The 42,351-nt window shown below is 43.5% G+C and carries 39 protein-coding genes; 16 read left to right on the top strand and 23 right to left on the bottom strand.

What is annotated here, in order from left to right:
* Positions 1 to 87: IS3 family transposase (locus C6Y02_RS19200; RefSeq protein ID WP_133257282.1), on the top strand; the 87-nt coding region annotated here is incomplete at its 5' end.
* A 62-nt stretch (positions 88 to 149) separates the two neighbouring features.
* On the opposite strand, the gene C6Y02_RS18995 is transcribed toward C6Y02_RS19200, so the two are convergent.
* The 5 genes from C6Y02_RS18995 to C6Y02_RS18975 form a co-directional block, all read right to left on the bottom strand.
* Positions 150 to 1,010, bottom strand: a complete 861-nt coding sequence (locus C6Y02_RS18995) for an alpha/beta fold hydrolase (protein ID WP_106031968.1) — start codon at positions 1,008 to 1,010, stop codon at positions 150 to 152.
* Between the two features lie 243 nt (positions 1,011 to 1,253).
* The gene (locus C6Y02_RS18990) at positions 1,254 to 1,592 is read right to left on the bottom strand and encodes a DUF4288 domain-containing protein (protein WP_034664284.1); all 339 of its coding nucleotides are present in this window, start codon (positions 1,590 to 1,592) and stop codon (positions 1,254 to 1,256) included.
* 130 nt (positions 1,593 to 1,722) lie between these two features.
* The gene (locus tag C6Y02_RS18985) at positions 1,723 to 2,088 is read right to left on the bottom strand and encodes a VOC family protein (protein ID WP_058015219.1); all 366 of its coding nucleotides are present in this window, start codon (positions 2,086 to 2,088) and stop codon (positions 1,723 to 1,725) included.
* 101 nt (positions 2,089 to 2,189) lie between these two features.
* Positions 2,190 to 3,572 (bottom strand): amino acid permease, encoded by a 1,383-nt coding sequence (locus C6Y02_RS18980; protein ID WP_106031967.1) that lies wholly within the window; start codon positions 3,570 to 3,572, stop codon positions 2,190 to 2,192.
* A gap of 66 nt (positions 3,573 to 3,638) precedes the next feature.
* Positions 3,639 to 5,147 (bottom strand): class I adenylate-forming enzyme family protein, encoded by a 1,509-nt coding sequence (locus C6Y02_RS18975; RefSeq protein WP_060595460.1) that lies wholly within the window; start codon positions 5,145 to 5,147, stop codon positions 3,639 to 3,641.
* 262 nt (positions 5,148 to 5,409) lie between these two features.
* Between C6Y02_RS18975 and C6Y02_RS18970 the strand changes: the two genes are divergently transcribed.
* Positions 5,410 to 5,847 carry a MarR family winged helix-turn-helix transcriptional regulator gene (locus C6Y02_RS18970; protein ID WP_060595459.1) on the top strand — a complete coding sequence of 146 codons (438 nt, stop codon included), beginning with the start codon at positions 5,410 to 5,412 and terminating at the stop codon, positions 5,845 to 5,847.
* Positions 5,848 to 6,039: 192 nt separating this feature from the next.
* On the opposite strand, the gene C6Y02_RS18965 is transcribed toward C6Y02_RS18970, so the two are convergent.
* From C6Y02_RS18965 to C6Y02_RS18950, 4 genes are all read right to left on the bottom strand, one after another.
* Positions 6,040 to 7,173, bottom strand: a complete 1,134-nt coding sequence (locus C6Y02_RS18965; RefSeq protein ID WP_106031966.1) for a zinc-dependent alcohol dehydrogenase — start codon at positions 7,171 to 7,173, stop codon at positions 6,040 to 6,042.
* A gap of 162 nt (positions 7,174 to 7,335) precedes the next feature.
* Positions 7,336 to 8,358 (bottom strand): quercetin 2,3-dioxygenase, encoded by a 1,023-nt coding sequence (locus C6Y02_RS18960; RefSeq protein WP_034664300.1) that lies wholly within the window; start codon positions 8,356 to 8,358, stop codon positions 7,336 to 7,338.
* A gap of 80 nt (positions 8,359 to 8,438) precedes the next feature.
* On the bottom strand, positions 8,439 to 9,002 hold the full coding sequence (locus tag C6Y02_RS18955; protein ID WP_034664477.1) for a TetR/AcrR family transcriptional regulator: 564 nt from the start codon (positions 9,000 to 9,002) through the stop codon (positions 8,439 to 8,441).
* Between the two features lie 37 nt (positions 9,003 to 9,039).
* Positions 9,040 to 10,521 (bottom strand): amidase, encoded by a 1,482-nt coding sequence (locus tag C6Y02_RS18950; protein WP_034664479.1) that lies wholly within the window; start codon positions 10,519 to 10,521, stop codon positions 9,040 to 9,042.
* Positions 10,522 to 10,689: 168 nt separating this feature from the next.
* Here C6Y02_RS18950 and C6Y02_RS18945 point away from each other — a divergent pair, with 168 nt between their 5' ends.
* Positions 10,690 to 12,321 carry a S8 family peptidase gene (locus C6Y02_RS18945; protein WP_034664303.1) on the top strand — a complete coding sequence of 544 codons (1,632 nt, stop codon included), beginning with the start codon at positions 10,690 to 10,692 and terminating at the stop codon, positions 12,319 to 12,321.
* A gap of 40 nt (positions 12,322 to 12,361) precedes the next feature.
* Here C6Y02_RS18945 and C6Y02_RS18940 read toward each other — a convergent pair whose 3' ends face one another.
* A complete protein-coding gene (locus C6Y02_RS18940; RefSeq protein WP_106031965.1) occupies positions 12,362 to 12,901 on the bottom strand; it encodes a ribonuclease FAU-1 family protein in 540 nt (179 codons plus the stop codon).
* Between the two features lie 113 nt (positions 12,902 to 13,014).
* Here C6Y02_RS18940 and C6Y02_RS18935 point away from each other — a divergent pair, with 113 nt between their 5' ends.
* The gene (locus tag C6Y02_RS18935) at positions 13,015 to 13,227 is read left to right on the top strand and encodes a hypothetical protein (protein WP_106031964.1); all 213 of its coding nucleotides are present in this window, start codon (positions 13,015 to 13,017) and stop codon (positions 13,225 to 13,227) included.
* Between the two features lie 42 nt (positions 13,228 to 13,269).
* Here C6Y02_RS18935 and C6Y02_RS18930 read toward each other — a convergent pair whose 3' ends face one another.
* Positions 13,270 to 13,818, bottom strand: coding sequence for a GNAT family N-acetyltransferase (locus C6Y02_RS18930; RefSeq protein WP_034664306.1), 549 nt, complete (start codon positions 13,816 to 13,818; stop codon positions 13,270 to 13,272).
* Between the two features lie 213 nt (positions 13,819 to 14,031).
* Here C6Y02_RS18930 and C6Y02_RS18925 point away from each other — a divergent pair, with 213 nt between their 5' ends.
* The gene (locus tag C6Y02_RS18925) at positions 14,032 to 15,249 is read left to right on the top strand and encodes a multidrug effflux MFS transporter (protein WP_034664307.1); all 1,218 of its coding nucleotides are present in this window, start codon (positions 14,032 to 14,034) and stop codon (positions 15,247 to 15,249) included.
* A 31-nt stretch (positions 15,250 to 15,280) separates the two neighbouring features.
* Here the strand turns inward: C6Y02_RS18925 and C6Y02_RS19400 are convergent, their stop codons facing one another.
* The 4 genes from C6Y02_RS19400 to C6Y02_RS18910 all read right to left on the bottom strand — a co-directional run bounded on the left by C6Y02_RS19400 (position 15,281) and on the right by C6Y02_RS18910 (position 17,264).
* Complete coding sequence (locus C6Y02_RS19400) at positions 15,281 to 15,442, bottom strand: hypothetical protein (protein WP_164847186.1); 162 nt, start codon at positions 15,440 to 15,442, stop codon at positions 15,281 to 15,283.
* On the bottom strand, positions 15,439 to 16,026 hold the full coding sequence (locus tag C6Y02_RS18920; RefSeq protein WP_034664308.1) for a DUF1700 domain-containing protein: 588 nt from the start codon (positions 16,024 to 16,026) through the stop codon (positions 15,439 to 15,441). Before C6Y02_RS18920 ends, C6Y02_RS19400 begins: the two co-directional genes overlap by 4 nt.
* Entirely contained in the window at positions 16,019 to 16,336 is a 318-nt protein-coding gene (locus C6Y02_RS18915; protein WP_034664309.1) for a PadR family transcriptional regulator, read from the bottom strand. The genes C6Y02_RS18920 and C6Y02_RS18915 overlap by 8 nt, the downstream gene beginning before the upstream one ends.
* 97 nt (positions 16,337 to 16,433) lie before the next feature.
* Positions 16,434 to 17,264, bottom strand: a complete 831-nt coding sequence (locus tag C6Y02_RS18910) for a YitT family protein (RefSeq protein ID WP_223256627.1) — start codon at positions 17,262 to 17,264, stop codon at positions 16,434 to 16,436.
* Between the two features lie 335 nt (positions 17,265 to 17,599).
* Between C6Y02_RS18910 and mmuM the strand changes: the two genes are divergently transcribed.
* The 3 genes from mmuM (at position 17,600) to C6Y02_RS18895 (ending at position 20,732) form a co-directional block, all read left to right on the top strand.
* Positions 17,600 to 18,538: a homocysteine S-methyltransferase gene (gene mmuM, locus C6Y02_RS18905; RefSeq protein ID WP_095285920.1), complete on the top strand. Its 939-nt coding sequence runs from the start codon at positions 17,600 to 17,602 to the stop codon at positions 18,536 to 18,538.
* A gap of 46 nt (positions 18,539 to 18,584) precedes the next feature.
* The gene (gene mmuP / locus C6Y02_RS18900; RefSeq protein ID WP_106031962.1) at positions 18,585 to 19,988 is read left to right on the top strand and encodes an S-methylmethionine permease; all 1,404 of its coding nucleotides are present in this window, start codon (positions 18,585 to 18,587) and stop codon (positions 19,986 to 19,988) included.
* 123 nt (positions 19,989 to 20,111) lie between these two features.
* A complete protein-coding gene (locus C6Y02_RS18895; protein WP_106031961.1) occupies positions 20,112 to 20,732 on the top strand; it encodes a hypothetical protein in 621 nt (206 codons plus the stop codon).
* A gap of 341 nt (positions 20,733 to 21,073) precedes the next feature.
* On the opposite strand, the gene C6Y02_RS18890 is transcribed toward C6Y02_RS18895, so the two are convergent.
* Positions 21,074 to 21,625, bottom strand: coding sequence for a hypothetical protein (locus C6Y02_RS18890; RefSeq protein ID WP_223256626.1), 552 nt, complete (start codon positions 21,623 to 21,625; stop codon positions 21,074 to 21,076).
* Positions 21,626 to 21,866: 241 nt separating this feature from the next.
* On the bottom strand, positions 21,867 to 24,536 hold the full coding sequence (locus C6Y02_RS18885; protein ID WP_106031960.1) for a S8 family peptidase: 2,670 nt from the start codon (positions 24,534 to 24,536) through the stop codon (positions 21,867 to 21,869).
* A 179-nt stretch (positions 24,537 to 24,715) separates the two neighbouring features.
* Between C6Y02_RS18885 and C6Y02_RS18880 the strand changes: the two genes are divergently transcribed.
* The 6 genes from C6Y02_RS18880 to C6Y02_RS18855 are packed head-to-tail and all read left to right on the top strand — an operon-like array spanning position 24,716 to position 32,268.
* Positions 24,716 to 25,237: a PTS sugar transporter subunit IIA gene (locus C6Y02_RS18880; RefSeq protein WP_223249950.1), complete on the top strand. Its 522-nt coding sequence runs from the start codon at positions 24,716 to 24,718 to the stop codon at positions 25,235 to 25,237.
* Entirely contained in the window at positions 25,234 to 25,563 is a 330-nt protein-coding gene (locus C6Y02_RS18875; protein ID WP_034664321.1) for a PTS fructose transporter subunit IIB, read from the top strand. Before C6Y02_RS18880 ends, C6Y02_RS18875 begins: the two co-directional genes overlap by 4 nt.
* 36 nt (positions 25,564 to 25,599) lie before the next feature.
* A complete protein-coding gene (locus C6Y02_RS18870; RefSeq protein WP_106031958.1) occupies positions 25,600 to 26,718 on the top strand; it encodes a PTS fructose transporter subunit IIC in 1,119 nt (372 codons plus the stop codon).
* Positions 26,719 to 26,746: 28 nt separating this feature from the next.
* Positions 26,747 to 29,410 (top strand): mannosylglycerate hydrolase, encoded by a 2,664-nt coding sequence (gene mngB, locus C6Y02_RS18865; RefSeq protein ID WP_106031957.1) that lies wholly within the window; start codon positions 26,747 to 26,749, stop codon positions 29,408 to 29,410.
* A 57-nt stretch (positions 29,411 to 29,467) separates the two neighbouring features.
* The gene (locus C6Y02_RS18860) at positions 29,468 to 30,352 is read left to right on the top strand and encodes an ROK family protein (protein ID WP_060595445.1); all 885 of its coding nucleotides are present in this window, start codon (positions 29,468 to 29,470) and stop codon (positions 30,350 to 30,352) included.
* Positions 30,349 to 32,268: a BglG family transcription antiterminator gene (locus C6Y02_RS18855; protein WP_060595444.1), complete on the top strand. Its 1,920-nt coding sequence runs from the start codon at positions 30,349 to 30,351 to the stop codon at positions 32,266 to 32,268. The genes C6Y02_RS18860 and C6Y02_RS18855 overlap by 4 nt, the downstream gene beginning before the upstream one ends.
* A 63-nt stretch (positions 32,269 to 32,331) precedes the next feature.
* Here the strand turns inward: C6Y02_RS18855 and arr are convergent, their stop codons facing one another.
* The 4 genes from arr to licT form a co-directional block, all read right to left on the bottom strand.
* Complete coding sequence (arr, locus tag C6Y02_RS18850) at positions 32,332 to 32,748, bottom strand: NAD(+)--rifampin ADP-ribosyltransferase (RefSeq protein ID WP_034664337.1); 417 nt, start codon at positions 32,746 to 32,748, stop codon at positions 32,332 to 32,334.
* Between the two features lie 471 nt (positions 32,749 to 33,219).
* Positions 33,220 to 34,641, bottom strand: coding sequence for a glycoside hydrolase family 1 protein (locus C6Y02_RS18840; RefSeq protein WP_106031956.1), 1,422 nt, complete (start codon positions 34,639 to 34,641; stop codon positions 33,220 to 33,222).
* Between the two features lie 19 nt (positions 34,642 to 34,660).
* Complete coding sequence (locus C6Y02_RS18835) at positions 34,661 to 36,520, bottom strand: beta-glucoside-specific PTS transporter subunit IIABC (RefSeq protein ID WP_106031955.1); 1,860 nt, start codon at positions 36,518 to 36,520, stop codon at positions 34,661 to 34,663.
* Between the two features lie 235 nt (positions 36,521 to 36,755).
* Positions 36,756 to 37,592 carry a BglG family transcription antiterminator LicT gene (gene licT, locus C6Y02_RS18830; protein WP_106031954.1) on the bottom strand — a complete coding sequence of 279 codons (837 nt, stop codon included), beginning with the start codon at positions 37,590 to 37,592 and terminating at the stop codon, positions 36,756 to 36,758.
* Between the two features lie 185 nt (positions 37,593 to 37,777).
* Here licT and C6Y02_RS18825 point away from each other — a divergent pair, with 185 nt between their 5' ends.
* On the top strand, positions 37,778 to 37,978 hold the full coding sequence (locus tag C6Y02_RS18825) for a hypothetical protein (RefSeq protein ID WP_106031953.1): 201 nt from the start codon (positions 37,778 to 37,780) through the stop codon (positions 37,976 to 37,978).
* 34 nt (positions 37,979 to 38,012) lie between these two features.
* Here the strand turns inward: C6Y02_RS18825 and aimA are convergent, their stop codons facing one another.
* Positions 38,013 to 39,632 (bottom strand): glutamate/serine transporter AimA, encoded by a 1,620-nt coding sequence (gene aimA, locus C6Y02_RS18820; RefSeq protein ID WP_106031952.1) that lies wholly within the window; start codon positions 39,630 to 39,632, stop codon positions 38,013 to 38,015.
* Positions 39,633 to 39,961: 329 nt separating this feature from the next.
* The gene (trhO, locus tag C6Y02_RS18815) at positions 39,962 to 40,930 is read right to left on the bottom strand and encodes an oxygen-dependent tRNA uridine(34) hydroxylase TrhO (RefSeq protein WP_106031951.1); all 969 of its coding nucleotides are present in this window, start codon (positions 40,928 to 40,930) and stop codon (positions 39,962 to 39,964) included.
* Between the two features lie 189 nt (positions 40,931 to 41,119).
* Here trhO and C6Y02_RS18810 point away from each other — a divergent pair, with 189 nt between their 5' ends.
* Positions 41,120 to 42,202: an iron-containing alcohol dehydrogenase family protein gene (locus tag C6Y02_RS18810; RefSeq protein ID WP_106031969.1), complete on the top strand. Its 1,083-nt coding sequence runs from the start codon at positions 41,120 to 41,122 to the stop codon at positions 42,200 to 42,202.
* Positions 42,203 to 42,351 lie beyond the last annotated feature (149 nt).

The following is a 42,351-nucleotide window of genomic DNA, read 5'->3' as shown; positions in this document are numbered from 1 at the left end:
GAATACATTTATTATTATAACAACATTCGTATTCAAACGAAACTAAACAACCAATCACCGATAAACTATCGGCAATTGGCTGTATAAAGGTGTTTTGATCCCTGTCTCAAAAACGGGGGTCAGTCCCCCTCTGATCAGAGCTTTTTTCTTTAGTTCAAAAATTCGAGTATGAGTTTGTTCACCACTTCTGGCTTTTCATGATTGATCCAATGAGAAGCATCATCGACAAAAATCAGCTGACCATTTGGGCAAATCTTCATCGATTCCTTCGCCAGCTTTCTGCTTAAAAACTTGTCCTCCATCCCCCAGATCATGCGAACAGGAACTAAAATGCGTTTAGATATCGGCTTTTCAAAGCCGCCTTTTTTGATGGCGCGGTACCAATTCAGCATTGAGGTCATGGCACCTGGCTGCGTCCAAGCCAGCTTATATCTTGATACATCTTCTTTTGTAAATAGGTGTGGTCGTGCAGACAGCCCAATGGCTTCATCCAGCCGTTGGTAGTGATTTTCCTGAAGTGCTGCCTCTGGCACATTCGGAAGCTGAAAGAAAGCGATATAGGAGCTTTTCTTCCACTGCGGGGGATAAAACGGAAGAACCTTCATCATGACCCGCGGATGCGGCATGTTGACAATGATTAATTTCTCTACATATTGAGAACGTGTGGATGCCAAATGCCAAGCAACAGCTCCTCCCCAATCATGACCTCCCACAATCGCCTTTTGATTCGGACTAAGCGTCTTAATCAGCCCTACGATATCATCTCTCAGTTGATCTAATACGTAGGATTCGATTCCTTCCGGCTTATCACTTAAATGGTAGCCCCTTTGATCAGGAACGACGACACGATAGCCTGCCTCAGCCAGGGGCATGATTTGGTTCTTCCAGCCGTACCAGAACTCAGGAAACCCGTGCAGCAGTACAAGCAGCGGGCCATCCTCAGGTCCAGCCATTGCTGTGTGAAGTGTTACACCATTTGTTTGGATCGATTGAAATTCAATTTGCTCCATCCCTTCGCCACCCTTCTCCTTGTTCTTTTATTCTTCCAACATAGCATATTTTCCATTTTTCAGAAAATAAAAACACTCCCAAAAAAACCTTCACAATAGTGAAGGTCTTAGAATTTTGACCAAGGATCCTTGAACAGCGAATTGGTGCCTTATTGCGAAAGAAACAGAGAAGATATGTATTTGTGCTAAATGACTAAATAACTAAAAAAGCAGACTCTAATCAGTCTGCTTTTTTTACGATTTTTATTTATCTAGAGAATATTTTTCTATTGCTTCTTTTGGAGATATTTCTTCATCAAATGAAAGATAACGACAATACACTTCACTTAAGTGAAGTGGTTCTTCTTCTAAATTGTCTACAAGTTCAAATATATCTAGGATTGCTACTAATTTTTTTGTTGTTTGTCCGTAATCCCCATTTCCAAATGTTTCTTCTGGAAAACTTTTTTCTATAATTTTTTTAACTTCATCTTGATCTTTTGCTTTGATTAATACGATTCTTTCTTCAAATATCTTATCAGGTCTAACTTTGGGAGACGGTATGGATTCAAACAATAATTTTGCTGAAAAGAGATCATACATAGATTTATCACCTGGATATTCAATAGATTTAAGGTAAATATAAGGGAATTGTTTTTTGAGGTTGCTGTGTCCACAATCATTTTTTATTTTTATATCATTGCATGATCTTTATTTAGCTCTTTGTCTTCATCTATTTCATATAATTCAGCACCCAGATCAACCCATTTTTGCGGTCCTGTACTTGTCCGTGAAGTGCGCCAAAGAACGTATCCTGTAATTCGACCAGTACATCTCCATCAGCTTCTAGCGCTTCATATACAGCCTTTAGTTCTTCTTCATTGTCAAACTGCATAATCAATCTGAGATGTTCGGGCTTTGGTGTGCGGCCAAACGTATCTGAAAAGTGAAGCAATGATTCTCCAAGGTGAAGTTCCGCATGCAGCACACGGTCTTGATGTTCATTTAAAATATGAATATCTCCGCCAAAAATTCCTTGATAATATTGAAGAGATTCCTTCACATCGTCTACCACAATATAAGGACTAACGCTAATCATACCCTTCATCCTCCTCTTGTTTCCGTCCATCTTCTCTTTTATAGCTTATCCCAAATCGTATGAAAAAAGGCACAAATCGTCAACGGATTTGCACCTTTTTCTCATGAAGATTTCGCTAATTCACTATGTTTGTTTGAATACGCTGCGTACATGACGACACCGATTAACAGCCAAACTCCAAAGTAAAGCCACGTCCGGCCTGGTAAGTTGAGCATAAGGAACAAGCAGCAGCCCATTGAGATAATCGGCAAGACCGGCACAAATGGAACCCGGAATCCCCTCTCAAGCTGCTGATGTGTCTTTCTCAAAATGAGCACAGATAAACTCACCATTGCAAACGTCAATAAAGCACCGATATTCGCTAAATTCGACAAGTCCTTTAAATCAATAAACCCTGAAATAACAGCTGTCATGCCGCCAATCATCCATATGCTTGCAACAGGCGTATCGCTTTTGTTTGTTTTCGAAAACACTTTAGGCAAAAGACCGTCTCGGCCCATCGCATAGGCAATTCGAGTTGCTGCATAATTATTGGCGAAAATCACAGCCATCAATCCAATGACCGCACCGACAGAAATAATACCGGCTACGCTATTTTGATGTACACTTTGCAGCACATAGGACATAGCCTCTGTGACATTCAGTTTTGTATAGTGCACCATACCTGTCATGATCAAACAAACGACAATGTAAATGATCGTGCAAATGAGTAATGAGCCAATAATGCCAATTGGCAGATTCCGCTGCGGATTTTTCACCTCTTCCGCAGAAGCAGAAATCGCATCAAATCCTAAAAAGGCAAAAAATACAGCAGCAGCACCGGCAATGACGCCTTCTGCACCAAATGGCATGAACGGCTGCCAATTGGATGGCTGTACATAAAACCCGCCTACTACAATGAAAAGAACAATAATACCGAGTTTCACAAACACCATGATATTATTGAATTTTTTACTTTCCTTCGTTCCTCTAGATAAGATCCACGCAATCAGTAAGGCAATGATAATGGCTGGCAGATTCATATATCCGCCTTGTTCTGGCCCCGCTAAAAATTGATGGGGAATCGAAATGCCAAACCCCTCAAGCAAGCTGTTGAAATAACTCGACCAGCCACTGGCGACAGCTGAAGCAGTCAGCATATAAACGGACAATAAAGTCCATCCCATTAGATGCCCGACAAGCTCACCCATCGTTGTATATGAATAAATGTATGCACTGCCGAATACAGGCAGCGCTGAAGCCATTTCTGCATAGCAAAGTGCTGCCAAACTGCACACAATCGCTGCAATGGCAAAGGAGAAAATGACAGCCGGTCCTGCATCCTTAGCCGCTGTAATTCCGGTTAACACCATGACCCCCGTGCCGATCACTGCCCCTATACCAAGGAGCGTGAGATCGAGCCCGCCCAGCGTTCTCTTTACCTTTTGCTGCCTGCTCTGTTCTAACAAATCGTGAATGTGTTTCTTACGAAGAATATGTCGCAAACCCTTTCCCTCCAAAACGTTAGAAAAACAAAAAATCATTCAAATTTCATTATAGCAGAATAGGTACTACGCATTCACAACCAATTCACGTAAATCTTTCTTCATGATTTTACCAAGCTTGTTTTTTGGCAGCTCCTGTGTGAAATGAATGGAGGGCACTTTGTAATCTGCCAAACGTTCCTGGCAATAGTTCACCACATCTTCTTCGGAGAAATCGGAGGATTCGTCTTTTACGATATACGCACTTGGCACTTCCCCATATAATTCGTCCGGTACCCCGATGACAGCTGACTCAATCACACCTGGAATTTGTTCAATAATCTCTTCTACTTGGTCAGGATAGATATTATCCCCGCCGTACAGAATCACATCTTTGTATCTGCCTGTGATGAAAAGAAAACCGTCTTTATCTAGATAGCCTGCATCCCCCATATGGAACCAGCCATCTTTCAGCACCTTCTCAGTAGCGTCAGGCTGATGATAGTAGCCTAGGAAATAAAATGGGCTTCTCATGACGACTTCGCCAATTTCTCCAGCTGGCAGTGTCTCCTCTGTCTCAGGATGTACGATTTTCACATCTACATCCGCATCCACTTTACCGGCAGAGCCCATTTTATCCTCACCCATCGCTGGATGCCACGCACTGACAATCCATGCTTCCGTACTTCCATAGCCATGCATCATCTGAATGCCTGCTTCTTTGTAATCTTTAATTAAGCGTACCGGCACCTTCGTACCGCCAGAAATCGCAATTTCAAAAGATGAGAGATCGTACGACCCGCGTTTCATTTCTTCTAGCATGTACGTGTAAGCTGATGGGAAAGCCATCATGAACGTAATTCTTTCTTTCTCAATCGTTTCTAAAATGCGTTTCGGTGTTGCATCATGTAAGAAGACAAGCGTATACCCTTCAATCGCAGCTGCGATCAGATGATTAATTGAACTCATATGATACAGCGGATGACTCGCCAAGTACCGTTTTCCTTTCAGATCAAATCCTCGATTCCCATGTCTTGTTAAAAATTGATAAATTCGTCCATGCCCGACCATACAGCCCTTTGGATTGCCCGTTGTTCCAGAAGTGAATAAAATCATCGCTAAATCCTCTTCTGATACCTCATCAGCAAGATGACTTCCATCATTTGAAGCCAAAATGTCTTCAAACAGCTGGGTTGTTTTCGCATTGGCACCGGATTCCACCATCAGACAATCTTCTAAAGACACATTCACTGCCGCAATGATGTCACGGAATTCACGGTCAAAAAATAAAGCCTTTGGCTCTGCTTTTTTCAAAATACCTTCCAGCTCAAAAGAAGTAAGCTGCCAGCTAAGCGGAACTGCGACTGCACCTGCTTTGATGGCTGCCAGCATAATCGTTGAAAAGTGATGATGGTTTTGACAAATAAAGCAAACGCGGTCTCCTTTTCGAATCCCCTTTTGATATAAGTAATGAGCGAGCTGGTCAATGCGTTTTGCATATTCTTCAAATGTATAAGACACACCCCCGCCAGTTACCGCTTCAATTTGTGAAGAGCGTTCCATTCTGTCGTTAAGTAATGCCTGTAAAGTATTCAATATCTTCATCTCCAAACGTTTAATTTACAATAGCCAATTTCCAGTGAATGGGGTTGGCAGATTTTATCTCATTCACATTCTAAAATAAAACCAGCTGAAAGTAAAATCATTTCATTTTGGAATTGTTCTTTATATTAATTGATAATATAGGTAATTTTATAGCCGTCTTCCATTTTGGTTTAAATGATGATAACTATTATGATAAGATAGACCTAGTAATTGATCGGAAAATGCGAACGCAATAGGAAAAGAGGTATGGAGAATGCAACATTTCGAGCTAGAGGCAAGTTTATTAGACCATGCGCTGACAAAGTATTTAAAGGCGACGAAGCAAATAGATGAAGAGAACATCCCGAAAAACGTCACGAATGTGAAAGGGTTTATTTTACGCATCATTTATCGCCATCAATCATGTACTGTGAAAAATATTCTGCAGGAAGTTTCATTATCTCCCTCTGCAACAACAACCGCTCTCAATCACTTAGAAGATGAAGGGCTGATTATCCGCTCTCGAAATAATAATGACCGCCGTACTGTATGGATTACACTCTCTGAATCAGGTGAACAAATCGCAAAACAAATGATCGACAACCGCCAGCTGCTTGTCAATCAGCTGTTCAACCATCTTTCAGAAGAAGATAAAAAAACATTTTTTGAATTAATCGAAAAAATGATGGACGAGCACACATTAAAGGCTTAGGAATACTCCTAAGCCTTTAAATTTTTTGACAAAGGGCTAAAATGCCCTTTGTCTTCTTTTCAGCGTGATAGAAAACCTTTGCAGCCCTAGGAAGGACGAGTACCGGAGCGGAGCGAATTTACATTCGTAAGCACCGGCACGCAGGACTGACACCGAATGCGAGGGTTTGTCTACATGCTGAGGGCCTTCTTTTTATGGCTTTAAGATGACCTTTATACAATCATCCTGTTTTTCGTTAAATATGTGATACGCATGAGCGGCATCATCTAATGGCAATTGATGTGTGATGATCGCTCTAGGATCAATTTCACCAGTTGTCACTTTTTGATAGAGCTTTGACATGTAGCCTCTCGCCGGAGCCTGTCCCATTTTCAGGGTGACGTTTCTTGCGAAAAAGGCACCTAATGGGAACATATTGTATAGGCCGCCGTACACACCAGTCATCTGCACTGTCCCACATTTGCGGACGGCTTTTGTGGCAATTTGAATGGGTCCAATCGTTCCGCCTTGCAGCTTGAGTTTCTGCTCAATTTTTTCAAGCGGTGACTTCTTCCCGTCCATTCCCACACAATCGATCACAACATCGGCTCCACCCTTGGTGAGCTCCTTTAACGTTTCTCCCATGTCGGGATCTTCTGTAAAATCAAATACTTCTACGCCGCTCATCCGTTTTGCATGTCGCAGACGGTAATCAATGTAATCGACCGCAATCACACGTTCTGCCCCTTTTTGCCATGCAAATTGCTGCGCCATTAACCCAACAGGTCCACAGCCTAACACAATGACCGTATCACCTTTTTTCACACCTGCGTGCTCCACGCTCCAATAGGCAGTTGGAAGAACATCCGATAAGAACAGTAATTGTTCATCCTCCAGCTCACAATCATCTGGGATCTTAAACGGGGTGTAATTTCCAAAAGGCACGCGTAAATACTCTGCCTGTCCTCCAGGATAATTCCCATATTTCTCACTATATCCAAAAAGCCCACCCGAATCGTAGTGCGGGTTTGAGTTGTCGCATTGACTTTCTAAATGATGATGACAATATTGGCATTGACCACATGCAACGGTAAATGGAATAACGACACGATCTCCCTTTTTTACTACCGTGACATCCGGTCCAACTTCCTCCACAATCCCCATTGGCTCATGCACAATCACATAGCCGATTGGAAGCGGGAAGTTCCCCTGATACAAATGTAAATCAGATCCACAAATTGCTGTTGATGTAATTCGTATGATCACATCTTCCCGATCTTGAATAGATGGCGCATCTACTTTCTTCACTGCAATGCTATTTTTCCCTTGGTAAGTAACAGCTCTCACATGCATTTCCTCCTTTAGCGAAAATCATCTGTACATAGCTTCACCTTGAATGAATGGTTCATTCATCAAATGAGAGATTTATAAGGAGGAGCCAAAAAATAAGAAAGGCCCGTCGATAGGTTCGACAGGCGCTTATTCAATCATGTGTAACGCGTTACATATTTATCCTTTTTCGACAAAAACCAAATCATATTGAGATGAAGTCTCTCGATCGATCATCAAGTTCCCTTCTTGAATAAAATAAGGACATATACTCGGGCTTTGTGATTCTTCAAACTGCTCATACAACTGCTCAATCTTTCCAGGGAGCAGTAAAAGCAAAAATTTATTAGAATGGGAAACGAATTCATAAGAATGAATCGTATCCGGCGGTATATAGGCAAAATCACCCGGCATCAGGCAAATATCCTCTCCGTTCAATTGAAGGTTCATTTTTCCTTCAACGCAATAGAGTGCTTCTGTATGTACTTGATGATAATGTGGAGGAAAATACTTTCCCTTCGCGCCTTCAATCACAAAATGGCTGAACCCGCCTCCAGTTGTTTCTGTTGTTGCGATCAGCTCATGAAGCTGACCATCCACGATATATTGCTTCCCTTCACCAGCCTCTAATACATAGGGCTGCACCGCCTGAGGGAGCTGACTATGAAATAAAACGGAGGGCTTGGTTGTATTTGATAGCTGCCGGATACCATGCATCAATATGAGATCGCTTTCTTTTTCAGCTTGTTCAAAGCTGGCTGCATCGAAAGCATGATCAGTCATCAGCCATTCGTTCTGCTGAAGCCTCTTCCCAATTTGCTGATAGACATCTGTCATTTGTCCGCCCAACGTATATGAAATAAACCTTGTTTTGTGACTATGCATTCTGTAGCCATGAATCGTTTTAGGCGGGATATGAATATAATCGAAGGCTGTGACCATATATTTTTTACCGTCCAGTATCACTTCAAGCTTTCCTTCCAGCACGAAAATGGTTTCAAATAAGTGCTCATGACAATGAAGTGGAAAATAAGCCCCTTTCCCACCTGTGATTAAGACAAGCTCAAACAGCTGATTCGTTTGATTTGCTTCTGCCAGCACATGAACAAGCTGATTTTCAAGCCCATACAGCTTCCCTGAACCAGACACGGTATAAAAATAGGTATCTTCGGATTGCTTGATTGATTGCGGTTGCTCCGACATCCCATCACTCCTCATGACTAATTGACTATCTTTATTATATAGACCAATTGATATAATAGATAGACAATATGCGAGAGATTTTACTCTTCTCGCATAAATAAGTGTCTAAGGTAACACTTTACGTGTTCTAACGGGGTCGTTTGTTTGAGTGCTGTGGTCATCGATAGACCCCCAATCACCATTGAATGAAGGAGAGAAGCCAGCTCATCCGCTTTGTTTTCTTCATATCCGCTGTTCATTAGCTTTTCTTTCACAAGCTCTTGCCAGCGGATCATTTCTTGTTTGCATGCAGCATGAAGCTGCGTATGTTCTGGCTTGGATTCTGCCGCCAGCAAGACAATCGGAATCCCTCTTTCACTTTCTTGCTCCATAAATCCCCGAATGATGTTTGTCATAAAACGGTCGATGGCGATATAAGGGTCATCCGAATAGGCAAAACTTTCTTCAATTCGATCGATGACCTTTTGACTAATATATTCAACGGCTGCTATGGCTAGCTCTTCTTTTCCGTTTGGAAAGTAATAATAAAGAGATCCTTTAGGCGTGCCGCTCTCTCTAATGATTTGATTCAATCCTGTCGCATGATACCCCTGTTTTCGTAAAAGAAGTGCAGCCGTTTGAATGATTCTGTCCTTCGTACTCACGTGTGACACTCCTTTCCCTCCATAGACAAATGTCGTTTCAACGTATGATTTGATTTGTTCCTTTCCAAATCGAGGATGTCTCCATTTCTGCTGCAAGCCGAAGCAGCCAGTCCTCTTTTCCCTTTGGTGCTGTCACCTGTACCCCTAAAGGCATGCCCGCTTCAGTGAGATGAACAGGAACACTCATAGAAGGCTGACCCGTTAAGTTGGCAAGCTGTGTAAATGGTGTGTAGGTCAGACTCTTTAAGAACATGTCATAAATGAGATCCTGCTGCGCTTGCATTGAGAGGGATGACACACGTAAAAGTTCAGTGATTTCCTCTTTCGAATGCATCAGCTCACCAATCCTTGGAGCTGAATAGGCAGTAGCTGGTGTCACAAAAAGATCGTACGTTTGATGAAATGATGCCATTTGTGCAGCCGCCATATCCCACGCATCAAGACTTTCTGTATAAGCAGCAGCGGTCACATTCTTGCCAGCCTCCGCCAGCACCCATGCGACGATGTCCGTTTCCTCCGGATTGACTGGACGTCCTAATGAACGAGCCAAGGACGTGAATAATGCAGACATTTCTCCGCTGTTCATGACGTAGTATTGCTGCATCAGATGGATCCCGTCAATTGCCGGCTTCGCTTCTTCTACTTGGTGCCCTTGGTCACTCAGCCATTTCACTGTTTGCTGAACCGCCTGCTTCGCTTCCTCACTAACCTTCGTACCTACTGGAGATTCTATACTGTAAGCAATTCGCATAGAAGATGTACGTTTCACTAGATCTTCTTGATAGCTGCCGTCGTATAACGGCGTTTGGAAAGCCGCTTCAGGCTGAATGACTTGAAGCAGATCAAGAAGGGCTGCACTGTCCCGCACTGTTTTTGTGAGTGTAAAATCAATGGAAGCCCCTTGCCACTGCCTTCCTGCGCCTGGTCCTACTGGCGTTCTTCCTCTCGTTGGCTTGAGACCGAACAAACCTGTAAAGGATGCTGGAATCCGAATGGACCCACCGCCATCACTTGCTCCACCAGCCGGTACGATGCCGCTTGCAACAGCTGCTGCCGTCCCGCCGCTTGAACCGCCAGGGGAATAGTCAGGATGCCAAGGGTTCCTCGTTGGACCATGTAAAGAAGGTTCTGTTACATTCCTTAAACCGAATTCTGGTGTGTTTGTATGCCCCATCATGAGAAATCCAGCCTGCTTCAATCGATGGACAAAGTGGGAGTCCGTTTTTGCCTTTACATCCTTTAACAATGCAGCACCTGCTGTCAGCGGTTCATTTTCCATCCCTTGCGATATATTTTTCAGTACAAATGGAACGCCCGCAAACGGCTGATTCGTATGTAATGTCTTGATTTCTTTTAATACTTGATCTTGTCTTGTCTGAATCACCGCATTTAGTTCAGGATTGACCTCATTCAATCTAGCAAATGCAGCCTGTACAAGCTCGTCTGGCGTTACCTGCTTATTCCGTACAAGTGCTGCCAAGCCAGTCGCATCATACGTCATATACTCTTTTACGTTCATCAGCATGTCCTACTTTCTCTTATTATGATCTCTCTATTGTCTACTAGATTTGTATGAATTTCAATTTCAGGTTACTTGTAAAAAAACTTTCTGACAAACAATATGATTCTTCTAACCATCCTTCTCATTTCTCCGATATAATAGAGAAAAAAAGACGGAGGTCATCGTATGCAAGGGGCTATCGCCTTGAAAAAGAAAATCGTCGTAGTCATCGCGTTTCTTCTTGCGTTGACAACTGCCTTGCCTTACCATTCGCAGGCAGCTGCACCGCCAAAAGAAACAGATGTCATTATCGTCTATAAAAACCAAAAAGGAAAGCAAACGGCTATTGAAGAAAGTGAAAAAGTGAACGCACAGTACATACATCTTCCCGCTGTCGCTGTGACAGCAGATGAACAAGCCGTCACTTCACTCAAAAAAGACCCAAACATTGCATATGTGTCAAAAAACGTAAAGGTCAAACTCGCTTCTTCTACCATGAAAAAAACTGCTGCCGCTACGAATCAGGATGCATTGGTTCAAAAATCTTACAACCTGCAAAAGCTGAATGTAAAGAAAGCGATCAAAGAAGGCGTCACAGGTAAAAATGTGAAAGTAGCCGTTTTAGATACTGGTATTTTTCCACATGAGGATTTAAAGGTATCGGGCGGTAAATCATTTGTGAACTACACATCTTCCTATAAAGATGATGAAGGACACGGCACACATGTCGCGGGCACGATTGGTGCGATCAATAACGATTACGGCACAGTCGGCGTCGCTTCTGGCGCGAAGCTGTATGCTGTGAAAGTGTTAGATAAAAAGGGAGAAGGCGACCTGTACAGTCTGCTTCGAGGCATCGATTGGGCCATTAGCAATAAGATGGATATTATGAATTTAAGTCTAGGTTTTGAAGACAATATCCCCATCTTGCGTTCAGCAGTGGATGAAGCATACAAAAAAGGACTGCTTGTGGTCGCTGCAAGCGGAAATGATGGGAAGAAGAATCATATCAGCTACCCTGCCGCTTACAATAGCGTCATTGCTGTTTCCGCAACCACTGACAAAGACAAACTCGCGTCTATCTCAAATACAGGGAAAGGCATCGAATTTTCTGCCCCTGGCGAGAACGTCATCAGCACTTATTTAAAAAATGAATATTGGTATGCAACGGGTACATCACAAGCTGCACCGCATGTCACAGGGATGCTGGCGCTGTTGAAGCAGCTTCATCCGAAGAAAACAAATGCACAGCTTCGCACCTTATTGCGCAGCTATACAGTGGATCTTGGCGCAAAAGGAAAGGATCCACAATTCGGCTATGGCCGCGTGCAATATGTACCGCAATCCACCTTTTTAAAGGCTGCGACCAGCGCTGTCAAAAAAGCCGAAACATCTAAAAAGCAGGCAGATGTCAATCAAGCCAAAACGAGAATTGGCCGACTCACTGCAAGTAAACAAAAAACAGCACTCACCGAACGGGTGAAAAAGGTACAAGGAACCATTGATATCCGTTCCGCACGTTCAAAGGTTCAAACAGCCGAAAAAAACAAAACACAAGGCGCCATTAAAAGCGCCCAAACGGCTATCAAAAAGCTAAACAAAGGCAAAGAAAAAACAAGCCTGCAAAACCGGCTCGACAAAGTCAAAAAACAGGTCGCCTATCAAAAGAAAGTGACAGACGCCAAACAAAAGGTGAAAAAAGCGGAAGCCAAACGGACAAAGAAAACAAAAGCAGCGGCTCAAACCGCTGTCAAACAGCTAAAAGCTTCCAAAACGAAAACCAACTTACAGAAACGATTAAACCGTATCAAGGTTTGACAGAAAAAAACGATTCCTCGCCTGAAAGGAATCGTTTTTTCTATTTCAACATCGGCTCAAACAAGCTGTGATGATATTTTCCTTCGGCATCTGCCCTCACTTGATCGAGTATGCTTTCTAACGAAGCCATCACACCCTCTAATGCCCGGCGCACTGAACCTTGTTCAAAAGCCGCTAAACTCTCCGGCAATTCATCTTCATCCAACACAAAGAAATGACCATTCGGCAGAACGAGAAGATCAATAATGAGGTCTTCAAATATGACCAGCTGGCCGTTGAACCATGTATTCCCCACAATATTAAAATAAGACCCAAGTTCCTTCCCTTGATCATCCCTCCAGAAGTAAATATTGTAAGGTCGATCCTTCCAATAATAGGCGGTCGTATAGCTCCCTTTTGGAATGGTCAGAGCACCATCACCTGCCCTCATCGTAAACCTGTCTTCGATCTTGTGAAACAGCACAGCCTGCTGCTCCTGTGCGTCTAACAGCTGACAAGTATATTCCACGACCTTCTGATCGTATTTGATTTTTCTCTCGATTACTTCATCCCAACGATCCGCATGTAGCGAAAACAACATGTCACAACTCCCTCTGCATCTAGTTTCTCTCTTTCCAGTATACACCGATTTTTTTTGAAGAAATAAAGGGTTGCTGCATTTACTTATGGAAGACCTATGATGAGATGAAATAAATGAACGGAATCACGATTCTTGAAAACCTTACAGAGCTTGGACAAATCATCCTCTTTTTATGGAGCTATGCCTTTTATTGGCGGCTGGTGAAAACGAAGAGAGAACGAAAGCTGTCCCTTTACGAACGCGTGTTAAAATTCTTTGTCATGTTCGGTTTAATTTCGTGGGGGGGGGGTATCATATCGGGCGCTTGTACTGTGGGCGTAAATTGAAAAAAGGAAGAGCTGTCCCTGAAGGACTTGCTCTTCCTTTTATTACGAGTGAAGTGATGAACCAGCCGGCTGTTCTTTTTGGATAACATATTGATAGCTCTTGACATGCGTCCCATTTTGATTCACAAATTCTTTATCTAGTGCACGCTCAAAGCCCATTCTTTCATATAGACGAATGGCAGCCTGCATTTTATCAGATGTATGAAGATACAGGACATTTTCGCCCCATGATTGCGTAAGTTCAATACTTTTACGTAATAATGACTCTGCAATTCCTTTTCCCCTAACATCGGGATCTACTCCTAAAAACCGGACGATGGCTGATGTAATGCCCATTTCGGGTTTGTCATACGCTTGCTCTGATGACCGGAACATTTGAAGCGTCCCCACGACCTTGCCTTCAAGCTCCGCCACAAGCATCAGCTCCATGTTCGGATTATCTACAGCTGCTGCAAGCGCAGCAGAATAATTTTGCCAGCCTTCCTCTGTAAATTGAGGCTCATACTGTGAATAGGATTTGATTAGTACATGCCTGACCGCTTCATGATCTTCTTTGACTGCTTGACGAATGATCAGCTCTTGCTGCTTCATGTCAGCACCTCCTGTTGTTTATTGCTAGATATACGTATCATGCAAATACTGCATGTCGATGACCTTGTTCTTTTCTCTACTCATTCAATGTAAAGAGTCTCATTCGAAAGATCAATCATTTTGCACGGAATCATCTTTGAACATTTCCATTGAAAAGGAACGCTTGATTCATTATGCTGTTTTGAGGAAGTATACGAGGAGTGTAGTGATCATATGAGTTCTTTATCTTATCCCCAAGAATCGAAAAAAAATCGATTTCTCCTTGCTGCATTGCTTGGGTCTTTAACAGCCCTTGCACCGCTTGCAATGGATATGTATTTACCTGCTTTGCCTAATATTGCGCGTGATTTTGAAGCAAGCACGGCTTTGTCCCAATTAAGTCTTATGGCTTGTCTTATTGGACTGGCGCTTGGACAGCTGATTGCAGGTCCTATTAGTGATACGATCGGCAGAAGAAAACCGCTGATGATCGGCTTAATCATTTTTATAGCCTCATCACTTTTATGTACGGTGGTCACATCGATTTGGATGTTCATCCTCTTAAGATTGATTCAAGGGCTCGCTGGTTCAGCTGGCATTGTCATTGCACGAGCCATTGTGCGAGATCATTATGAAGGATCAGAAATGACGAAATTCTTTGCACTGCTGATGTTGGTCAACGGGGTTGCTCCGGCAGCGGCACCTATTGTGGGCGGACAGATTTTACGCTTTACAACATGGCAGGGTGTATTTGTTCTACTAGGAATTCTCGGGGCCTTGATGCTGCTGAGATCCATTTTTTCACTACAAGAAAGTTTACCTGTGGAGCGCAGACAGACTGGGGGCTTTCAACAGATTGTTGGTGCCATGAAAATTTTAGCGAGTGATCGTCTCTTTGTTGGGTATGCCCTCTCGCAGGGTCTTGTATTCGCAGCGATGTTTGCCTATATTTCTGGCTCACCGTTTGTACTCCAGGATCTTTTCCACCTTTCTCCACAAGGATTTAGTGCTGCCTTTGCGGTGAATAGTCTTGGCATCATCACGGCTGGACAAGTATTTGCCCGTGTCGCTGTAAAAATCGGCGAAGAGAAAGTTCTTCGCATTGGATTGCTGACAGCTGCCTTAGGCGGCGTCTCCTTATTTTTGATGATCTCCATTGATGCAGGGTTGTATGGCATTCTCATTCCATTGTTTTTTGTTGTCTCAAGCGTCGGAATTGTCGGTACGTCCGCGCCGTCTCTTGCGATGCAGCATCACGGAGCGCATGCAGGAAGTGCAGCTGCCCTCATCGGGGTGGCACAAATGCTGCTAGGCGCATGCATGACACCTCTTGTCGGACTAGCGGGAAGCCAAACAGCCTTTCCAATGGGCCTGATCATTATGCTTTGTGACCTAGGTGCACTTTGCTGTTATTTCTTCTTTGTGGCCCGAGCAACAAAAAGACCCGCATAAGCGGGTTTTTTTAGTTCATTATAGCGCGTTGCTACCAATTGATGGTGCGGAACACGTTGTTCTCTTTTTTTGTGTGATATGCGTCTGGATCAAAACCTGATAGCCCAAACCCAATCGCCGTTACAATGCCTCCTACAACTGTGAAGATCATGCCCCATTTAAAGCATTGCTTTTTGAATTCATTCACGTTCATATTCTCACGACCTTCTTTCTAAACATTCCCATGAATGCCTTAGTGGTTTGAACAGTCATTTGCACAAATAACTTTGTCAAATACACCGTGGCAATTCCGCATAATAATCCGACACCTAATAGAAGAATACCCACTCCAACCTGCGTCACCACCACATGCAAACCGTCCTGAAAAATAAATGGAGAACCAATGATGCTCCAAAAACCTCCGAGCAGACCAGTGAGCGTCAATGCACCTGTGACGAGCGGAACGCACCAAACCACCATATAGACAGAAAGAATCAGCAGAATGACCGTTGCTAAAATACTTCCCCATAACGGAAAGCCCAAAATGAGAATGGAAAGCCTTGTAGCTTTTTCTCCGAACGTCGGCACCTGAGCAGTTTTGATTCCTTGTTCCTTCATAATCCCCTCAGCGATGATTGAAGGCTGACCCACTTGATGAACAGCTTCCTGTTCGCTGTAGCCATCTTCCTGATAATCCTCGATCATTTCATCGTAATATTCGATGAACCGATCACTTTCTTTTTCGCCTAGACGATGCAGGTGCTTCTCTAAGCTGGCTAAAAATTCTTTTTTATTCATTGCCCTGTCCTCCAGAAATAAAGTCGTAAATCGCCATCACTTGATCCCATTCCGCTAAAAACTGCGCCATATGCTCACGGCCGCTATTTGTCATTCGGTAGTACTTTCTTAATCGACTGTTATGTTCCTGGGAATAGGTCTCCACATAGTTGTTTTGCTCTAACCGCTTTAATATCGGATATAATGTCGATTCTGAAATCTCAATACAATGGGACATATCTTTAATAATTTGATAACCATAGGAATCGCCTTTCTTTAATACCGCCAGTACACAGAATTCCAGCAAACCTTTTTTTAATTGTGCATTCATGATTACAACTCCTAACCATTTATACTATACAATACATAGTATAATGTGACAAGAGGTATAGAGCATAAAAAAAGACCCGGTTAAGGTCTTTTCAGGTTTATATATTCACAAATCCTTCTCCGAACACATCACGCACGTCATGGACAACAACGAAAGCGTCTCGATCAATTTTCTTGATAATTTTCTTTAGGCGCATGAGCTCTTGCTTTTGAATGACTGCGTAGAGAATCTCCTTCGATTCCTTTGAATAATGACCGCGTCCGTTTAAAATCGTCACGCCTCGATCCAAAGTGTGATTGATTTCTTCAGCAATATCATCTTTGCATGAAGAAATAATCGTTACTGCCTTTTTCGTGTTAAGCCCTTCTATCACAAAGTCCATCACCTTTGTTGCCACGTACAGCATCACAATGGTGAACATTAATTTTTCCGCACCAATAATAAAGTAGGAAGCAAATACGACGATCAGATCAAAGAACAAGATGGCATAGCTCACGTTCCAGTCTAAATACTTGTTGGCAATTCTTCCGAGTATGGCAGAACCCGCCGTTGTACCGCCTGCTCTTAGCACAAGACCAATTCCAATACCGATGATAATTCCTGCGAAAATCGCTCCAATGATCAATTCATGTACATTCACGACCCATGTTGTGGTCAGGTGTAAAAATAGGGAGTTACTTGCGACGGCAACCACAGTATAAATCGTCGTCTTCTTGTCCAAATATTTATACCCCACAAGCAGCAGGATGGCATTAAACACCAGGTTCGTCAGCCATGGTGCAATTTCAAACAAATAATAGAAAATGATGGACAGCCCCGTTACACCGCCTTCACCAAATTCAAGTGGAATGACAAACATGTTCACTGCTGTAGCAAATAAAAAAGAACCAATCAGAATCATAGCCAAATCTTTTACACATTTTTTCAATTTCTTCTTTCCTCCTTTTCTAAGCATATAAAAAACCCTCTTTCTGCACGAAAGAAGACAGTCGTTGGACAAAATAAAAATCAAAAGACAGCGCCTTTTGATGAAGCTTTCTGAAATGAGCCTTTCCATAATATATATCTCTTTTTAGAGGCTGTCAATGACTTGGTTTTCTATTATTTTGACTGCATGTTTATGCACCGAAACCCGCATGTTTTCAAGGTTTTTCCGCGATATCATGCTTTTTCCTCTCCTTGACAAAAACACTTTAGTCATTTAAACTACTGCCTCATATCATATCCATCATTTCCAACTAAAAAGGAGGGTGTTCGATTCCGATGAATCCTATTCAAAGCCGTTTACAGCCTCACGCACCTTTGGTTTTAGACGGTGCACTTGCAACGGAGCTTGAACGAAAGGGCTGCGATTTAAACGATCGTTTATGGTCAGCCAAAATACTCATTGAACAGCCAGAATTGATTCAGCAAGTACACTTGGATTACTTCCAAGCCGGAGCTGACTGTGCCACAACAGCGAGCTACCAAACAACGATTGATGGCTTCGCTGAAAAAGGCTATACAAAAGAAGAAGCCATTGAACTAATGAAACGATCTGTCACTTTAGCAAAAGAGGCACGCGATCTTTTTTGGCAGGATGAAGCGCATCGTAAAGGGCGGACAAAACCATTTGTCGCAGGATCTGTGGGGCCATTCGGTGCTTATTTGTCTGATGGTTCAGAATATAAGGGAAATTACGGACTCACGGAGCAGGCACTCATTGATTTTCACAGACCAAGAATTCAGGCATTAGTAGAAGCTGGTGCAGACATTCTTGCATGTGAAACGATCCCTTGTCTGATTGAAGCAACGGCTATCGCAAAGCTGCTGCAAAATGAATTCAGGAGTGTATCTGCTTGGATCACATTCAGCGCAAAGGACGATCTTCACATTAGTGAAGGTGATTTGCTCAGAGAATGTGTACAAGCATTGGAACCTTATGAACAGATCGCTGCTGTTGGTGTAAACTGTACGCCCCCGCAATTTATCTCTTCTCTCATTCAAGAGATGAAAAAGGGGACGAGCAAGCCGATTGTCGTGTATCCAAACTCAGGAGAATTATATGATCCTGAAGAAAAGGTATGGAGCGGGGATACATCTCAGCATACATTTGGTGAATGTGCGCATCAATGGTACAAAGACGGCGCGCATATCATCGGCGGCTGCTGCCGGACGACCCCAGAAGATATCACGGACATCTTAAAACAAACCACATCATAGCACCACGAATCATCACACATACTTCTAAGCAAAAGGGCGGGAAGACATGGAACAAGCAAAAGATCAGTCACAACAATATCAACGAAAAATGACGAGCCGCCACCTGTTCATGCTTTCTCTAGGCGGCGTTATTGGAACAGGGCTCTTTTTAAGCTCTGGGTATACTATCAATCAGGCAGGACCCGCAGGAACGATTCTTGCCTATCTTGTCGGGGCATTAATTGTGTACCTCGTGATGCTCTGTTTAGGCGAGCTGTCTGTCGCAATGCCGGTTACAGGAGCCTTTCATACGTATGCAACAAAATACATTGGACCCGGCACAGGCTATACAGTCGCTTGGCTCTACTGGCTGACATGGACAGTGGCACTCGGTTCGGAATTTACAGCGGCAGGCCTTTTAATGCAGCGCTGGTTCCCAGACACATCGGTTTGGATGTGGAGTGGCGTTTTTGCTCTTCTCATCTTTTTACTCAATGCTTTTACAGTTAAGTTCTTTGCAGAATCGGAATTTTGGTTTTCCAGCATTAAAGTAATGGCTATTATTCTCTTTATTATCCTTGGCGGAGCTGCGATGTTTGGCTTGATTCCATTAAAGGGCGGTGAGGCCGCTCCATTCTTTTCTAACTTCACTGGAGAAGGAGGACTTTTCCCTAACGGCTTTTTACCAATTTTAATGACGATGCTTGCCGTCAATTTTGCTTTTTCAGGTACGGAGTTAATTGGAATTGCTGCGGGTGAAAGCGTCAATCCTGACGAGACCATTCCAAGAGCGATTCGCACAACCGTACTGCGTCTTGTCCTGTTTTTCGTTGGAACGATCGTGGTCTTAGCCGGCTTGATCCCAGTGGAAGAAGCCGGGGTGATCAAAAGTCCATTTGTTGTGGTGTTTGATCGAATCGGGATTCCGTATGCCGCAGATTTCATGAATTTTGTCATTTTGACGGCGATCTTATCTGCCGCAAACTCAGGACTATACGCGTCATCCCGTATGCTCTGGTCTCTTTCTGAGGAACGGACACTGCCTAAGAAACTAGCGAAGCTGACATCAAAAGGAATTCCTTTGAATGCACTGATTTTAAGTATGATCGGCGGTATTCTTTCTTTGTTATCAAGTGTCATCGCACCCGAAACGGTATACCTTGTCCTTGTTTCGATCTCTGGACTGGCCGTTGTAATCGTGTGGATGGGGATTGCTGCCTCACAGTTTATGTTTCGGAAAAGTTTTTTACAGGAGGGCGGACAGCTCCATGATCTTTCCTTTCGAACCCCGCTCTATCCAGTGGTTCCAATTGCTGCCTTCCTCCTGTGTTTTGCATCTGTCATCGGTATTGCCTTTGATCCAAATCAGCGGATTGCCCTCATCTGCGGCATTCCTTTCATCGCGCTCTGCTATGCTGCCTATTATGTGACAGCTTGGATTCAGAAAAAACGAGAAGAACCTGGTGTATAGCACCAGGTTTTTTAAAAGTATAAACAACTTGACAAAAAAGGATATCGCTAGCAACAGAAGCACACTTTGGTATATGATAGGAATCTATGATTTTCAGGATGAACCAAGGGAGTTGTCGCTAATATGGAAATGACCATTACAAGAGCATTAAGTGAACTGAAAATGTTAGATAAGAGAATCAACCGAACCGTTGATGAAGCCGTACTTGGTGGATTGATGATCGGGAAACATATACAGCACGGGTTTCAAGATCAAGAAGAAATCGAAAAAAAGGCGAAGGCTGATGACCAATCGATTCAAGCATTAATCAAACGCCGGAATGCCATCAAATCAGCCATTGTTGTGTCGAATGCGACCACAACAATTGATGTAGCGGGTGTCAGCATGACGGTGGCAGAAGCGATTGAACGGAAGACGTCGATCGAATACGATATTCGTTATTTACGGAAATTGAAAAAGGTGTACACAGAACTAGTAGACAAAGCAGAACAAACCAATGAAGATGTGAAAAAGAGGCTCGACCAGCATTTAGAAACCTTGTTTGGGAAAGACGGAAAAACACAAGCGGCTGCCAACCAAGAGATCGTCAAGTCGTTCCTCGCTGAAAATGAGGCAACGATCATCGACCCGCTTCGTCTTCGAGTGAAGATTGAAAAGCTTTCGAACGAAATTGAGGATTTTCAAATGGAAGTTGATTTTTCCTTGTCTGAAAGCAATACACTGACGAAAATACAGATCGATTAATTGATTTTGTTAGTGAGCCGAAAATCGATAGAACTAAACACCTCCGAGGGAAAGGTCATTCCCTCCTCATCTGATCATCTTTGGATGATCCTTGATAAAAGCTCAAAGCTGAATGTTCAAGGATCAACGTTCAAGTGTGAAAGTTCTTATCCATCAAAGCTCAGGATTAAAAGTTAAACGCTCGATCGAATCTGGGAGTAACGGCTGATGAGTGTTTGTTTATCGACTCTTTCGGTTGCCGCCCAGCAGGTTTGCTAACAAAAAGAAAAGGATGTCAAATGAGACATCCTTTTTTCTATGAAAAAACGACAAGCTCCAGCCAAGTCGTCTCCCTCAGCAAATTAGTTACGTAATGTATATGCCAAATGGTACACACTTGTGACATTTGAAGATAGCTTGATGTCGTTTGAAGTGAACGTCGCCGGAACAATATCGTAGTAATGTGTCGACCAGCCTGCATTATTGTGTGTACGGCAGCCTGCACCTGAAGGAACTTGAATCGTTAGTGAAAATTGTCCATTTACGCCTGTTGTGCCTGTCGCAGTTTGAGCATATGATTTGATTGCTGCTTCAAAATAAAGCTGGATCGGCTGATTGGGCATGAGGTTTCCGCTTGCATCTTTTAGTGTTCCTTTAAACGTAGCTGGATAATAAGAGCCCACTCGATATTTACTGCCAGAGCCGTAATTCACCATTCCACTATCTGCTGCTGTGACACTAGTTACTTGTACAGATGCTGGTACTGCTCCTGTTTCCTCTGCATGTGCAAAGGTTGGGAATACGAGAAGCAATGATAGAAAGAAAGCAAACATCATTTTTTCATCGATAAATCCTCCTTTTTTTCCTACTATATTACTTTCGACATTAATTGGTATTTTTCCAGTAACAAACAAAAGAACTTCCCCTTTTTAGAAAGGGAAGTTCCAGATTGTTGACAAAGGGCTAAAATGATCTTTATTTTAGCCCTTTGTCTTCTTTTCAGCGTGATAGAAAACCTTTGCAGTCTAGGAAGGGCGAGCACCGGAGCGGAGCGAATTTGACATTCGTGAGCACCGGAGCACAGCCCTGCGGGCGAATGCGAGGGTTTGTCTACACGTTGAAACTTCCCTTTTTTTAGAAAGGGAAGTTCTTCTCTTACTTTTTCACAACAACAACCTTCACCGCTTTGCTTTCTCTTTTTCTCACATCAGAAGCGGTCACATACAAGACTGTTTTGGCTTTTTGCGGTTTTATTTGGGCAGTAAATGCGCCCTTGTTATTCGTTTTCACCGTTTTGATGACTTTCTTTGATTTGTTTTTCACTTTAATGGTCAATCCTGCACCCGCAGTCCCTTTGACCGTTTTACTTTTGACCGTTACTTTGCCCACTTTCGGCTTAGCTGGTGCTTTGCCTTTTTTGACGACTGTTTTGAGCGTTGTAGCGGCCTTTCCTTTTGAAATCTTAATGTGAAGGACTTTGTTTTTGTTCTGATGCTTGATCTTCACACTAAAAGTTCCATTTTTCCCTGCTGTGCCTTTTCCAAGCAGGGTTTTGCCTCTATACACAGAAATAGCAGCGCCTGCCTTTGCTTTACCTGTCACCTTTTGATGTTGATCCTCCACTTTGCTCACAGATGCATTCAGTTCGACAGCACTTAAAGCAGCAAATGCATTCAGTCTGCCATGTCCTGTCATCCAATCAATACCTGGAATTTTCGGATCGACAATTGGCTCATCGTTTTCATCATAGAAAACGTCATCTTTTCCATCAACAGATGTAAAGGAGATCTTATCTGCTGTGCTTTGCAAGATATTCCTTACTTGATTTGGCTTCAAGGATGGATTTTTAGAAAGCAGTAATCCTGCTGCTGCTGCCACATATGGTGTCGCCATTGATGTCCCGCTCAGATATGAGACATTCCCATCTGGCATTAAGCTTGGAATATCAGATCCTGGTGCAGACATGCTCAGTCCTTTACCATAGCTTGAGAATTCAGCGGCAATATCCATACGGTTGCTTGCACCAATGGCCATTGCGTACTTTGATGTCGCAGGATAGCCCATTTCTGGAATGCCATCATTTCCACTCGCGACGACCACTAGTACATTTCTTTGAGCCGCGTAGTTCATTGCATATTCAATCACCCGGCTGTAGTAGCCGCCAAGGCTCATGTTGATGACCTTTGCGCCTTTATCTACTGCATGCTTGATTCCAAGTGCAATATGCTCTGTATCTCCAAAGCCATAGGCATCCAGCACCTTCACTGGAATGATGCCCGTATGTTGATTGAGGCCTGCCATGGAGTAATGATTATCGGCTTTTGCGGCAATGATGCCGGCAACATGCGTACCGTGTCCATTGTCATCAATCGCATCTTTGTTTCGTCCAATGAGATTCGCACCTAAGTCCGTACGAACAGTCCCGCTTAAATCAGTCAAACGACTGTCTACACCTGTATCCACAACAGCAATTAATGTTTGCTTCATTTTGCTTGTGCCAATCAGTGTATTCATTTGTTCAAACTTCACATCAGCGCCTTTTTTCCCGCTGTTTTGCGCACTGTTTTTTAGCGGCCACTGGTAACCATACTGCACGTCATTGCTAAGTGCACGATAAGTTTGAACAGGCTCCGCAAATTCAACATTCGGCATACTGGACAGCTTTCTTGCAGTGCTTTTGATCACAGCTTTGCCTGCTTTTAGTGTCTTCCCAGCTGATTCTTGCCCTGCTGGTACATCATAGACATACATTCCTTTAAACAAAGGACTTACTGACTGCGATGTCACGCGGTTTTCTTGGATTCCATAGCTTTTCATCTTCTTTTTCGCAGATTGAAGCGTTTGGCCATCCTTTAGTTTAAAAATGATCTTATTCGTCTTCACTTTCTCTTCTTTTACAAGCTTTTGCTTCTCTAATACATAACCGATCGATTTTCCTTCAAACTGATCGATTCCAATATTTTGACTCACTGCTTCTAATTCCTTCTTTAAATAGGCAGGACTTGCTCCTTTGAGCATATCAAAAAGAGAACGGATCGCCTGTTGTTCTTTCTCTGTCACGATATGACCGCTAAATGCACCATTTTTCTCTACGTCATTTAGCAGTGTCTTTAATGTAAGCAGATGATTGTATACCTTTTGCTGCTCATTTTTTTGTTTGATGAGCTTCGATTTGAGAAATGGCTTTGTCTTTTGGAGCAGGCGACTCAGCTTCTGACCATTTGGTGTTTCATTAAAACGTTTATCTTCAATTGTACGCATCGATTGGAGAATTTCGCGCCCGTACTTTTTCTCAATAATAATGATGTCAGGCTCATCGTCTTCAGGGAAAACGGGTTCGGAAGGCGGAAGGTTAGCTCCTTTATACCCAATTGTATAGGCCGCATCCTCTTCCTCATCACGGCTGTCTTCCTCCGACCCTAAATAGAGCACTTTGACAAAATAAGGACCTGACCATGCATGCGGGAAGTCGATCTCTGTCTCTCCACTTGCAGTGTCCACACGATATCTGGAATAAGTGTCATCCTTCATCGCTCTGTCCTTGCTTGGATAGACCGATACGGACAACACCTGTTTACTTTTTACAGAAATTTTCATATGCGTATGTTTTGCCACCTCTTGTGCAGATGGCGTGATTTGGTACCATGACTCTTCTTTTTCATTCTGTAATGTACCTGAAATCACTTCACCATTTTTTAACCCAATGGCTTCATTGACAGTTGTTCCTTTACTGGCAGCTGCTGCCTCGTATCCAGGTAATGCCGCCATACAGAGAATGATGGCCATGAGTACGACCACACAGGGTTTGACCTGCTTTTTGAACATGAAAAGACCCCCTTATCTTTTGTAATACCTTGGAAGAATATCACAGAAATGCATTTAGTAGAATCTGTTTTTTACATAATTAAACTCGTTTTAAGCTAGGATTTGAGATATACAGACAGCAAAACGAATAGCTTCATAAACTTTTTGCCATTTCAAACGGAAAATGATGCTATTTAACCATGCCGAAAAGTACATTACAATCAACTTGTAAGCGCTTAACAAACAAGAGAGAAGGGATCAGCTTGTTCCAAAAAGATCATGTTTTCACACAAGTAAACGGACGATCAAAGAATGAGATTTTACAATACATTGCCAAGAAAGCTGAAGACCTTCAGATTACAAACGATCAGGCGGGGTTATTATCCGATTTGTTGACACGCGAAGACGAAGTCTCAACAGGACTTCAGCAAGGCTTCGCCATTCCTCATACAAAAAGCTCCGCTGTACAAACGGCTTCACTTCTATTTTTAGAGTTAGAACAACCTATTGAATGGGGAAGCTTCGACGATTTGCCCACAAGCTATTTATTTACACTGCTCGTTCCATTAGAAGAAGCAAATGTCACACACCTGAAATTACTGTCAGGGATTGCGACAAGCCTCATGGAACCGGCTTTCATCGATAAGATACAACCAGGTCAAACCGCTGACTATTATTACGAAGTCATTGAACAACAATTGAAAGAGGGGATTACACAATGAAAATTGTCGGTGTCACTTCATGTCCAGCAGGGTTAGCTCATACACCAATGGCAGCAAAGGCATTAGAGAATGCGGGTAAACAGCTCGGTCACGAGATCAAAATCGAGCAGCAAGGGATTATGGGACAGGTAAATGGCATTACAACAGAGGAAGCAAAGCAGGCAGACCTTTGTATCATTGCCTCAAATCAGCATATCAACGATGCGGAACGTTTCTCAGGCATTCCCACAGTACGTGTCGAGATTGGACGCGCCTTAAAAAATGCCGAGCAAATCATCACAAAAGCCGTAGCACTTGTTGAAAAGAAAAAATCTGAATCTCAATAAACGTGAGCAATGCCATATAGAAAGGAGCAAAGCAAAATGAAAGCAAAATTAAAAGTCATTGAAGGCCATCTCATGACCGGTATTTCTTATATTCTTCCTGTGATCATCGGTGCCTCCCTTATCGTTGGTTTAGCAAAACTAGTCGGATTAGGATTTGGTGTTTCAGATTTAAACGCCTATAAGGATGCTGGCGGCATTTTACACGGCGCCTATTTAATGGAGCAGGTTGGCTGGACAGGCATTGGCTTAATGAACGTCCTGCTCGCTGGATTTATCGCCTATTCGATTGCGGATAAATCAGGTCTTGCGGCCGGCTTCATCGGTGGTGCCCTTGCCAGCTCAACGAATGCTGGATTTATCGGTGCCGTCATTGCAGGCTTCTTCGCAGGATATGTTGCTCTCTTTGTGAAACGAAAAATTCAAATTCAAGGCTCCGCAGCCGGACTCGTTCCTCTGCTCATCTTACCGCTTATAACCGTTGGCTTAACCGGGCTTCTCATGTCCGTTCTGCTGGGCGGACCATTAGGCGCTTTGAACACGGCATTAATTGAATGGATCAAAGGTATGGTCGCTGACGGCACAAGCACACTTGCACTCGCTCTGATTCTAGGTGCGATGATTGGCTTCGACCTTGGCGGACCGGTGAATAAATCCGCTTGGATGGCAGGTAATGCACTCTTCCTATCAGGCGTCTACCTCCCTGCCATCCTCGTCAATATTGCGATTGTCATTCCGCCGCTTGGATACGGGCTTGCGACATTGATTCGAAAACGCAACTTCTCTCCAACCTTTAGAGAAGCCGGACGAGGCGGGCTTGTGATGGGCATTATCGGTATTACGGAAGGGGCGATTCCTTTTACCCTTGTCAATCCTTTGAAATTAATTCCGCTCAATGTTGTCGCGTGTGCTGCTGGAAGCGGGTTCGCTGCATTATTAGGTGTTCATGACATCATGCCGCCAATTGGCGGGCTATACGGCTTCTTCTCAGTCGGAAACTGGTGGGCCTATTTAATCGGAGCCCTTACTGGCGCACTCGTCATCGGTATTGGCGCCAACCTGCTTGTGAATTTCTCTGAGAAAAAAGAGCCAAAAACGCCAGAACATGACCAGAAGCAGAAAGAAGAAGACGATTTTGACCTTGTGCTAGAAGGATAATTTGAACATAGAAAGGTGTCGTTGATCAATGACTGTCAATGTACATGTGATTCCACATACTCACTGGGACCGGGAATGGTATTTCACCACCTCCCGATCCCGTATCTACTTAATGAAAAGCGTAATGGACATTTTAGACACCCTTGAAACAGATGAAAGGTTCCATTACTTCATGCTCGATGCACAGGCATCCTTATTGGATGATTACTTGAAATGGCGCCCTGAGGATGAGAATAGAATCAAAAAGCTCGTCACAGCCAAACGTCTCATCATCGGCCCATGGTATACCCAAACCGACCAGCTCGTCATTTCAGGTGAATCGATTGTACGGAACCTGCAATATGGGATTGAACGCTGTCAGCAGTTCGGTCATGTGATGAAAGTCGGCTATGTCCCTGATTCCTTCGGTCAATCCGCGCAAATGCCTCAAATTTACCGTGGATTCGGCATTGTGGATACAGCTTTTTGGCGCGGTGTTTCAGACCATATGACGAATCACACTGAATTCAATTGGCAAGGTGCTGACGGCAGTGAGGTCTTTGCTGTGAACCTGCCATTTGGCTACTACTACGGTGGAAATATTCCTGAAAAGGATGAGGACTTACAAGCCTTTTTATCTGAAAAAATTGGTGCGCTGCAAGCAAAAGCAACCACAAAGAATGTCTATTTCCCAAATGGCTTTGACCAGGCACCGATCCGCAAAAACCTGCCTGACTTATTGGAAAAAGCCAATGAACTTAACGAGCACCACTATCAAATCAGCAGTTTAGAAGATTACATTGCAGCAGTAAAAAAAGAGCGGACGTCTTTTGAAACATTAGAAGGAGAGCTCATTCATGCGAAGCATATGCGGATTCACAAATCTATTTTTTCAACACGAGCTGATTTAAAAATCTTAAACAATCAAATTGAAAACTATCTCGTCAATGTGATGGAACCCATCCTAACGATTAGCTATTCACTCGGACACGACTATCCGCATGATACGGTTCGTGATATTTGGTACCTCATGTTTGAAAATGCAGCGCATGACAGCATTGGCGGCTGCAATAGCGACACGACGAATCAAGATGTCTTCTTCCGCTACAAGCAGGCAAAGGAAATCGCCGAGAATCTTGTGGACTTACACATGCGTCTCATTGCTATTCGACTGCAAACTGAGCAAGAAATCACATTCATGTTATTTAATACACTGCCTTCAAAGCGTTCTGAAGTCATTGAGGTCGAAACCTTTATCACGGAACGTCCATTTACACTAAAGGATGCAAACGGAAGAACGCTTCACTACACAGTGAAAAGCAAAACCGATGTCACAGATTATGTGCTGGCACAGCAAATTTCTCTTAACCCAAGTAAAGATGTGTACATGCCAAAACAAGTATGGAAAGCCATTCTGCTGATTGAAGCCGCCAGCTTACCGTCCGTTGGTTATACACAAGTCAGCATGGTTTTCGATGAATCAAGCGAATCTGCATGGGAACAAACAGAAGGACGCGCGATTGAAAATACGTATTACCGCATAGCGGCAAATGACAACGGATCGCTGGATATCACAGATAAACAAACAGGCCGGACATTCTCTGAGCAAATGACCTTTGAAGACAATGGAGACGATGGAGATTCTTACAACTATTCCCCGCCGCGCGAAGATCTGTATGTGTCATCCAAGGATCTTTCTTCAGCAGACCTCACAGTGTCTAAAAGCGGACTGCAGGAAGAGCTCACCATCCAGCTTACTCTCACTGTCCCATATGACTTAGAAGAGCGCTCTCAGCAATCGGTCACGACTTCACTCCCGATCACAGCGAAGGTGGCATTAAACAAAGATGAGCCTGTCATCCGTTTTCATGTCGATGTCGACAATCATGCGTTAGACCATCGTCTGCGTGTCCTCTTTGATACAGGCATCGCATCAAAGGTATCACTGAGCGATCAGCAGTTTGGAACCATCGAACGCCCAACAGAGCTCACGCAAGAGCTTGAATGGTGGAGCAATGAGCATTGGGAAGAAAAACCGATCACCATTGAACCGATGCAATCCTTTACTGCACTTCGTGATGAAGCATATGGTGTCGCTCTATTGACCGACTGTGTGAGAGAATACCAGATCACAGGAGAAGACTACACAACGATTGCGTATACGCTCTTCCGCTGTTTCGGAAAAATGGGGAAAGAAAATCTTCTTTACCGTCCAGGCCGCGCATCTGGGGAAAAAATTGTTGAGACACCTGACGCTCAGCTGCAAGGTGCACTGTCGTTCTCATTTGGCATGCACTATAGCAAGGACGCTGTCAGCGAGGGGCACTTAGCGCAGCTTGCTAAGCGGTATACCACCCCAGTTCAATGCTACGAACGGGCAGACTTTTTAAACGGTCGTTTAATTTTCTCTTTCCGAGATGAAAAAGAAGACTTACAATCTACTTATAGCCTGCTTGACATTGAGACAGACGGAGCCATTCTAAGCGCTCTAAAAAAAGAAGAGCATGGAACAGGCATTGTCATCCGTCTCTTCAATCCATATTTAACGCGTCAAACAGCCGCTTCAATCAATAGTTCATCTCTACAACACGGAGAAACAGCGAATTTAGGCGAAACACCTGAAGGACATATACTCAAAGCACAACATGGATCATTACACATTGAACCGCTCACACCTTGTCAGGTACAAACCTACATTGTAAAGAAAAAATGAACATGTAGGGGCGGGGTCCATTTGGATTCCGCCCCTCTTTAATGGAGGGCATTGATCATGCGAATTGGAGGCATTGAAGCAGGCGGAACAAAATTTGTCTGCGGCTACGGAACAACAGACGGAACGATTGAACACATGACTTCCTTTGCAACAGGAAACCCAATTGAAACATGCCGGCAAGTGATCGATTACTTTACAAAGCATCCTGTCGATGCCATTGGCATTGGGGCATTCGGGCCTGTCGATGTAAAAGAACAAAGCCCAAGCTATGGGACGATTTTAGATACACCAAAAACAGCCTGGCGCCAATTCCCTTTCCTCTTAACCTTAAAACAAGCCCTTGGGCTCCCGATGAAGCTTGATACCGATGTGAACTGTGCAGCACTCGGAGAAGCCCGCTTTTCGGTCGAAGCACAAAAGCCTGCTTCTTTGGTTTACATCACAGTTGGAACAGGAATAGGCGGCGGTGCCTATATTGAACACCGCCTCATTCACGGATTGTTGCATCCAGAAATGGGTCATATCACCGTTCAGCGGCATCCTCATGATTCCTACGGAGGCTGCTGCCCAATACATCACGACTGTTTAGAGGGACTGGCATCTGGACCTGCCATAGAAGGACGCTATCATACACTGGCGCAAATGCTGCCAGAGGAGCATCCTGCCTGGTCACTTCATGCCTACTATCTCGGGCAGATGACCGCCAATTTATTACTCACTCTTTCACCTGAACGCATCATTCTCGGCGGAGGTGTGATGAAACAGCCCGCTATGCTGCCGCTCATTCTTGATGAAACAGAAAAGCGGCTTCACGGGTATTTGCAGCTGCCAAAGCCTTTAAATGAAATTATCACCAAGCCATCCTTTGATGGATTATCGGGTTTAATGGGCGCAATCGCTCTTGGTACTGATGCCTTACAGGCGCAAGGAGCCGCGCAATGATGATGACGGCAGATCCTCGAACCTATCAGCTGATTCAGCGGCTATTTGAAACGAAGGGGTTCGTGAAGCTGGAGGAGCTCACTGCCTCTTTTCGCTTATCTGACCGCTCCATCCGCAATTTAATCAAAGAAGCAAATGAGCAATTAAAGGAAGCTGGAGCCAAGATTAAAACGATCCGCGGAAAGGGATACACTCTATTAACAAGTGACCAAGACGCCTTCCTGCTTTGGCTTCATCAACAGAAGCTTCCTGCCCGCTCTCTCGTCCCCGTCATGCCAGAAGAGCGTGTACGATTTATGATGAGAAAGCTATTGCTTCAACCGGATTACTTAAAAATTGACCAGCTGGCTGAAGAACTGTTTATCAGCCGCATGACGGTCAGCAGTGATTTAAAAAAAGGACGAGAGCTGTTAGCCCGTTACGGCATGACCCTTGTGTCAAAGCCTGGTTTTGGCTTAAAGATTGAGGGAGACGAGCTGCAAAAAAGAACATGCTATGCAGACTTACTCCTTGAGGAAGAGCCTGCACTTTCTCATATCACCGAGCGGGAGCAGCTCCATTTTCCTGATATTTCTCTTGAAACCATTCGATCTATTGTCCTGACGAACCTGCATCAAGAGTCATTGCTCATTAAAGACATTGCCTTAAAAAACTTAGTCATTCACTTAGCGATTGCGATTCAGCAGACACGAAAAAACCAGCGGATATCCGCCAGTACCACTCGTACACAAAGATCGCAAGTCTTAATGAGAATTGCCCAAAAGATCATACAGCAGGTAAGTGACACCTTTCACGTCATCTTATCAGAGGATGAAACAGATTACTTAGTGATGCATCTATTGGCGAATCAAACGTGGAAAGAAGCCGCTCAGCATCAGACGACAGTGGAAGTTCAGCAGGCGGTTGCGGTCTTTCTACAGCACATTGAGAAAACAAGCGGCCACCGCTTTGCAGATGACAACATCCTGCAGCAAGACTTGATGCTTCATATGAAGCCATTATTAAATCGAATCCAATATGGCGTATCCTTACAAAATCCGCTTTTGCATGAGATCAAAGCGTCCTATCCTTACCCGTTTGATTTGGCTGTCAGCGGACTGAATGCCTTACAGCTGGTACGGACGCCAAATGAAGACGAGGCGGCATATGTTGCTCTGCATATCGCTGCTTCATTTGAAAGAAGTCAGCTCGATACCTCGCAAAAAAAGAAAGCCATTATCGTGTGCGGGTCTGGACTAGGGACGGCAAGACTGCTTGAAATTAAATTGAAGGCAGCCTTTCAGCACGAACTGGAAATCGTCGAGCTGTATTCCTATCAGGATTATCTCATGAGCACCACCCTGCCCTGTGATGTCATCATTACAACCGTCCCACTCGCATCAAAGGGAAAACCCGTGATTCAGGTCAGCGCTTTTTTTGAACATCATGATGTACAGCGGGTAAATGAGATCATTCATTTATTAAATGGACATGGGACTCCCTCTAAAGAGCTGATGGCATTTTTTCAAGAACGATTGACCTTATTGAATGCTGACCTATCCAGCAAGGAGGAGGTATTAGACACACTATGCAGCCGTTTAGAGAAGCATCAGCTAGTATCGCCTTCTTTTCGGTCCTCGGTGCTTGAGCGGGAGCAAATGTCGTCTACCTATCTTGGCAGAGGAATGGCTATGCCTCACCCGCTCATCACAAATGAAGGCACATCCTGCGTAGCCATCGCACACTTAAAACAGCCAATTGACTGGCAGGGAGACCAAGTATCACTTGTCTTTTTATTAGCCATTCATAAGGATGACGCAGTCTGTATGAATCAATTCTTTGAACAGGCCGTCGATTTACTGGACAATCCAGACCGCATTCACTTCCTGAAGCAAGCAAAAACATTTGATGAGTTGATGGATGCATTGTTTCAATAAAATAGAACAAAGGCCGCCCAGTTGTTGATGAGGCGGCCTTCGTGTTATTTAGAATATGGATCATCAATCGTATATGACATTTTTCCCTTCTTCGCTTAATTTCTTCAAAGAGCTCAGCATATGTTCAATTTCTTCATCAGAATGTCTTTCCCATGAACCTAATTCTGCGACAATTTTCAAAGGGGATTTCGATCGATAAGAACGTGTTGGATTGCCGGGAAATTTTTTGTCAGTCAAATTCGGATCATTTTCAAATTCGCCTAACGGTTCTACAAGATATATTCTCTCTTTCGCATCAGACCTTGCTAACTCAGCACCCCATTTGGCCGCATTTAATGTTCCAGTGAAATAGATATGGTTTGATTTTTTATCCTGAAAATTGGATAAATACAGCGGTTCAAGCAGATCTCCAATCTTCAATTCTGCTTTCGTCCCATGAAAAAATGGGCCAGGATCTAAAACCTGCTCATTGTCATTCATACAGCCGCACCCCTTATCGTTTTTGACTTGCGTATAACAGTATACGACCTGATTTGGGCGGAAAACAGTCTGTAAATGAGATTGTATTCGCGGTATAATAATAGTAGAGAGCAAGATGTGATTGGATCTAAAAAAATGGAAACTTCTCATTAACACCAACAAGTACAAAAACAAGAATACCTTCCACAGCTGATAGAGTCACAATCACACCATGGTTCATTGGGTATTCCTTCGCAATTAATTTCTGACCTATATAATTCAAAGCATAAAAAATGAAAAACAATAAGAAAAACAGAAAAAGAATCGTCATCATATAAACAGACCCTCTCTTATAATGGATATTAAACCAAATTTTACAATATATAATTAGACTATCATTTTAGAACAACTCGAACAATATGATCTTGCTAATTAGAGTGAATGAAGAAAAAAAGCCAGCCACCCGCATAAGGTGATTGGCTTTTTTATTTGTTACCCCCCGATGTTCTCTCCATTTTGCTGAATCAAGGTTTCGTACCAATAAGAGCTCTTTTTACGAATTCGTTTGAGGTCTTTTAGGTCAAATTCGTCGCGGTTGACGTAGATGAATCCGTAGCGCTTGGAGCATCCTTGGTGTGTGCTGATTAGATCGATTGCAGACCATGGGCAGTATCCGAAAACCTCGACGCCGTCTGTGATTGCCCATTTGATTTGTTCGATATGCTTTTCTAAATAGTCAATTCGATAATCATCTTGAATCGATCCATCTTCTTCTAATTTGTCGAAAGCACCCAATCCGTTTTCCGTGATAATAAGGGGCAGCTGATAACGGTCATAAATCTCGCGCATCGTTGAACGGAAGCCGACAGGGTCAATCTCCCAGCCAAACGCATTTTTACTTAAGAACGGGTTGTTGCCGCCTTTGTATACGCCATCTTCACCAGATTTTAAATGCTGATCTCCGCCGCGTGCAAATTCATCGTTGCCATCTCCTTTACTCGCTTCAACCGTTTGAGATGTGTAGTAGTTAAAGGCAATGAAGTCTGGCTTCGCACTTTTCAAAATATCCATATCTCCCTCTTCAATAACAGGAAGAATGTCTTTTTCTTTCATGTATGCCCAAGCAAGGTTGTTATAACGGCCGAAGACTGCCATATCAAGATACAGCCAGTTGCGGATCGCATTGTAATTCGCCGCAGCAAGCACATCCTCAGGCTTTGGAGATGCCGGATAAATGAGCGCAATATTTGGTGCTGGTCCAATTTTCGCTTCAGGCAGCAAACGATGACAAAGCGTCATGGCTTTCGCCTGAGCTACGAGCATATGGTGGTTCTGCTGATACAGTTCTTTTTTTGGATTTTCTAAATTTGGATCAAGTGTACCGAGCGCCGATCCATGTAAGATCATCATGTTTTGTTCATTAATGGTCAGCCAATAGTTTACCTTCTGGCCATATTCCTTAAAGAGAACCTCTGCATAACGTTCAAACGCATCTACTGTCGCACGATTTGACCAACCGCCTTTTACTTGAAGCGCATGAGGCAGATCAAAATGATACATTGTCACGATTGGTTCAATGTCATAGCGGCGCAATTCATCGATGAGAGAATGATAGAATTCAATCCCCTTTTGATTGATCTCCCCATCTCCATCTGGAATGATCCGTGTCCATGCAATAGAGAAGCGATAAGCCTTTAAACCCATTTCTGCAAACATCTTCACATCCTCTTTATAGCGGTGATAGTGATCGCTTGCGACTTTAAAATCCGTTGTCCCTTCAGGGTAACTTGCTCTCATATCAATGACAGAAGGCCCCTTGCCATCCTCGTTCCACGCACCTTCTACTTGATAGGCGGAAGTAGATCCGCCCCAGAAAAAGTCCTTTGGAAATGGTGCTAGTGTTGAATATCTCATAATTTCTTCCTCCTCTTGATTAAACGAGATGTAAAAATGATTGTCCTGGTGTGATTTGTTTTACTTCTGTTTCTATGATATCGCTAAACTCACCGGAATTGGTAATAATCACTGGTGTTGTGACGGACAGGCCGGAAGCTTGGATGGCTTCAATATCAAATTCTGCAAGCAGTTCACCTTCTGTGATGGTTTGCCCCTGTACGACCTTCGGGGCAAAATGCTGACCGCCTAATTGGACGGTATCCAGTCCAATGTGAATGAGCACTTCTGCTCCGCTTTCAGAGGTGAGGCCGTACGCATGGCCTGTTGGGAACACCGTTGTCACGACTCCTGATACTGGTGCAAACAGCTTGCCTTCTGATGGAATGATGGCTGCACCCTTTCCTAGTGCACCAGATGAGAACGCCTTATCCTGCACTTCCTCCAGCTTGATCACCTCGCCTTTTAAAGGACTCTTCACATGAGCTGCTTTGACCCCATGTTCGTTTTCCATTGTTGGTGCGGAAATCGGTGCTGGCGTGTCATCTTCATCTACTGGATCCTTAAATCCAATCAAATAAGTCAGGACGATGGATAGAACAAACGAGACTGAGATTCCGATGATGAAGCCTGTAAACCCTTGTCCATAGAAAATCGGAAGTGTCAGTAAACTTGGAAGCCCTGACGCAATCGCAATACTTTGTGAATAACCGATGATCGCACCGCCGACACCGGCAGAGAGAACGGCTGCAATAAATGGTTTTTTCAAACGAAGCGTGACCCCGTATACAGCTGGCTCTGTAATCCCAAACACGGCAGAAACCGCTGTCGATCCAGCCAATGATTTCAGTTTTTTATTCTTTGTTTTCAGCATAACACCGATTGAGGCACCGGCTTGTGAGAATACAGCTGGCGCAGTAGCCGGCTTGATATGATCTTTTCCATGGACGGCGATATTATTTAAAATCACTGGCACTAGACCCCAGTGGATACCGAAGATCACGAGAACCTGCCATGCCATCGCAATTAAAGCACCTGCAAGTGTAGGACTAAAGGAGAATATTTTCAGCAAGACAGCTGCAATGCCGTTCCCTGCATACACACCAAATGGGCCGAATACAATGAGTGTCAGCGGAACAACCGTGACAAGTAAAATCAGTGGTGTAATAAAGTTTTTGACACTTTCATGAATGACTTTGTTAAAGAAACGTTCGATATACCCCATGACAAACACTGCCAAAATGATTGGAATAACCGTCGATGTATAAGACATTAAGACGACCGGAATACCGAAGAAAGTCACATCTCCGCCGCCTTTTGACAACTCTTGAATGGTTGGGTAAATGAGTGCACCAGCAATCGTCACAGCGACAAATGGATTCGCTCTAAACTTCCTCGCCGAAGTGAATGCGAGCAGTAATGGCAGGAAGTAGAACAAGCTGTCAGACGCAGCAAATAAAATTTGGTACGACGTATCTTCAGGTGATAACCATTTCGCATTGATACAGATGCCTAATAGACCTTTTAAAATACCAGCACCCGCCATGACACCGAGAAGTGGTGTGAAAATACCAGAGACAATGTCGACGAATTTTCCGAAAAGGCTTGTGCTCTCTCCACCTGATTTTGCAGATGAAGAAGTGGAATCCTCTAATAGATTCGTAAACTCCCCAATTTCTCGATAAACCTCTGGTACGGTATTGCCAATGACTACTTGAAATTGGCCGCCGCTTTCCATGACGGTTACAACACCATTTAATTTTTCAATGGCTGCTTTGTCTGCTTTTGATCGGTCATGTAATGTGAAGCGAAGTCTTGTGGCACAATGGACCAGTGAATGAACGTTTTTCTCTGTGCCAATGTGTTTGATAATGTCTTCTGCTAATTGACGATAACTCATACAAAAACCCCCTTTTTTTCAAAAAAATACGTTTTTGGGCAAAATAAAAACCTAAACGGGCACCAAAAATAGTCGCAACTTGCCATTGCGCTTTTTCAGTGAACGTTTAGGTTTTGCCTGCCGAACAGTCACAATCCTCTAAGACGATCATTGTGAAACCGTATTCTTTTATGTTTATGAGCAAATAGTACCACTCAGCTTTTCTCATGTCAACGCTTTCTTTTAAAATCTACCTTTATTTTTCTCGTTTGATCAATCGATTCAAATGAATGGATAGATACAGCATCTCCTCTGATGTGAGATCTCGGTGATAGGTTTGATAGACATATTCTGCGATTTTCTTTGCACATTCGTAAGCCTTCGGATATTTCACCTTGATCAGCTGATACAAGTCCTGATCTTCGCTGACAAGCAGTGTTTCGTTGATCAGACGCTGGACGAAAAAGCGCAAATGCGTGAGAAAACGGTAATAGTTGAGTGAGTCTTCATCAAAATCCATGTTGAGATGATATTTCACAATGGTGAGAATGGCGTTTACTTCTTTTGTGATATTGACCGTTGTATTCATGTCCTCATTGAGCTCTGCATTAATGATATGCATCGCAATAAAGCCTGCTTCATCCTCAGGCAGTTCAATATGAAGGCGCTCTTCAATCATCTCAAGACAGGCCTTTGCCACAAGAAATTCATCTTTGTATAAGCGTTTAATCTCCCAAATAAGCGAATTCTCAATGAGGTGATTTTTCTTCAATCGTTCGATGGCGTAATGAATATGGTCTGCGAGTGATACATGCAGACTTTCATTTAATCTTCGGTTCAGCTTTGTATGTGCATATTGAATCATTTCTTCGGTTACCTTGACCACATCATACGGAACTTCCAGAAGCAGCATTTTCATCCGCTCATGAACGGAGTGATCCTCCAGGCGGAAGACTTTATCGATTAACGATTCGTCTACCGGGTCTCCAGGCCGTCGTTGAAACGCGATACCTCTGCCCATGACGACGATTTCTTTTCCTTGTTCATCTATCACACTAATGACATTATTGTTTAGAACTTTTTGTATCTGCAACCCCAAACACCTCCGTCTATGACCCACAATCTTCACTCAAAATATGCTCTCATCTTAACACAACTGTCAAATCACTTGGTGTTTTTATCTGACTTTTGAAATAGATTTCATCATGATTCTACCCCTTCATAGCTGGTCTGATCATTCAATTGCCTGCATACAATACTCCGAGGAGGTGACCTTCAGTGAAGGCTTTTTTCTGGTCTGCATCATTTTTATTCATGCTTCTATTCACACTCGTTTTTCTAGGAATCGTGTTTTGGCTTAGTGGACAAGGCATGAATCAGCTTTGGAAGTATGTGCTCATCTCATTTGTCACAGCAGCCGTTTTGCGTGGCGTCACCACTTGGCTGAGGCAGCACGTGATGCATCATTTATCAAAATAAAACGGCTGCCCGCGATATTCAGGCAGCCGTTCCTTTATTCTTTGGATGATGCGGCTTCTTGCTGAGAAGTACGCAGCTCATCATTAATTTTTTTCGCATCCTTTAGAAATTCTGTTTCAAATCCACTTTTGAGTGCCCACATATAAAACAGCAAGGCAACCACTGCAATGAGCGCCATATCCCAGCCATAATGAATGACATTATAGCCGCCGAATTTGTCACTGCCAAGGCAGGAAATCGTCATCATCACAAGCAAGTACACGACCATCCAAGCACCCGCCTTAAAGTTGCGGCCGAAGCCTTTCCACTTCGCTTTTGCTTGATAGTAAAAATAGATCGGAAGACCGATGAGAATAATGAACAGCACCTGACCTGTTAACGGCCACCTCGCCCAATACAGCGTCAATGAGGCAAAGACAAAGCCGAGAGGAGCAATGATGCTGAGTCCTTTTATTCGAAGCGGACGATATAAATCTGTCCCTGTCTTTCTCAGTGTCATGACGGTCACCGGACCTGTCAGATAAGAAATGAGTGTCGCAACAGAAATGATTTCAGCAAGTACACCCCAGCCTCTAAATAAAAACAGAAAGATAAACGATACGGCTAAGTTAAAAAACATCGCTGGACGAGGCACACCGTAAATAGGGTGCAGACGGCCAAGCACGCTTGGCATGTATTTGTTTTTTTCCATTCCATAAATCATACGAGATGTCGTCGCCGTATACGTAATCCCTGTACCAGAAGGTGATACAAACGCATCTGCATATAAAATCAGAACCAGCCAGTTAATCCCAAGCGCAATGGCAAGGTCAGCAAAAGGCGAGTTAAAATTCAAATGGCCCCATCCATTCACAATCATGGACGGATTGACAGCACCGACAAAGGCGATTTGTAAAAGCACATAAATTACAGTCGCAATCAAAATGGATCCAACAATGGCGATCGGAATCGATCGGCCTGGATTTTTCGCCTCACCAGCCATATTAATCGGGCTTTGGAAGCCATTGAAGGCAAACACAATCCCTGATGTCGCAACAGCTGTCAGCACACTCGCCCAGCCGTTAGGGGCAATACTTGTTCCAGAAGTAAAATTCTCACTATGAAAACCTACGAATAAGAGCGCACCAATTGTTAATCCTGGAATGACAATTTTAAACACAGTAATGAATGTATTCGCTTTTGAAAATAACCCAACTGTCCAATAATTGAGCAGAAAGTAAATCACAAGAAGTACACTGGCGACCATGAGCCCTTCTGTCGTCAAAACCCCTTTTGTGACCAAATGGCTTGTCCACTTTGCCCACTCCCAAGGCCATGAGCTCATATACTGGACAGAAGCCACCGCCTCAACAGGAATGACGGAGACAATAGCGATCCAGTTTGCCCAAGCAGCAATAAACCCGATAAAAGAGCCGTGTGAATATTGCGTATATTTCACCATTCCGCCTGCCTCTGGAAACATCGATCCGAGTTCACTATAAGACAAAGCGATAAATAAAATCACGACCATCCCAATCAACCAGGACAAAATAGCAGCAGGTCCGGCAATTTGAGCGGCACGCCAAGCACCGAAAAGCCATCCTGAACCAATGATTGAGCCAAGACCTACCATCATTAAAGCGAAAGTTCCCATTCTACGATGCAAATGATTCATGTTCATAACACCTTTCGATTAAATTACAAAGCATGTGCCCAAGTAAGCATCTTTCTTACTTGCAGCTCACTTTTCATTCAATTGACAAATATTTCTTCAATTAAATCTTTACCCTTGTTCATTTTTTCGCCTGTTTTATTATCTCTCAATTCTCTATTTTCTGAAATAGTCGAACATGCTTATTTCTAAAGAGAGCGCTTTTTCAACGATTCAATCTATTAGACTGAATAACTACCTTTACCCTTATTTTGAAAAAAACAAAACAAAAAAAGAAAGAGGAAATGAATCCCTCTTTCTTCTGTATAGAAAAAAGGATAAAGGGGGTCCCTCTATCCTTGTGAGATTGCTTGTTCTTTTTCAATCACAGCTAGTCTTTCTTGCACTTCTTCTTCAGACAGATTGTGCTGTTTCACATAAAGGTTACGTTCACTTGTACGGCATTCATGGCTGCAGCTGCGCATATACTTATGCTCGCTCTCTTCTGTTGCAATCATTTTGCGGTTGCATGCAGGGTTTGCACAGTTCACATAACGCTCGCAAGGCTCACCGGTGAAGAAATCTTTTCCGACAACTACATGCTCTGTTTGATTCACTGGCACTGTTAAGCGGGTATCAAACACATAGCATTGACCATCCCATAGCTTTCCTTGAACTTCTGGGTCTTTTCCGTACGTGACAATTCCGCCGTCAAGCTGAGAGACATCTTCAAAGCCTTCACGCTTTAACCAGCCTGAGAATTTCTCACAGCGTACGCCGCCTGTGCAATACGTCAGGATTTTTTTCCCTTCAAGAATCTCTTTATTGTCACGAATCCACTCCGGTAATTCGCGGAATGTCTCAATATCAGGACGAACTGCCCCTCTAAAGTGGCCAACATCAAACTCGTAATCATTACGTGCATCAATCACAACGGTATCAGGTGATTGCATTTGCTCGTAAAATTCAACTGGGCTGAGATGTTTACCTGTTAATTCTAACGGGTTCACGTCATCTTCAAGGCTCAGATTCACTAGTTCATTTCGATGGCGGACGTGCATTTTTTTAAACGCATGACCGTCTGCTTCGTCAATTTTGATCGGCATAGACGCAAAGCGCGGATCTTCTTTTAACGCTTGCATGTACTTGTCCGTTTGCTCAATGGTACCAGAAACAGTTCCGTTCAAGCCTTCTGCTGACACAAGGATACGGCCTAACAAACCAAGCTCCTTACAGAATGCTAGATGCTCTGCTGTAAACGTCTCTGAGTCCTCAATGGGGACATATTGATAGTAAAGTAAGACACGATATTGTTTTTCCATATATATAAACACCTCTTAAATTTAATCAAAACATACCGTTCTTTATCATACAGGAAATACATACCTAAAGGCAATGACAGCGGCTCAATTCCATAAAACGGAAGGGTCTTTTTCCTCATATTTGACAGAACTTTCTGTAAAATGAGATGATTTATGAAATATGATGTTGTAAAGGAGCAGAACGCAATGATCCAGCCAGAAGATATCGTCAGAAGCGGTCCAAACCAATTTATTTCTCAAAAAGGCATTTATCATGAACTCGATTCACTTGTGTCTCCATTCTTACAGTCTCCCGCTGTCTTGACGGGGTATGATTCATTTCATGCTTTTTCACAGTACACAAAGCTTCCACCTCATTGGCCTGTTGTTCAGCACAAAGGATACAGTTCACCAAATGCGGTCACACGAATTGTTGAAGAACTGAAAGGGGCAGATGTGATGATTGGGATTGGAGGCGGCACGATTTTAGACACCGCCAAGTCAGTAGCAGAAGCTCTTCAAATTGAAGTGATCATGGTTCCAACCATCCCAGGGACATGTGCTGCATCTACACCGCTTAGCGTCATTTATGATGACAAGGGGAATTTCATGAGAGTCGATTATCATAAACGGTCCAGCTACCTCACGCTCATTGATCATACATTTTTGCTTTCTTCTCCTCTTTCCTACCTTCAAAGTGGGATTGGAGATACGCTGGCCAAATGGTATGAAGCAGAAGCCATTATTCGAAATGCAAAAGACTCCTTACCGCTCATGGTGCATGCTGCACTAAAGCAGGCGGTATACGTCAGAGACATTCTTCTTTCCCATAGCGAAGAAGCCGTCCACAGCTTGACAACAGGGCAGCACTCGCAAGCATTTGCGGATGTAACGGATACCATTATTACATTAGCCGGCACGGTCGGCGGGTACGGGGGACGCTACGGCAGAATGGCAGGAGCTCACGCCATCCATAACGGATTGACATTTATTGAAGAAACGCATCACGTATTACATGGTCAAAAAGTGGCCTATGGCATTCTTGTTCAGCTTGCCGCAGAAAACCGAATGAGCGAAGTAGAAGAATTACTTGAGCTTTATGAAACACTCGGATTACCTAGAAATATGCGTGAGCTTGGCATCACAGCTCAGCTGGAAGAAGCCGCAAAAACAGTGGCAAGCCATGCTGCACGTGCAGACGAAACCTTTTGCTTGATTGGAAACTATTCCAAAGAGCAAATTGCCGACGCCATTCAAGACATTGAAAACGTATCAGCCTCGAAAAACCGTTAAATAAAAAAAGCACAGGCATCTCGGGACTGACCCCATAAGATGAGACAAATAAAAAACACCTTCAAGTTTGAAAATGGATCGTTGTGATCCGAAATAAAACATGGAGGTGTTTTTTCTATGGGGACAAGAGTGAGTTATCCGGTTGAAGT

This window comes from Bacillus sp. NMCC4 (assembly GCF_002998555.1).
Lineage (GTDB): Bacteria > Bacillota > Bacilli > Bacillales > Bacillaceae > Bacillus.
The sequence above is the reverse complement of the archived record's forward strand: the minus strand, read 5'-3'. Positions and strand labels throughout refer to the sequence as shown.

Coding starts and splice junctions, on each gene's coding strand:
- C6Y02_RS18995 (WP_106031968.1), bottom strand. CDS start 1,010: ATGGAGCAAATTGAATTTCAATCGATCCAAACAAATGGTGTAACACTT.
- C6Y02_RS18990 (WP_034664284.1), bottom strand. CDS start 1,592: ATGTATGATCTCTTTTCAGCAAAATTATTGTTTGAATCCATACCGTCT.
- C6Y02_RS18985 (WP_058015219.1), bottom strand. CDS start 2,088: ATGATTAGCGTTAGTCCTTATATTGTGGTAGACGATGTGAAGGAATCT.
- C6Y02_RS18970 (WP_060595459.1), top strand. CDS start 5,410: ATGCAACATTTCGAGCTAGAGGCAAGTTTATTAGACCATGCGCTGACA.
- C6Y02_RS18960 (WP_034664300.1), bottom strand. CDS start 8,358: ATGTCGGAGCAACCGCAATCAATCAAGCAATCCGAAGATACCTATTTT.
- C6Y02_RS18950 (WP_034664479.1), bottom strand. CDS start 10,521: ATGAACGTAAAAGAGTATATGACGTATGATGCGACTGGCTTGGCAGCA.
- C6Y02_RS18945 (WP_034664303.1), top strand. CDS start 10,690: ATGCAAGGGGCTATCGCCTTGAAAAAGAAAATCGTCGTAGTCATCGCG.
- C6Y02_RS18940 (WP_106031965.1), bottom strand. CDS start 12,901: ATGTTGTTTTCGCTACATGCGGATCGTTGGGATGAAGTAATCGAGAGA.
- C6Y02_RS18935 (WP_106031964.1), top strand. CDS start 13,015: ATGAACGGAATCACGATTCTTGAAAACCTTACAGAGCTTGGACAAATC.
- C6Y02_RS18930 (WP_034664306.1), bottom strand. CDS start 13,818: ATGAAGCAGCAAGAGCTGATCATTCGTCAAGCAGTCAAAGAAGATCAT.
- C6Y02_RS18925 (WP_034664307.1), top strand. CDS start 14,032: ATGAGTTCTTTATCTTATCCCCAAGAATCGAAAAAAAATCGATTTCTC.
- C6Y02_RS19400 (WP_164847186.1), bottom strand. CDS start 15,442: ATGAACGTGAATGAATTCAAAAAGCAATGCTTTAAATGGGGCATGATC.
- C6Y02_RS18920 (WP_034664308.1), bottom strand. CDS start 16,026: ATGAATAAAAAAGAATTTTTAGCCAGCTTAGAGAAGCACCTGCATCGT.
- C6Y02_RS18915 (WP_034664309.1), bottom strand. CDS start 16,336: ATGAATGCACAATTAAAAAAAGGTTTGCTGGAATTCTGTGTACTGGCG.
- mmuM (WP_095285920.1), top strand. CDS start 17,600: ATGAATCCTATTCAAAGCCGTTTACAGCCTCACGCACCTTTGGTTTTA.
- mmuP (WP_106031962.1), top strand. CDS start 18,585: ATGGAACAAGCAAAAGATCAGTCACAACAATATCAACGAAAAATGACG.
- C6Y02_RS18895 (WP_106031961.1), top strand. CDS start 20,112: ATGGAAATGACCATTACAAGAGCATTAAGTGAACTGAAAATGTTAGAT.
- C6Y02_RS18885 (WP_106031960.1), bottom strand. CDS start 24,536: ATGTTCAAAAAGCAGGTCAAACCCTGTGTGGTCGTACTCATGGCCATC.
- C6Y02_RS18880 (WP_223249950.1), top strand. CDS start 24,716: ATGCCGAAAAGTACATTACAATCAACTTGTAAGCGCTTAACAAACAAG.
- C6Y02_RS18875 (WP_034664321.1), top strand. CDS start 25,234: ATGAAAATTGTCGGTGTCACTTCATGTCCAGCAGGGTTAGCTCATACA.
- C6Y02_RS18870 (WP_106031958.1), top strand. CDS start 25,600: ATGAAAGCAAAATTAAAAGTCATTGAAGGCCATCTCATGACCGGTATT.
- mngB (WP_106031957.1), top strand. CDS start 26,747: ATGACTGTCAATGTACATGTGATTCCACATACTCACTGGGACCGGGAA.
- C6Y02_RS18860 (WP_060595445.1), top strand. CDS start 29,468: ATGCGAATTGGAGGCATTGAAGCAGGCGGAACAAAATTTGTCTGCGGC.
- C6Y02_RS18855 (WP_060595444.1), top strand. CDS start 30,349: ATGATGATGACGGCAGATCCTCGAACCTATCAGCTGATTCAGCGGCTA.
- arr (WP_034664337.1), bottom strand. CDS start 32,748: ATGAATGACAATGAGCAGGTTTTAGATCCTGGCCCATTTTTTCATGGG.
- C6Y02_RS18840 (WP_106031956.1), bottom strand. CDS start 34,641: ATGAGATATTCAACACTAGCACCATTTCCAAAGGACTTTTTCTGGGGC.
- C6Y02_RS18835 (WP_106031955.1), bottom strand. CDS start 36,520: ATGAGTTATCGTCAATTAGCAGAAGACATTATCAAACACATTGGCACA.
- aimA (WP_106031952.1), bottom strand. CDS start 39,632: ATGAATCATTTGCATCGTAGAATGGGAACTTTCGCTTTAATGATGGTA.
- trhO (WP_106031951.1), bottom strand. CDS start 40,930: ATGGAAAAACAATATCGTGTCTTACTTTACTATCAATATGTCCCCATT.